This is a genomic window from Microcystis sp. M169S2 (assembly GCF_020245865.1).
GTDB lineage: Bacteria > Cyanobacteriota > Cyanobacteriia > Cyanobacteriales > Microcystaceae > Microcystis > Microcystis ichthyoblabe_A.
Window position 1 is genome coordinate 1 of sequence record NZ_JADBUB010000137.1, and the last position, 40,739, is coordinate 40,739.

The 40,739-nt window shown below is 43.4% G+C and carries 38 protein-coding genes, 1 tRNA gene and 1 pseudogene; 18 read left to right on the plus strand and 22 right to left on the minus strand.

Annotated elements, in window-relative coordinates; genetic code table 11:
* The 4 genes from IM485_RS14035 to IM485_RS14050 form a co-directional block, all read right to left on the minus strand.
* Nucleotides 1-2,206 (minus strand): AAA-like domain-containing protein (locus IM485_RS14035; protein WP_287743824.1); only part of this gene is annotated, 2,206 nt, incomplete at its 3' end.
* 68 nt (nt 2,207-2,274) lie between these two features.
* Nucleotides 2,275-2,610 carry a XisI protein gene (locus tag IM485_RS14040; RefSeq protein WP_002754817.1) on the minus strand — a complete coding sequence of 112 codons (336 nt, stop codon included), beginning with the start codon at nt 2,608-2,610 and terminating at the stop codon, nt 2,275-2,277.
* Complete coding sequence (locus IM485_RS14045; protein ID WP_002761389.1) at nt 2,598-2,729, minus strand: element excision factor XisH family protein; 132 nt, start codon at nt 2,727-2,729, stop codon at nt 2,598-2,600. The genes IM485_RS14040 and IM485_RS14045 overlap by 13 nt, the downstream gene beginning before the upstream one ends.
* A 27-nt stretch (nt 2,730-2,756) precedes the next feature.
* Nucleotides 2,757-4,373: an AAA-like domain-containing protein gene (locus IM485_RS14050; RefSeq protein ID WP_287743826.1), complete on the minus strand. Its 1,617-nt coding sequence runs from the start codon at nt 4,371-4,373 to the stop codon at nt 2,757-2,759.
* Between the two features lie 708 nt (nt 4,374-5,081).
* Here IM485_RS14050 and IM485_RS14055 point away from each other — a divergent pair.
* The 3 genes from IM485_RS14055 to IM485_RS14065 all read left to right on the plus strand — a co-directional run bounded on the left by IM485_RS14055 (nt 5,082) and on the right by IM485_RS14065 (nt 6,081).
* Nucleotides 5,082-5,333, plus strand: coding sequence for a hypothetical protein (locus tag IM485_RS14055; protein ID WP_024970586.1), 252 nt, complete (start codon nt 5,082-5,084; stop codon nt 5,331-5,333).
* An 86-nt stretch (nt 5,334-5,419) separates the two neighbouring features.
* Entirely contained in the window at nt 5,420-5,671 is a 252-nt protein-coding gene (locus tag IM485_RS14060) for a hypothetical protein (protein ID WP_002774365.1), read from the plus strand.
* Nucleotides 5,668-6,081: a type II toxin-antitoxin system VapC family toxin gene (locus IM485_RS14065; RefSeq protein ID WP_002797269.1), complete on the plus strand. Its 414-nt coding sequence runs from the start codon at nt 5,668-5,670 to the stop codon at nt 6,079-6,081. Before IM485_RS14060 ends, IM485_RS14065 begins: the two co-directional genes overlap by 4 nt.
* Nucleotides 6,082-6,096: 15 nt before the next feature.
* Here IM485_RS14065 and IM485_RS14070 read toward each other — a convergent pair whose 3' ends face one another.
* Together IM485_RS14070 and IM485_RS14075 are read right to left on the minus strand one after the other, a co-directional pair.
* Complete coding sequence (locus IM485_RS14070; RefSeq protein WP_287743830.1) at nt 6,097-7,410, minus strand: tetratricopeptide repeat protein; 1,314 nt, start codon at nt 7,408-7,410, stop codon at nt 6,097-6,099.
* 291 nt (nt 7,411-7,701) lie between these two features.
* Nucleotides 7,702-7,775 (minus strand) — tRNA-Arg (locus tag IM485_RS14075).
* 43 nt (nt 7,776-7,818) lie between these two features.
* On the opposite strand from IM485_RS14075, the gene moaC reads away from it, so the two are divergent.
* Entirely contained in the window at nt 7,819-8,319 is a 501-nt protein-coding gene (moaC, locus tag IM485_RS14080) for a cyclic pyranopterin monophosphate synthase MoaC (RefSeq protein ID WP_287743833.1), read from the plus strand.
* Here the strand turns inward: moaC and IM485_RS14085 are convergent.
* The 3 genes and pseudogenes from IM485_RS14085 to IM485_RS14095 all read right to left on the minus strand — a co-directional run.
* The gene (locus IM485_RS14085) at nt 8,287-8,445 is read right to left on the minus strand and encodes a hypothetical protein (RefSeq protein ID WP_287743836.1); all 159 of its coding nucleotides are present in this window, start codon (nt 8,443-8,445) and stop codon (nt 8,287-8,289) included. The genes moaC and IM485_RS14085 overlap by 33 nt on opposite strands.
* A 150-nt stretch (nt 8,446-8,595) precedes the next feature.
* Nucleotides 8,596-12,261, minus strand: coding sequence for a magnesium chelatase subunit H (gene bchH, locus IM485_RS14090; protein ID WP_287743839.1), 3,666 nt, complete (start codon nt 12,259-12,261; stop codon nt 8,596-8,598).
* A 75-nt stretch (nt 12,262-12,336) separates the two neighbouring features.
* A pseudogene (locus IM485_RS14095) lies at nt 12,337-12,618 on the minus strand (flavin reductase family protein); the annotation flags it as partial.
* 494 nt (nt 12,619-13,112) lie between these two features.
* Here IM485_RS14095 and IM485_RS14100 point away from each other — a divergent pair.
* Both IM485_RS14100 and IM485_RS14105 read left to right on the plus strand, forming a co-directional pair.
* Nucleotides 13,113-13,397, plus strand: coding sequence for a UPF0175 family protein (locus tag IM485_RS14100; protein WP_002754799.1), 285 nt, complete (start codon nt 13,113-13,115; stop codon nt 13,395-13,397).
* The gene (locus IM485_RS14105; RefSeq protein WP_104397909.1) at nt 13,384-13,866 is read left to right on the plus strand and encodes a PIN domain-containing protein; all 483 of its coding nucleotides are present in this window, start codon (nt 13,384-13,386) and stop codon (nt 13,864-13,866) included. The genes IM485_RS14100 and IM485_RS14105 overlap by 14 nt, the downstream gene beginning before the upstream one ends.
* A gap of 72 nt (nt 13,867-13,938) precedes the next feature.
* On the opposite strand, the gene IM485_RS14110 is transcribed toward IM485_RS14105, so the two are convergent.
* Complete coding sequence (locus IM485_RS14110) at nt 13,939-15,669, minus strand: diflavin flavoprotein (protein WP_104397908.1); 1,731 nt, start codon at nt 15,667-15,669, stop codon at nt 13,939-13,941.
* Between the two features lie 365 nt (nt 15,670-16,034).
* Here IM485_RS14110 and IM485_RS14115 point away from each other — a divergent pair, with 365 nt between their 5' ends.
* Nucleotides 16,035-16,328, plus strand: coding sequence for a hypothetical protein (locus IM485_RS14115; RefSeq protein ID WP_045357600.1), 294 nt, complete (start codon nt 16,035-16,037; stop codon nt 16,326-16,328).
* Nucleotides 16,329-16,420: 92 nt separating this feature from the next.
* On the opposite strand, the gene hypF is transcribed toward IM485_RS14115, so the two are convergent.
* The 3 genes from hypF to IM485_RS14130 are packed head-to-tail and all read right to left on the minus strand — an operon-like array spanning nt 16,421 to nt 19,956.
* On the minus strand, nt 16,421-18,685 hold the full coding sequence (gene hypF / locus IM485_RS14120; protein WP_287743845.1) for a carbamoyltransferase HypF: 2,265 nt from the start codon (nt 18,683-18,685) through the stop codon (nt 16,421-16,423).
* Between the two features lie 49 nt (nt 18,686-18,734).
* Complete coding sequence (locus IM485_RS14125) at nt 18,735-19,409, minus strand: ATP-dependent Zn protease (RefSeq protein ID WP_287743848.1); 675 nt, start codon at nt 19,407-19,409, stop codon at nt 18,735-18,737.
* Nucleotides 19,410-19,461: 52 nt separating this feature from the next.
* The gene (locus IM485_RS14130) at nt 19,462-19,956 is read right to left on the minus strand and encodes a coiled-coil domain-containing protein (protein WP_104397905.1); all 495 of its coding nucleotides are present in this window, start codon (nt 19,954-19,956) and stop codon (nt 19,462-19,464) included.
* A gap of 358 nt (nt 19,957-20,314) precedes the next feature.
* Between IM485_RS14130 and hisN the strand changes: the two genes are divergently transcribed.
* Together hisN and IM485_RS14140 are read left to right on the plus strand one after the other, a co-directional pair.
* A complete protein-coding gene (gene hisN / locus IM485_RS14135) occupies nt 20,315-21,121 on the plus strand; it encodes a histidinol-phosphatase (RefSeq protein ID WP_287743850.1) in 807 nt (268 codons plus the stop codon).
* A 154-nt stretch (nt 21,122-21,275) separates the two neighbouring features.
* On the plus strand, nt 21,276-21,398 hold the full coding sequence (locus IM485_RS14140) for a hypothetical protein (RefSeq protein WP_287743853.1): 123 nt from the start codon (nt 21,276-21,278) through the stop codon (nt 21,396-21,398).
* Here the strand turns inward: IM485_RS14140 and rpe are convergent.
* Nucleotides 21,395-22,102, minus strand: coding sequence for a ribulose-phosphate 3-epimerase (rpe, locus tag IM485_RS14145; RefSeq protein WP_002736739.1), 708 nt, complete (start codon nt 22,100-22,102; stop codon nt 21,395-21,397). The genes IM485_RS14140 and rpe overlap by 4 nt on opposite strands.
* Before the next feature lie 75 nt (nt 22,103-22,177).
* Here rpe and IM485_RS14150 point away from each other — a divergent pair, with 75 nt between their 5' ends.
* The gene (locus tag IM485_RS14150) at nt 22,178-22,303 is read left to right on the plus strand and encodes a hypothetical protein (RefSeq protein WP_287743855.1); all 126 of its coding nucleotides are present in this window, start codon (nt 22,178-22,180) and stop codon (nt 22,301-22,303) included.
* Between the two features lie 341 nt (nt 22,304-22,644).
* A complete protein-coding gene (locus tag IM485_RS14155; protein ID WP_002801757.1) occupies nt 22,645-23,010 on the plus strand; it encodes a DUF1815 family protein in 366 nt (121 codons plus the stop codon).
* A 44-nt stretch (nt 23,011-23,054) separates the two neighbouring features.
* Here IM485_RS14155 and IM485_RS14160 read toward each other — a convergent pair whose 3' ends face one another.
* A complete protein-coding gene (locus IM485_RS14160) occupies nt 23,055-24,020 on the minus strand; it encodes a glycosyltransferase family 2 protein (RefSeq protein ID WP_287743858.1) in 966 nt (321 codons plus the stop codon).
* The gene (locus IM485_RS14165) at nt 24,017-25,675 is read right to left on the minus strand and encodes a glycosyltransferase family protein (protein ID WP_104397900.1); all 1,659 of its coding nucleotides are present in this window, start codon (nt 25,673-25,675) and stop codon (nt 24,017-24,019) included. Before IM485_RS14165 ends, IM485_RS14160 begins: the two co-directional genes overlap by 4 nt.
* A 285-nt stretch (nt 25,676-25,960) precedes the next feature.
* On the opposite strand from IM485_RS14165, the gene IM485_RS14170 reads away from it, so the two are divergent.
* The 6 genes from IM485_RS14170 (at nt 25,961) to IM485_RS14195 (ending at nt 33,635) form a co-directional block, all read left to right on the plus strand.
* On the plus strand, nt 25,961-27,565 hold the full coding sequence (locus IM485_RS14170; protein WP_287743861.1) for a glycosyltransferase 87 family protein: 1,605 nt from the start codon (nt 25,961-25,963) through the stop codon (nt 27,563-27,565).
* Nucleotides 27,566-27,636: 71 nt separating this feature from the next.
* Nucleotides 27,637-28,494 (plus strand): glycosyltransferase, encoded by an 858-nt coding sequence (locus IM485_RS14175; RefSeq protein WP_287743864.1) that lies wholly within the window; start codon nt 27,637-27,639, stop codon nt 28,492-28,494.
* Between the two features lie 498 nt (nt 28,495-28,992).
* The gene (gene cysK / locus IM485_RS14180; protein ID WP_287743866.1) at nt 28,993-29,973 is read left to right on the plus strand and encodes a cysteine synthase A; all 981 of its coding nucleotides are present in this window, start codon (nt 28,993-28,995) and stop codon (nt 29,971-29,973) included.
* A complete protein-coding gene (gene epsC, locus IM485_RS14185) occupies nt 29,970-30,929 on the plus strand; it encodes a serine O-acetyltransferase EpsC (protein WP_287743869.1) in 960 nt (319 codons plus the stop codon). Before cysK ends, epsC begins: the two co-directional genes overlap by 4 nt.
* A 77-nt stretch (nt 30,930-31,006) precedes the next feature.
* On the plus strand, nt 31,007-31,939 hold the full coding sequence (locus IM485_RS14190) for a family 2A encapsulin nanocompartment shell protein (RefSeq protein ID WP_104397895.1): 933 nt from the start codon (nt 31,007-31,009) through the stop codon (nt 31,937-31,939).
* Nucleotides 31,932-33,635 carry a family 2A encapsulin nanocompartment cargo protein cysteine desulfurase gene (locus IM485_RS14195; RefSeq protein WP_287743872.1) on the plus strand — a complete coding sequence of 568 codons (1,704 nt, stop codon included), beginning with the start codon at nt 31,932-31,934 and terminating at the stop codon, nt 33,633-33,635. Before IM485_RS14190 ends, IM485_RS14195 begins: the two co-directional genes overlap by 8 nt.
* Before the next feature lie 465 nt (nt 33,636-34,100).
* Here IM485_RS14195 and IM485_RS14200 read toward each other — a convergent pair whose 3' ends face one another.
* The 6 genes from IM485_RS14200 to IM485_RS14225 form a co-directional block, all read right to left on the minus strand.
* On the minus strand, nt 34,101-34,910 hold the full coding sequence (locus IM485_RS14200) for a DNA adenine methylase (RefSeq protein ID WP_012264770.1): 810 nt from the start codon (nt 34,908-34,910) through the stop codon (nt 34,101-34,103).
* 72 nt (nt 34,911-34,982) lie between these two features.
* Entirely contained in the window at nt 34,983-35,558 is a 576-nt protein-coding gene (locus tag IM485_RS14205) for a Uma2 family endonuclease (protein WP_287743882.1), read from the minus strand.
* 213 nt (nt 35,559-35,771) lie between these two features.
* The gene (locus tag IM485_RS14210; protein WP_002746508.1) at nt 35,772-36,368 is read right to left on the minus strand and encodes a GUN4 domain-containing protein; all 597 of its coding nucleotides are present in this window, start codon (nt 36,366-36,368) and stop codon (nt 35,772-35,774) included.
* A 77-nt stretch (nt 36,369-36,445) separates the two neighbouring features.
* Nucleotides 36,446-36,691 (minus strand): YlcI/YnfO family protein, encoded by a 246-nt coding sequence (locus IM485_RS14215; protein WP_287743889.1) that lies wholly within the window; start codon nt 36,689-36,691, stop codon nt 36,446-36,448.
* 115 nt (nt 36,692-36,806) lie between these two features.
* A complete protein-coding gene (locus tag IM485_RS14220) occupies nt 36,807-38,738 on the minus strand; it encodes a transglycosylase domain-containing protein (protein WP_287743891.1) in 1,932 nt (643 codons plus the stop codon).
* Between the two features lie 152 nt (nt 38,739-38,890).
* The gene (locus tag IM485_RS14225; RefSeq protein WP_104397890.1) at nt 38,891-39,376 is read right to left on the minus strand and encodes a pentapeptide repeat-containing protein; all 486 of its coding nucleotides are present in this window, start codon (nt 39,374-39,376) and stop codon (nt 38,891-38,893) included.
* A 214-nt stretch (nt 39,377-39,590) separates the two neighbouring features.
* Here IM485_RS14225 and IM485_RS14230 point away from each other — a divergent pair, with 214 nt between their 5' ends.
* Nucleotides 39,591-40,355: a YebC/PmpR family DNA-binding transcriptional regulator gene (locus IM485_RS14230; protein ID WP_287743893.1), complete on the plus strand. Its 765-nt coding sequence runs from the start codon at nt 39,591-39,593 to the stop codon at nt 40,353-40,355.
* Nucleotides 40,356-40,739 lie beyond the last annotated feature (384 nt).

A 40,739-nucleotide genomic window follows, 5' to 3' on the forward strand; every position in this document is an offset into this window, starting at 1 on the left:
CAGCTTCACTGTATCTTCCTTGTGATAGGTAAAGTTCTGCTAGGTTGTTGAGACTTTGAGCGACATCAGGATGGTTGTCTCCTAACTGTTGTTTCCTGATAGCTAAAGACTGTTGTAAAAGAGGTTCAGCTTCACTTACTCCGACTTGATTTCTGACTCCATTAAGTGAAGCAAGCACTGAATTGAGTTGAGTCTGTGCTTCTGATAGTTGAGTCTGTGCTTCTAATAGTTGAGTCTGTGCTTGCTGTTTCTCTTCCCTTGCTATTTTGGACTCGTTTCGGGCATCTTGTGTGTTTTTGGTCGCTTCTGTAAATTGTTTCTCAACTTCTTGAACCTGTTGTTCTTTTGCTTTGATAGTGACTTGAGCTATTTCAGTAACTTGCTTTAGGTGCTTCTTTTCTGCAACTAAATTTTGATTAACTTGTTTCAATTTCTGTTCTGCTTCTAGCTGTAACTGTTTTGCTTTTTGTGCGTTTATGTCTGCCTGCTTTTTGTTAGTTTTAGTTTGCTCTAAACTGCGATTGAGACTGATTTTATCCTTATTAAGTTGGTCTTTATCTTGTTCAAGTTGTTTTTTTTCTCCCTCCGCTTCTTGTACATCCTGCCATGCTATTTTCAAATCATCTACCGCCTTTATCGAAATAGGAACGGCAATAGCAGCAATGGCAATAGCTCCCAATGCCCCCAACAAACTAAGCTTATTCCGTCGATTGGCTTTTTTGATGATTTTGTCGGATTCCTCCCTTGTTTCTAATAATGCTTGGTTCGCTGTTTCTAATTCTGTTTCCGCCTGTTCCCTCGCCGCCGTCAAAATCTGATTCGCTTCCGTTTCCGCCGCCAACCGCCTTTCCATATCCAGTTTTTCGACATCCTGGCTATCATCTAAAAAGCGTTCATCTTCTTTACTCAAACGCTTTCCTTTTGCCCAAGTCTCCGCATCTCTTAACGCCTGTCCCCGCAACAAAAACGACTCTTTCTGCTCCTCTTGTGCCTCCTGCCAAGCCTTAAACGCCTCCCCATAAAACCCCGGACGCAAATCCGCCAAAGCGCGAGCCACCCACTGCCCATTAAACACCTGCGCGTAGATGGGGTTATAGACTTTCAACCTGCCCTCTCGCTTCACCACCAAACCCGTCAGCCGCAGTTGTATTTGCTCGTAGCTCTCATCGGCAATGATCCCCCCTTCCTTGAGAGGCGGGGATGGGGAGAGGGGGGGGATGGGGAGAGGGGGGGGTTCAGCATCCAAAACTTGCTGATAAATCCCTAGCAGTCGCCCCCGCAGCCGTTCGTCACTGCGTAAAATCCTGTCTCGTATCGTTTTCAAATGCGGCGGCACGTCCTGCGCCTCCCAATTATCGATAAGCTGGCTCGTCACCACCTGCGCCACCAAATCTGGGGGCGATAGGCGCAAATCTGCCTCCTGCACTACCAAATTCAAGACCCGCTGCGTCAAAAACGGCTGTCCCCCCGTCCAATACAACACCGCTTGCAGCACCGCCTGCGGATCGTCCACCTTGCCCACCAAACCCTGCATCAACGGTTGAGCTTCCTGGAGTTGAAAGCCACTCATCTCCACCGCCCGACCGATATTAAACGCCAAACTATGCTTACTGACAATCAGATCGGAAGGTGTTGCCACCCCTAAAAACGCAAAAGTCAGCCGCCGATAACGCAGATCTTCCGCCCGCCGCTCAAAGAAAGAGCGAATCAGAATGAAAAAACCATCGGTATCAAACTTGAGACTGAGCAGGTTATCAATTTCTTCGACAAAAATGACGACATCTTGCGAGAGTTCTGCCAGCAATACGCGATCGATAAAATAAGTAAAGCGTTCGACCGCCGAAATCGACTGAGCCGCCAGATCCTTCCACCAACTCGAAAAATCGATTTTCTCTTGTAAATGCAAATCATCGATCAAGCGTTTTATGGTTCCGGCATACCACTGATCCTCGCTCAAACTGGTTCCCCGGGTTTGCGGGTCAATGACCGCACAAGCCACCCCCTCTGCCGCTAACTTCTGCATCACCCGCACCCGCAAACTAGACTTGCCCATCTGCCGCGAGTTAAAGACAAAACAATATTCTCCTGATTTCAGGCGATCGTACAATTCGCGATCGGCCTGTCGCTCTACATACCCACGATATTCGGCAGGTAAGCTCCCGCCTACTTGATAGCTAAAAGGAGTCGAGGAAGTTGGGTTTGTCATCTGATACCAAATTGCTAAAAATATGTCCCAGAAAACGGATTTCTTTAAGAAACCCGTTTTCTAAGAGGTTAGGCGATCGCGTAGCCCGTGTAACCGCGTACATCCGCCGGATGAAAAGCGAGGACAATATCCTGCTGGGGAACACCCGCTGCCACTAGCTCATGGGTTACTCCGTCTTCGGTTTCATCTCGTTGTACCCAGATTTTCTCGTTGATAATATCCAAATGAATTAAACAGCCATGCACGCGAGTTTTGCGATCCCATCCGAGCGTCATCAAAAGATAGCTATCTCGAACTTCATCAAAAATCGGCTTACAAATCAATTCGCCGTGAGAATAAGGGATTTCAGTATAAGGAATCAAAACCGATTTAATAATATGACGATACTGATCTAATTTTTCCATTGCGAAATGACCTCCTTTTCAGCATCAAAAACAATAAACTTGAGATTTTCATCTTCGATTAAAATTTGTCCGATTGGCTCTTCAAAAAATGAATTATAAATCACATCTCTAATCGCCAAATCTAGTTTACAATAAAGTGTTTTTATTTAATTTCCTCCCAAGCGATCGCAAAAATACTGACGATAAAGATCGCAGCGAGGTTTCACATTATTATCAACCCGCACCACTAATCCCATACTGTCCAGTTTAAACGACTCCTCAGACCGCAAACGTACCGGCGCTTCAGAAGTAATAACCAATTTCATGGCTGCCCCCAGTTCAGGATAATCTTCCAAAGTCTTCAAATGTCCCCGCAGATAATCGCTGTAAATTCCCGCTTCTGTGGGAGCCGTCCGCAAAAATTCCGCCAAAGAAAGATCCCCCGCTGCAATGTGATAGAGTGCCGAGCGCACCATGTAGGGATGCCCTCCAATTAACCCCATAAATTGTTCGAGTTCCCCCTCTGTCCAAGTTAATCCGTGCCGTGCTACCAACTCCTGTACCTGTTCAGGCGTAAACTCTCCCAATTCGATGGGCAACCCCACATTAAAAGGCGATTGATTGATATCCCGTTGGGCATAGGACTCTTGAGAATGGACGATGATCAGCCGCAATTTCTGCCACAGTTTTTTAATCTTGGAACTTTCATGCCAGCCGCGCAATAATCCGCATAAATCCGTCTCGATATCTGCGTATTTAAAGATGCGATCAAAGTTATCGATCGCCAACACTAACGGGCGATCGTCCCCCTCTAATAAATACTTCTCAAAATAATCCGTACTGTTATCGTTCGCTCCAAAAATATCATCCCAATACTCTTCAATCTTGACCCTTACTCCTAGTGGTTTACCCACCGACGCACAAAACCACTGCATGAACTTGTCGAGATCGTCAAAGAACTTTTGATTGGTCTGTTCCAGATCGATCGTTACCGCACGATAGCCTAGTTGAGATGCTTGGGCAAGTACCTTCGCCATCAGGGACGATTTGCCCATATTGTGGGGCGATTTAATCCGAATCAGGGAGCCAGGCTTTTGAATTTCCTCATAGCACCGTTCTTCGTAAGGGGAAGTAATATAAAAGCGAGAGTCAATGCTAACTTGTCCTTCTGGAGATTCCAAGCTAATTTCCTGTTGTATCTTGTCTGGAGTAACTGTTGGCTTGAGGGGTTCCGATTGCGTTGGCATCTCAGTGGCTTTTGCGGATTGTTGCGGCTCTGGCAAGACAGTGGGCTGTTTGTCAGTTAACACTGTCGCCATTTCCATTGCCGCGTGGCGAATCCCCTTAGCAATATTTAAAAACGCCTCACCCCGATTACTCCAAGTCGTCACAGGCTTGGCATTTTTTGGCAAAGCTTGCAACTTACCAAAAGGCGCACCACTCCAATCCACCGGCTTCAAAATAATCGGAATCACCCGCGCCTCCCCCGCATCATGCCGTGCAATCGCCCGTTCCATTTCAAGATCATAACAGTAGTCAGAAGCGATAAAGTTTTCACTAATCAACAACAGAATAATCTCGGCTGAATTGAGATTTTCATCAATGGCTTGTTTCCACTCTGTTCCAGCACTAATTTTGCGATCGTGCCATGATTTAATCACTCCCTGTCTTTGTAATGACGCGAGGTGAAGTCCTAAAGTTTCCCGCAGTTTCTCGTCTTTATGAGAGTAAGAAATAAATACATCGAGGGGTGTGGATGATATGTCTGGATTAGATAAAATCATGGCTGTCAGTTTTACGATTTCAGAAAACGGTTTTTTTCAAACTATTGATTTCAGAAAACGGGTTTTTTCAAAAAAACCGTTTTCTTGTCTAGAGTCACAACCTGACTTCACTTGTTATGCTAACACAGTGTTTATTATATAATTCTTGGTTAGTCAGAGAACAGGTTTATCGAAAAGTAATCTCATGGAGCATTCTCGTTAATTCCATAGAGATATTGTTTATAATTTATTGAAGTATCAGGAGGAACTTTTTTCCATTCTTCATCAGGAATTTCTTCCCCTATTTCAACAATTACCTGCCAAATAGGACGACGTGGTGCATGATTTTTTTATCAATGTCGGGGTGTTGAGTTTCATCAGTCTGTTCGGGATTTTTGGCGGAAGATTGCATGAGAATATACCCTAGTTTGGTTTTTTTTCAAAAGTATCCTTCTATTTTAACTATTTTTTGGGCTGTATGCAATCATTTTCTGCCTTGGAACAAGCGAACAATTTATTATGATTATAAATTATCACATCGGCAAATAACCTTCGTGTCCTCTGTGTCTCTGTGGTTAATTACCCTCGATAATCTCCGTACCTCGCTCCAACTCGAAAATGCTATGATAAAAACAAAACTATCACTTCTGATCAAGTATGGACACACAAAACCCTCACTCAACTGTAGAATCAGACAATTTAATCAAAGAACTTGAGGAACCTTTAATCATGACTAACTTAAACAATCATTCAACATCTAACACATCCGAAGAGCCTGAGTTATCAATGGAAGAACTCGATGCTAAATGGGATGCACTAGAAAATGATCCAGAATTTCGCAAAAAACCTTTTTGGCAAAGAATTGTTGAGATTGGTAAAGTTGTTCCCCAATCAGAATGGCGAAAACACTTACCTACAGACTTTGCGCGTAATTTTGAACACTATATGTACGGCGCACCGAGAGAAGATGAGGAAGAATGAAACAAATTTTCGCAAAACATTTACCTGACCAGATAATTTAGGTTATCATTAACTTATTCTCTTTAATCTAAAAGGAACCTTTAATCATGACTAACTTAAACAATCATTCAACCTCTAACACATCCGAAGAGCCTGAGTTATCAATGGAAGAACTCGATGCTAAATGGGATGCACTAGAAAATGACCCAGAATTTCGCAAAAAACCTTTTTGGCAAAGAATTGTTGAGATTGGTAACGTTGTTCCCCAATCAGAATGGCGAAAACACTTTCCCAGAGACTTTGCGCGTAACGCGGAACATTATATGTACGGCGCACCGAGAGAAGATGAGGAAGAATGAGAAAAATTTTCTTAGATACCTTCTATTTAAAAGCGTTAGCTGATAGAGGAGATAATGCTCATAGACTTGCTATAAGTATGGTAGCAAGACTGGGTAACTTTAGAGGTGTTACCAGTGAAATGGTTCTGACAGAATTACTCAATGCTTTATGCAGTAGAGGGGAATTTTTGCGTAAATCAGCTATTCGTCTAACTCATGATTTACGCAATGACAGCAAAACCATAATCATTCCCCAAACCAGTGAACAATTTCAGCAAGCTTTTGATTTTTACCAAAGACGATTAGATAAAGGATACAGTTTAACTGATTGTGCTTCCATGCAGATTATGAGACAACTGGAAATCTCTGAAATATTAACCTTTGATAAGCATTTTCAGCAAGAAGGATTTAGCGCATTACTCAGAGAATAGTCACTAAACTTTACTTCACTTTAATTTTTTTCTCGCTTCATATAACCATTGTTCTTCCTCTGTATTAATTTCCCTCCCTTGAGCTAAATTAAGACATTTACGCCAATTTTCCTGAGATAATTTCTTGTCTTCTTTTTCTAAAAGTTGAGCATAAATACAAAAAGCAGCACCGGGATTGCGGATAAATTTCTGATAAGCTGGATTTTCAGCGATACCAATAGCAACTAAAAGATTAGGAATTGCATCTTCACTGCGATTTTGCTTAAATCTGGCCCAGCCTAGATTTTTATAAATACTATATTTTTGTACTGCTAAATTGCGTTTCTCCTCTTCAGTAAATTGGTCTAGTTTTTCATCTTTTTCTGCTAATAATCTCTTGGCTTTTTCCAGTAACTCTACTGCTTCTGCATTCTTATTATCGCGCAGATACCAATAAGCGAGATTATTATAAGCATCTATAAAACCACCTTTTGCCGCGATTAAATAGTGTTTTTTCGCATTAGTCAAATCCTGTAACTCTTCGTAAAGTGTTGCCAACTTATAATGAGCATCTAAATTATCTGGGTTTAACTCAATTGCTTTTAAATACTTCTCTTCGGCTGAAGCTAAATTAGGAAATTCTTGACTTGCTGGCGGAGGAGATTGTAAACGGTTGCCTTCTTGCTTATAAAACTCAGAAAACCAAGAGAAATTTAGATAAATTCCCAAGAGAAAAGCAAAGACTATTACTGTTACAGAAAACTGTATTTCTTCATACCAATGTTCAGCAATCCTAAGAAATTTCATTAACTTAACAAAACCCTTCTGGCGCGTCCGTGTGAGAGCATTTTCAGTTTGTAATAAAGAAATGAAAGTCGAAAAAATAACACCCCCTATTTCTGGCAAACCTGAACCACCACTAAGAAACCGAGTAGCAATCGTTCCGATTAATGTAAAATTAACCCCTAATAAAACCAGTTTACCGCTTCTCAATAGCCAATCAAAGCGATTGCAAGGATGCAGAGATTCCCTACTTTCTAAATGCCACCACCAAGCCTGAGCAGAAATAGGTAAAGTCTCCCGATATTCAGCTAAGTCAATAACTTGAGTAATTTTGTAGCTTTTCTGTTTTAATCTATTATCTTGTTCGATTAATTTTGACCAGATATCAACCGAAATTTCCGCCTCGGCTTCCATTCGTTTCTGAAGAGCATCTCTGGCGGTAATAATTTCTAAAGCCTGTGCTTTTTTCAGAGATTTATTATGGGAAGTATCTAAATAATTTAGAGCATTCTGGTAACGCTCTAAAGCAACTTGAAAGGGTGTCGGCACAGGTGCAGGAGAATTCATATTATACTAAATCCGTTGAGCATAGGTTACTTATAAGGACAGGCAAAAGGCAAGAGGCAAAAGGCAAAAGGGGGAATAAATAATCAGTTTTTAATAACCAGATTTAGTATTATACAATCCTAAAAGTTTAGTTTCTTTCACTGTTTGAGGGTAAAAAATACCTCGGCAAAACTGGCTGCTGATACTAAATCCTGTTTAAAAAGTATAGGAAAGTGGGAAGATGGGGCAAAAAACCAAAGAAATTAGGAACCATAGGTTCCCAATTCCTGTAGTATATGCCATTGTATGTAACGGGCTTGGAGAGACTCGAACTCCCGACCTTGTGGTCCGTAGCCACACGCTCTAATCCACTAAGCTACAAGCCCTTGTTTTTCTCAACAGTAAACTACTATAGCACAGGTTCATTCAATGACGCAAGAGGGTAAAGAAAAATTATCTCATCTCGACAGCCAAGGCGAGGCCCAGATGGTGGATGTATCGGAGAAAATGCCCACTAAACGCACTGCTATCGCCCTAGGACAAGTGAGAATGCTAAAAACGACTTTTGAAGCCATAGAACAGGGAAATGCGCCTAAAGGTGACGTTTTAGGGACGGCCAGACTAGCGGGAATTATGGCGGCCAAACAAACTTCCTCCTTAATTCCCCTTTGCCATCCCTTACCCCTGCAAAAAATCAATGTTCAGATTATCCCGAAAGCAGAGTTACCCGGTTACGAAATTCGGGCAGAAGTGGTGACAAAATCGGAAACTGGGGTAGAAATGGAAGCTTTAACGGCGGTATCTGTGGCAGCCTTGACTTTATACGATATGGCTAAAGCGTTAGAAAAATCAATCCTGATTGAGAATATCCGTTTGCTGAGTAAAACAGGAGGGAAATCAGATTATCATCAGGATACCCTGTTGCGATGAAAACTCTAAGTAGGGTTTGCGGCAAAAAGTTTTTCCTGGTGTCAGGGTGTGGGGTGTGGGGTGTGGGGTGTGGGGTGTGGGGTGTGGGGTGTGGGGTGTGGGGTGTAGGGTGTGGGGTTGTACCAATTTTCAGGACGTTCGGCGAGCTCAGTCGAGCCGGAGTCAATTACCTAATTTTCGGGGAAAAAGTACCTGACTCCAATCGCTGGCACTTGTTGATTTCAAAAAAGCCTAAAGATATTATCCAAGAAGGTTTTTAGATTTATTCAGCAAACCCTAAGTAACCCCTTCTAACTTTTCATCGGTCAATTGATATAATTCCTGTAATTTCTCTAATTTGTCGGGGTCTGCTTGCCAAAAACCGCGACCCTGTGCTTCTAACATTCTACCGACAATATTACGGAAAGCTTCGGGATTAGCTTGACGCAATTTTTCCGCCATTTCTGTATCAAAAGCGTAGGTATCGGCTGCCTGATCATACACCCAATCGTCACTAAAATTAGCCGTACCGCCCCAACCAATTAAAGCGGTCATTCTTTGGGAGATTTCGTAGGCCCCACCAGAACCTTGATTAACCATGGCATTGGCCCATTTAGGATTGAGTAATTTACTGCGGTATTCTAAGCGCAAAACCTCCTCTAATTTGCGGGGAGTTGTATCATTGGAAAAACTCTCGACAAAACTCGTCATCACCCGTTTACCGCTTTGTTTTTCTGCGGCTAATTTTAATCCTCCCGTGTTGCCGTAGTATTCCTGAATATCGGTTAAACCGTATTCTACCGAGTCAATTTCTTGGATAATACTTTCACTGGTTTTTAATAACTGTTGTAGCACTTCTGGCCGCGCTTGTCCCTTATCTTGACGACCATAACTAAAAACATTACGCTTTTCCCAAGTTTTCGCTAATTCGTTGTCATTGTCCCAATTTCCCTCCACTACTTGGTCATTAACTAAAGAGCCAAAATCCCCGGCAGGATTGGAAAATAAACGAGCGCTGGCATTGTCAATCCCTTGACTTTTTAAGGCTAAATAGTGCTTACGGATATAATTATCATTTTCCGATTCTTCTATCTCGGCTGCCCGCTGCATTAAATCATCCAATAACTCGATAATATTGATAAAAGTATCCCGAAAAATTCCCGATAAATTAGCCAAAATATCGATGCGCGGGTGTCCAATTTCCCCTAGAGGTTTTAATTCATACCTGACAATTCTTCCTGTCCCCTCTTTCACCGGTTCCGCACCGACTAATTCTAAGAGAATACCCAGGGATTCACCCTTAGTTTTAATCACATCTAATCCCCAGAGTAAAACTGCTACAGTTTCGGGATATTTTCCTTTTTCGGTTAAGTTTTGTTGTAGCAGTTTTTTGGCGATTTCTCGTCCGCGAGTGTAGGCTGCGGGGGAAGGCATCCGGTAGGGATCCAAAGCGTGTATATTGCGTCCTGTGGGTAAAACTCCCGCACCATCCCGGAGTAAATCACCCCCCGGTGCCGGTGGTACATATTCCCCATTTAATCCCCGCAAAAGATTAGTTAATTCTTCGCTATTTTGTCCTAATAAATTTTTAATAGCAATGCCTTCTTTAAGCTTTTCATTGGTTGCTTCGTCAGCGATAATTTGCTGAAATTCTCGCTCAGATAAATCGGTGAAATAAGCGTCAAGATAACCTTTTAATTCTTCCTGATTGGGAGCAGTTCCTAGGGTGTGTAAACCCGAAGAAAATAGTCTTTGTTCGACGATTTGTAAGTAATTATACACCTTGACAAAATAATCGGTTAGTGCATAGCGGCTAAATAATTTGGCATTTTCTAAAGTGAATTCTATTCCCTGTTTTTCTGCTTCCAGAAAAGGACAATCTTTAGAGATACCTGTATCAATAATCTTTTGAAGAATACTATCTCTTAAAGCGTAATTTTTCTCAGGATTTTCTCGAAACTCTGCAATCAAATCTCGTAAAATCATCAATTCTTTATATAATCCCGCTCGTCCGTAGGGAGGCACATTATGGGAAATTAACACCCCATAACCGCGACGTTTAGCTAGGATAGATTCCGAGGGATTATTAGCAGCATAAATATATAAATTCGGTAAATCTCCTAATAAAATATCTGACCAAGAATAACCAGTATTTCCTAGGGGTGAACCTGGCAGCCATTCGACGGTTCCGTGCATACCAAAATGAACGATAGCATCGGTCTTAAAATCTTTTTGTAACCACTGATAAAAGGCTGCATACTGAGGGTGAGGAGTTAAATCTTTTTCAAACATTAACCGCATCGGATCCCCAGCAATTCCTAAAGGTGGCTGGACTCCAATCCAGATATTACCTAACTCAATTCCCCCTAAATGATACTGGTCGCCAATAGTTTTTATCCCCGCATCTTTCAGAGATTTCCAGTGTTTTTCAATGCGAGAGGTTAACAGATAACCTAGCCAATTTTCTAAAGTTTCTATCGATAAACGATTTTGTTTAGAGAGATTTTCATCATCGGCAAATTTAACTTTTTGAATAATTTCTTCCCCGTCTTCGGGAATCGTTCCCAGATTATAACCCTGCGCTTGTAAAGCTTGTAAAAACTTAACTAAACTCCGGGGAACATTTAATAAAGCTGCCGTACCAACTGCCCCATAACCCGGGGGAAATCCATAGAGAATGATGGCTATTTTCCGTTCTTGCGGAGGGGTTTTATGTAACTTAATCCAACTGTTTAAACGTCCAGTTAAACGCTGTAATCTTTCGGGGATTAAATAGATAGTTTCCCCCACTAATCCCCCCAGAGGAATTGTATCAATTGCCCCGTCTAATTCTGGTAAAGCGTATAAAACCACACTCTGTAAACCACCGATTCCCTGTCTTGTCCAAGAATAAATATCTTGAATTAATAAAGGGGCAGCGATAAGATAAGGAATATTTTTAGCGGACAGAATTCGTTTAGCCACTTCTACCTGTCTTCCCGCTTCCATAGAACCCGCAGGACCCCCCACCAAAGGAAAGCCAATCGTCGAGACAATTGCATCTACTGTCACCGCATCTTCACTTAAAGAAGGAGTTTCAATGATTCCTTTTTTTCTTTGCTGAATTTCGTAGTCTGTGGTTAACCAATCCCGAACAATTGTATGGCCTTCCACTCCGTTAATAAACACGGGTAGGGGAATTAAATTAGCCGTTTCAAAATGACGGATTAATTGATTAATATAGGGTAGTTTACTGATAACGTGCTTCCGATAAAGCAGCAGTGCCACCACTGGTTTATCAAGGGATTTATTTTTTTGATACCAAGTCAAATATTCTTGGGGAGTGAGAAAATAACCCTGATAATCGGGGTGTAATAGTCCCTTATTGGGAGTTTCGATAACTTCGGGTATTTCCCGTACTTTTAATCCTAGATATTTTTGGGCAATTACCCAACACATAGCGGCAACATTTTCGGTTCCTCCCGCATTCCAATAACCGTAGATAATTAACCAATTACGCAAATCTTGAACTTTTTTAGCGGGAATAAATTTCAGTAGTTTCGGACCTGTTTTGAGGAAACTAAGATAACCAGCTAACTTATCTTCTTCCTTGCCACTGGAAAATTTACTCAAGATAAATTGAATTGGTTTTGGCATTCCTTTTGGTTTATCCCCGATGGCAAATTCTCCCAAACGGGTTAAACTCATTAACTCTAAAGCAGACTCAAAAACTAAGCGAATCGGAATCTCTGCCGCTCGTTGCCGCAGCCAAGTAACTTGATCGTAATCGAAGATCAAACTAGCAAAAAAAACGTCAGCAGTGGCTAAAGCTTGCTCGACTATTTCCGGTTCGCTCGTCAAGGATTTATCGCTAAATACTTTTACTTCTAAATCGGGACATTTAGAACTAGCCAACAGGCCCGATTGCCGATATAAATTCCTGTTAAAGGTTTCAAAGCCAACAATTAAAACAATGCTTTTCATAAGAATTTATTTTCTGATAAATCAGGGTGCGTTATTTTGCCTTAACACACCCCCTGAAATGATCATAACGACAAATTAATAATAACTGCCGGATTTGCGATGATGGATGGCGGTTAAACCCTGGTGTAAAACCCTGCCTTTTTCTGCGATCGCATAAAGCAGCCAATGATCACCGCACTCCATTCGTTGTTCCACCCGACATTCCAGATAAGCGAGCGCTTCGGCCAGAATCGGCCCACCGTTCTCAGCTTTAGTGGTTTCGATATTAGCAAAACGGTCTTCCCCCGGAGCAAAGGGTTTGAGAAAATGCTTCATTAAAGCTATATGTTGTCCTTCTTGCCGGATATTAAGGACAAAATGGATATAAAGTGGGTAGAGTCGATGGGAGGTATTATCAGCAATTCTCATTTTAAGGTTTCATGACATTAAAACCCTTGCACCTAGAAGGGTTAATAATTCTTAACGAATCTCTAGATCGCTGAAACAAGGCAAAATCGTTTCAAAATGAGAATTGCTGCCACTATCTCACCTGCATCGGTCTAACACCCCCTTAATAAGACTTATAGCAGAGAACGAGTTGGTTAGGACAACCTAAATCGCTAAAATTCAGTTCTGGCAAGGATTTTCCTTCTTCCTTCTGCCCGCTGCTATAATAGCGCACTGTGCGGTTTAATCACCTCAATCAGGAGTCAGGAGACGATGCCAAATCAGATTATACTTCATCTTTATGAGAAACGCTGTAAGCTGTAATAATTAAGAGACATCTTAAAAAAAGTCAGAAACCCTTCTGTTCCCTGTTCCGGAGTTCCCTTGTCTCTAAAGTTAACTTTATTTTTAACTAGGTACTTAGAATGAAAAATGAAATATTAAATCTAGAATTTTCTCCCGATGTTCTTGCCGCTTTAAAAATAGGAATTGATGAACTCGGTCAAGAAATTAAACTTCTGGCCGCTATTTATTATTTTCAAGAAAAGCGACTTTCTTTAGGAAAAGCGGCGGAATTAGCGAGAATTAATCGCCTAGAATTTATGGATATTTTGTCTAAAAAAGGGATTGTATTGTTTGATTATGACGAATCGGCGTTAGCGGTTGAATTAAAGGGAATAGAAAAACTGGAGCCTGATGATTGTAAGTAACGCTACTCCCCTCATCGCTTTTGCGCGAATTGGTCAACTCGGTCTTTTACAAGAAATAGTTAAAAGCATCATTATTCCTAAGGCGGTAGCTCTTGAAATCAGCACTTATGATCAAGACAAAACTGGCTCGATCGATCTATTACGAGAACAGTGGATTTCTGTCCGAGAAATCGCCTCTCAACAGCAGGTTTCCTTACTATTACCGACTCTGGATCGAGGAGAATCAGAAGTCATCGTCCTTGCACTAGAACAAAAAGCCCCTTTAGTGCTTATCGATGAATTAGCGGCTCGTCAGGTGTGTAAATCTCTCAATATTCCAATTACAGGTTCGATCGGTATTTTAATTAAAGCAAAACAGTTGGGAAAGATCGATGCAGTCAAACCTTACATAGAAACGATGCAACAACAAGGCATATACTACAGCCAGAAATTTATTGATCTTGTTTTACAAACAGTAGCAGAAGGATAGGGGAGAGTATCGTTCACTTTCGGGATCAGCCGAAACCCTTGTTTTTTGCGATCCCTTACCCGTCACCATGAGTTAATAATAACTGCCAGATTTGCGATGATGGATGGCGGTTAAACCTTGGTGTAAAACCTTACCTTTTTCTGCGATCGCATAAAGCAGCCAATGATCACCGCACTCCATTCGTTGTTCCACCCGACATTCCAGATAAGCGAGCGCTTCGGCCAGAATCGGTCCACCGTTCTCAGCTTTAGTGGTTTCGATATTAGCAAAACGATCTTCTCCGGGGGAAAAAGGTTTAAGAAAATGTTTCATTAAAGCCAAATGTTGACCTTCTTGGAGGATATTAAGGACAAAAGGCGTACCGCTATAAAGCAGAGACTCGATCGCTCGTTCTTTCGCCACGGCAATAGTCAATCCGGGGGGGGTGAACGTCGCTTGCGACACCCAAGAGGCTAACATGGCGCCGCGCAATTCCCCCAATTCGCAGGTGACGATACAGAGAGAACCCACCAAACGGCCCAGAGCCTGCGATCGCCGATCGCTTTGGGATTGGTTAACATTAGTTTTCGGTTGTCTGCTTTTGCGAGCTTTTTTGACTGCTTGAGCGAAATCGGTTCCCGCTTCCTCACAGGTCTTTAAAATTGCCTCCGTGGGCTTAAATTTAACCCGAATTGGCTCAAAACCGAAGCGATAACCGCCATCCCGGAATTTACCTTCCAAAAGATCGATCGCTTCACCACTCCAACCGTAGGAGCCAAAAACCCCCACCAGCTTGCTTTTATCGCCATTTGCCAGGGTAATCCCCAAGGCGGTTTGGATGGGAGTCGGTGCGTGTCCTCCCAAAGTGGGGGAACCAAAGATAAAACCGACACTTTTTTCGATCGCCGTTTTGATCTCGTCTGGTTCAGCGAACTCGGCATTAATCGCCGTGACTGCTACTGCCGCTTTCGTGATCCCCATGGCGATCGCTTGAGCGAGGGTGGCGGTGTTGCCGTAGGCACTAGCATAAATCAGGGCGATTGTCAACTCTTGGGACTTTTGTACTGCTAACCATTGTTGATAGGAAAGGGTCAATTCGTGCATCGCGTAACGCACCAGAGGACCGTGACCAACGGCATAAAATAAGGGCGATTTAGCGGCTAATTTCTCCAAAGCGTTGCTAATTTGGCTGGCATAGGGAGCCATGAGACAATCGAAATAATAACGCCGATCTTCGTTATAAACGCTCCAACCCTCATCAAAAATTTGGTCGCCACAAACGTGCGCTCCGAATAATTTATCGGTGTAGAGAATATCGGTTTTGCTGTCGTAGGTACAGAGTTGATCGGGAAATCTGGGGTTAGGAGTGGGGATAAATTCTAATTGATGGTTTGCCCCTAAATTTAATATTTCTTCCCCCTTGACAACCAACAGATTTAATGCTTCGTTTTCGAGAATTTTTTTCAGGGAAATTGCCCCCGGATTAGAACAAACAAAAGTGACTTGAGGCGCGATTTCTAAAAGTGCCTTGAGGGTGACGGCACGATTGGGGTTAACGTGACCGAGGATAATATAATCAATAGTTTTCGGATCGATTCTTTTAGTTAAAGCCTCTAAAAATATAGCCGAGAATGATTCCCCCGGTGGATCAAAAAGAGCGACTTTTTCACCTTTAATCAGATAACTATTGGCGGTAGTTCCCTTTTGTAATCCATATTCGATCTCGAATTTTAACCGGTCCCAAGTGCGGGAACGAAAGACAAAAGTATCGACGGCAATAGGTGCTACTTGTACATCTCTCGGTTTGACAATTGCATTATTCATAATCTTAGTTACCAGTTATCAGTTAAGTAGTCAATTAGTTAAGCGGCAAGTTGAGGCTGTCATCATTTTTTACTTGGCAAGTTTGGCATCAATGTCAACACTTGATTTTTGACTAAATACAGCCTTTTATCGCTGGGGACGAGTGGGGAAATTTATAGGTTATCTTGCCAGCCGGAAGGACATCAATATCTAAAGTACACTATCTCTGGGAAGAAACCTAGCTTCTAGCAATTTGCTTGCGGGTAAGGATACCCCTCTGGGGGGATTTGCCAGTCTATTGAGAAATTCTAAAGGGAAGGTGATCCCCAGAAGGGAAGTGCTAGTCTGAGGGAAACCCTGCTCTTTCCCTATCAGGCAAAGTTTTTATGAGCTATCAGCACTCGTCTTTTGACTGCACTAGCGCCAATTTTGAGAAAGCCGCTTTGAGTCATTTTCGCACTCTTGTGGCTTTTTTACCGGATAATTGCCGTGTTTACCGACAAACTTGGGAATTTTCTACGGTTCTCTGTCTCGATTTTCTAGCCTGTTTGCAGGGACTAGCAATCACCCGTCAAAATTTCGCCCATCTAGTCAATGTGACACAAGAACTCGGTTTAGGTCAAGCAATTATTTTGAAAGTAGGCAATAAAATCGTTGAGTGGCATCGTTTAACAGTCTAGAAAAAAATCGGCTCTCTCTGTTCTTTCTGTCTCTGTGGTTTATCTTTAACGCTGCTGACACAATCGAATAGAAAGGTAGATTGTCGGCTATTCTAGAACTGTTTAAGTTGAGAAAAAGCACCGATAATTTGACCAAGGCTAATACCACCATCATTAGTGGGAACAGTTTGCTGCCAGTAGGGTTGAAATCCCGAAGCTTGTAGGCGATTAATTGTTCTTTCCGTCAGATAACGATTTTGAAAACAGCCTCCCGTCAGGAGAATTTTTTCTCTACCTGTTTTCTGAGCAATTTCTACAATAATCTCACTTAAACTATTATGAAATTTAGCGGCAATTATGCCGATTTGTACTTGTTTTTCTAAATCCTCAACAACTCCTAAAATTATCTGATTCCAATCAATAACTATGGGTGAGTCATCTGATAAAGAAAAATTATAATATTCCTCGGTTTTAATGTCCTCAAGGGCAAATTCTAACTGCATTGCTGCTTGTCCCTCAAAACTTAATTGATAACATAAACCTAGAATCGCCGCCACGCCATCAAACAAACGCCCGACACTAGAAGTTAAAGGACAATTAATTTTTTTGGTTAACATTTGCCTAAAAATAGACCATTCCTGTTCACTAAAAGCTGATTTTATCCTATCAGTATTTTCCATAACTTCTAGTAATCCTAAAGCCACTCGTCTGGGTTGTTTAACCGCTTTTTCTCCTCCCAGTAATGGCCAGGGTTTAAAATGGGCGACTCGCTGCCAAGAATCGGCAGCAATATGGATAAATTCTCCCCCCCAAATTGTGCCGTCTAAACCGTATCCTGTTCCATCCCAAGCAACCCCTAAAACCGGAGGTTGTAGCTGATGTTCTGCCATGCAGGATAAAACGTGAGCGTAATGGTGTTGAATGGGAATAACGGGTAAATTTAAACTATAAGCGTACTTGGTTGCTAGATATTCAGGATGGGCATCACAGGCAATAACTTCGGGTGCAAACTCGTATAAATTTTTTAAACTATCGAGGATATTTTCAAAATGATTAACAGCATTAACTGTATCTAAATCGCCGATATGTTGACTAATAAAAACTTGATTTTTTTGGTAGATAGCCACGGTATTTTTAAAATAACTTCCCACGGCCAGAATCGGGGGAAAATCTCCCTCATTAACTTTAACTGGAAAGGGAGCATATCCCCGCGCTCGCCGCAAAATCATCGCTTTTCCCGCCATTTCCCTGATAATAGAGTCATCCACTGGTCGAACTATTGGACGATTATGAACTAGAAATAAATCGGCGATTTTTTCTAATTTTTCTAAAGCTTCTTTTTCGTCAATACAGATAGGTTCATCGGCTAGATTACCACTGGTTGCTACAATAGGAAAGCCTAATTCCGCTAATAAAAGATGATGTAGGGGAGTATAGGGTAACATAACTCCTAGGTAGGGATTACCCGGAGAAACCGAAGGAGAAAGATAATTTTTTCTTTGTTTAATCAGGACAATTGCCGCTGCAGGAGACTGTAATAATTGCGATTCTAAAGAAGATACATAACCATGCTTTTTCACTAACTCAAGATTAGGATACATCACGGCAAAAGGCTTATCTGGTCGCTGTTTACGTTGTCGCAATTTTTGCACTGCTTCCGTATTTCTTGCATCGATAACTAGGTGAAATCCTCCTAATCCTTTGATCGCTATAATTTTTCCTTGTTGAATTGCTCTAGCAGTGGCAATTAAAGCTTGATCTTTTTCCGCTAATACAGAGCCTTGACTGTCTAAAAGACTAATTTGGGGTCCGCAACTAGGACAGGCATTCGGTTGGGCATGAAAACGGCGATCCAGAGGGTTTTCGTATTCCCTTTGACATTCGGGACACTGATTAAAACCCCTCATAGTTGTGGCACTGCGATCATAGGGTAAACTCTCGATGATACTGTAGCGAGGACCGCAGTTAGTGCAGTTAGTAAAAGGATAGCGATAACGACGATTATTCGGGTCAAAAATATCGGCTAAACAATCGGGACAAGTGGCTAAATCGGGCAGAACAATTGTATTTTTTTCACCGCCGCTGCTATGACGTATGCTAAAGTTTTGATAACCGATAGGATTTAACCATTGAGTCTCAATATTTTCAATTAGCGATTGAGGTGGTTTTTCTAAAGATAATCGATTCAAAAAAGTTTCTAGTTTGTCTCGATTGCCCTCGACTTCAATAAAAACTCCCGCTGCCGTATTATTCACCCAACCGGCTAAGTTTAATTCCGTTGCTAATCGATAAACAAAAGGACGAAAACCGACTCCTTGTACTGCTCCGCGCACAATTAAAGCTAATCGCTGATCGGACTGAATGCTCTGATTATTCATAAAAATTTAACGGGGAAATCATCAAATTCATCCCTGATTACTTTTCCCGTTATACTAAACTTTCACTAATCACCCGACAGCATTCTTCCACACTGGCCCTTTTTTCCATAGCTATCACTAAAGCTTGATAGGCAGTCTGTTGTTTTTCTAAAAGAGTTTTTGCCTGTAATAAACTCCAGCGCTCTTTTTGGGCATAATTATTCTCAGGAACCCCCGCTAATTTTAAGGCCGATTGCAGATAAAATCGATCGCTTTCCCCCCCCTCCGCTTTACCATAAACTAAGGTTTCGGCAGCAATTCCCGCCATCCACACCGTAGAAATTCTCTCTAAAAAAGCAGGAAAATCGGTAAAATTCTTGACTTTTTGCTCTAAATCTGCCAGTTCAAATTGAACACCGCCGACTCCCTCCTGGCCTTGACGAAAGGCTTCCCAGGCGGTCAAACTATAACTGGCGATCGGAATGCCTAAAATATAAGCGGTGAGAAAATGTCCGGCTTCGTGGTAAATAACTCTTTGACGGTGTTTACTAGGAGAAAGAGCATCCAGTAGCAAAGTCACGCCCCGGTTATTAAAGGTGAGAGTATCAACGGTAACTAATCCCAAGAGGCTAAAAGTAGCCAAAGCGGGGACAAAAGGCGAAATAGACAGCAAAGGGGTGACAAATACGGAAAGAGTGATCGAAAAAACGGTAATTGCGATCAGATTTAAAGCTGTCTGTTCCATAAAAATTGATAAAAATATACAAATGCTTAATACTATGTTACATTCCTTAGTTTTATTTTCCCCGAATTAACCAACCAATTACCCCACCCACAAAAGCAGTCACAATCGATATACCGATCTGTTTCCAGTTTTTTACCTCCCCAATTTTTTCGGCTAAATCGGGAATTTTTCCCACGGATGCCTCGATGAGTTGCACTCTTGCATTTAAACCCGTGATTTTTGCGTCTAAAGTCCTGATTTCTCCCTTAATTTCCGTCTGTCCTATCTCTAAGACCTGAATTTCTCTTTTGATCTCTCCGATGCTATTCTCGATCGCTTTTTGTCCACTCTCCAAAGAGGTTAAACGAGTTTCGATCGCTTTTTGTCCATTCTCCAAAGAGGTTAAACGAGTTTCGATCGCTTTTTGTCCATTCTCCAGAGAGGTTAAACGAGTTTCGATCGCTTTTTGTCCATTCTCCAGAGAGGTTAAACGAGTTTCGATCGCTTTTTGTCCATTGATAATCAGATTTTCTAACCTTTTTAGGTCATTTTCCGTAAAAGCCGTCATCAGCTAAACTCCTAATAGATTAATTTTTTCTCGTCTTGAGATTGAGTCGATCGTTGACTAATTTAATTATGGAGTCAAAATCAAACTGTTACCCACTGATAGTTCTAGCTTCGACGCGGCAATAGGGATTTAGGGTGATAGGCAAATTTCCCCCACTTCCCCACTTCCCCTTTACCATAAATAAACATTATTGTTTTCCACTATGGATAACTTTTATTGATGAATATTGATCGCACTATGCAAGGGGCAATAGGGATTTAGGGTGATAGGGAAATTTCCGCTAAATCCTCCACCTCTCCCCACTTCCCCTTTACCATAAATAAACATTATTGTTTTCCTGTATGGATAACTTTTATTGATGAATATTGATCGCACTATCCAACTAGCTCATCAATTAGCGGACGCGTCTGGAGAGATTATCCGGCGCTATTTTCGGCAGCCCCATCTAGAAACCGAGACAAAACTCGATCAAGTTTCCTCAATAGTAACAATCGCCGATCAAGAAGCTGAGGAGGCGATGGTGGCGATTATTCGGCGAGAATTACCCGAAGATGGGGTTATTAGGGAAGAAGGAGCCAATATTCCCTCCCAAAGTGGTCGTTATTGGGTGTTGGATCCGATCGATGGCACATCCTCTTTTGTCAAAGGATTACCGATTTTTGGGACTTTAATCGGCCTAGTGGCAGAAAATCAACCTATTTTAGGAATTGTCGATCAACCGATTTTAGGCGATCGCTGGTTAGGAGTGAAGGGAAAAGCGAGTCTTTATAATAACCAGATGATTGTTAATCCCTACCGTCAAGATCGGGAACTTGTCTTAAAAAATGCCTGTTTAGCCTCCACCACCCCCTTAATGTTTATCACAGAACGACAACAAGCGATCGCTCGTCAGCTGCAAAGCGTCTGTAAACGTACCGCTTTTGGGGGTGATTGTTATAACTATATGATGTTAGCCACCGGCTGCACTGCCATGCCGATGGTAATCCTAGAATCAGACCTGAAATACTACGATTTTTGTGCTTTAATCCCGATTATTGAAGGTGCTGGCGGAATAATTAGCGATTGGTCAGGTAATCCCCTAAAAGCTGATTCTAGCGAAGTTTTAGCCGTCTCTAATTCGGGTTTATGGCAGCAGGTTTTAGAAGAAATCAGCAGAGTGGGTTAGTGCCAATACTAAGATAATTAAGGCTGGCTGAATAAATCTAAAAACCTTGTTGGGTAAGACTTTTAGACTTTTTGTCAATCAAAAAGTACCAGTTATGGGAGTGATCGTGGGAAAATTACGGGACTTTTTCTCTGAAAATTAGGTAATTGACCAGATGGGAATCAGTAAAAACCTACACCCCACACCCCACACCCCACACCCCACACCCTGTCCCCACAAAAAACTTTTTCAGCAGACCCTAATTAATCAACAGCTAACCCACCCCTGCGACAATTAAACGGTGGCTAATTGAGGTTGGGGACGTTTGCTGTTACGGATACCTTCGATCGCCGCTGCGTAATCAGGGGCATTAAATACCGCCGAACCTGCTACGATCGCATTAGCACCCGCTTCGAGAACTTGCCAAGTATTAGCCGGTTTTAAGCCGCCATCCACTTCAATCCAAGGATCCAAGCCTTTTTCATCACAGATTTGACGTAATTGACGGATTTTGGGGACAACTTCCGGGATAAAACTCTGGCCACCAAAACCAGGGTTAACGCTCATAATTAAGACTAAATCGCACAAATGCAGCACATATTCGATTAAATCTAAGGGAGTGGAGGGATTTAATACCACACCCGCTTGTTTACCGAGTTCGCGAATTTGGCAAAGAGTACGATGGAGGTGGGGAGAAGCATTATGTTCAGCGTGAACAGAAATAATGTCAGCACCCGCTTTCGCAAAGTCAGCCACATATTTTTCCGGTTCGACGATCATTAAATGCACATCTAAAGGTTTTTTCGTATAGGGACGAATAGCGGAGACAATCAGGGGTCCAATGGTGATATTCGGGACAAAACGACCATCCATCACATCAACGTGAATCCAATCGGCTCCTGCCTTATCCACAGCCTCGATATCGGCTCCTAATTTACTAAAATCCGCCGATAGGATCGAGGGAGAGACAACGATCGACTTCGAGCTTCCGTTTTGGGTCATGGCTAACTATAGAATTTCGTGTTTATATTTTCGTAACAATCTTATCAGCAATCAGTGATCAGTGATCAGTAATCAGTGATCAGGAGTCAGGAGACAGGAGATTATTTTTATTTATTCTCCCCACACCCCACACCCTACACCCCACACCCTACACCCCACCTACCTAGATTTACGAACTTTTTTGTCGAAACTGGATCATAAACTTTAAAAATAGGCATGATGGGAATAGTTGGGATCGAGGGGGTGGAAAGATGGATAAACTGGTGGCTTTGTGGTTATATAGCGTTTCTGATTCACAAGAGGTACATTCCCAATCCTGAACAGCTTAATCAGCAAAGGTTTAAGTGTGCCGCACAGGTGCGAGAACCGCTATATATACTTGGCTATCTCAGGAATTCACGCTACCCTAGGTTTCAGGTTCTTTACATTTTGTTACTTACCATCCGTAAGAAAACTTAGTTCGCGTACCTTATTTTCTCAAAAAAGAATCTTAAAAAAGTGTTAAGGTTTTATACTTGAGGAGTGTTATCAGGAGGAAAATTGTGTTTAAACGACTTGCAGAACAGCATCGCCAACTGGTCAAAGACTTAGTCATGGATTTACAGGCTTTAGCGATCGCACTAGAAAATCAAGGTTATCTAGCATCTTGCTACACCTGTGGCGGTCAAATGAACAGCGCATCTTTTATGGTCGGATTGGGTGAAACCCATCTAATTCGGTTTCTCGTGTCCGATTACGGCATCACCTGGACAGAAATGCGCGATGATCGAGAGTTAATGAAACTCGAAGGCGCGGAAGCCATCAGCCAACTACAGGAATTAGCCAATCTGATTAAATATCAAATTTCGCCAGCGGAATTTATTGACAAAAAACCCTCCTCCGTGCTGCAACGGTTAGAGACGGTTTAACCCGATATATGACCTAGACCTGTATGTTTAGTGAACTTTTTTCCCTAACCTTTCAGCCAACTGTTAGCTAGATAAGCCATTCGTTTCATCTCTTTTCGTCCCCGGGAGACGGAATCGAGGATCATGCCAGAGGTCAAACTTAAAAAGGCTAAAAGCATGATCGAGGCCGATAAAATAGCGGTGGGAAAACGTGGTACTAAGCCGGTTTCGAGGTATTCAAACAGGACGGGAATCGCTAAGAGGAGGGAAATAACCGCCAAAATTAGCGAGACAAGGCTAAAAAAGAGAAAAGGACGAATTTCTTTAAAAAGTAGGATAGCGGTTCCCAATACCCGCCAGCCATCTTGAAAGGTTTTTAACTTACTTTGGGAACCTTCGGGACGTTCCCCGTAGAGGGTTGGTTCTTCAGCGAAGGGAATTTTTAATTCTAAAGTGTGGATAGTTAACTCGGTTTCAATCTCGAAACCATTGGACAAAGCGGGAAAAGATTTGACGAAACGACGAGAAAAGATGCGATAACCGGAGAGCATATCGATTAAACGCGCTCCAAACAGAAATTTAACGAATCCTGTTAAAAATAGATTACCGGCGCGATGACCCCGGCGATAAGCCTGGGAGGATTTTACCGCTTCCCGACGCGCACCGACCACCATATCCAATTGTTCCCCCAACATTCGTTCAATTAAGCGTCGTACTGCCGCAATTTCGTAGGTATCATCACCATCGATGAGAATATAGATATCCGCTTCGATATCGGCAAACATCCGCCGGACAACATTACCTTTTCCCGGTTGGGTTTCCTGACGCACGATCGCCCCCGCTTTCAGGGCCTCGGTCACGGTATCATCGCTAGAGCGGTTGTTATAAACATAAATGGCCGCTTCTGGCAAAAAAGTTTGGAATTGGGAGACCACTTTAGCGATCGTTAGTTCTTCGTTGTGACAGGGAATAATCGCAGCGATACGGTAGTTTTGCAAAGAAATCGGCGGAATAGCGGTCATTTCGATCATGGCTGACGACAACGTTTAATGATGGTTAGGGGGGTGTCCTGGCGTTGGACGGCGTGAACAATGGGACAATGGGGGAAAGCTTGGAAATAATCGTATCGGGATAAACCCATGTAATAATCGGGGTCGGCGGCCTTTCCCCAAGCAAAGTCATCTCGATAGATCATCGTAAAGTTTCGTTGGTGATTCTTTACCATTTCCGCCGCAAACATTGGACCGCTAACGACAATGGTAGAGTTAGCGGCGGCATTTTGATTAAGCCATTCCATCCCCTCTTTGAGACTTAATCCCCAGTAATCGGTTTCCTGTTGACCGTGGGCAGCTTTTAAGCCTCCGTAGGCGCGGTTATAGTAGGTGTATTCGTAGGGATGCAGACTGATCATGTCATAGACAATGACGCTAAAGTTGAGAATTAGCAGGGTCGTTAGAAAGATTTTTATTGACTTTCGCTTGAGTTTATGGTATGTCCAAATAATGAACGTAGTTGCGATCGCTGCTAGGGCGGGAATGACAAATAAAAAGTGACGGATGCCGTCGTAGAGGGTAGATTGACGCAGGATAGCAACGGTAGGCAGTAAAAACGCTTGGAGTACGGTGATTATGGCGCAAGCACGCTGGCTTGGCGTTAATTTGGTCATTTTTGTCAAAATCCCAATTACACCCACCAGGGCGGCGATTTGCAGGAGGACGGGGGTGGTGAGGGAAAATAGCCGGGGTAGATAGTACCAAGGTAGGGAACGACCGGGGATATTTTGACCGTCAAAGAGAACTGTATTATCCCAGATGTTATACTTTGACATGAGGGTTATCGCTTCGATAAACCAAGTAATCGGGTTTCTCCAAGCGGCAGGATGGACAATATAGGTGGTTATTGCCCAAAAAAGTAGAATAACTGCGTATAGGGGCAGAAAACGCCAGACGGTTTTGGGGAGGGTTTCGATATCCCAACGGGCCACCAGATGGGCGAAGATCAGATAAAAGAGGATGAAAAAGCCACCGATGCGAATTCCGGTGATTAAACCAGCAAGAATCCCGTAGAGGAAAGAATAAACGGTTAAACGGTTAAATCCTAGTTTAATAGCCTTATTTTCGGACTGAAAATATTTATCCAGCAATAGGGAACCAGCGAAGGTTCCGAGGGTGAACATGGCTGCAAAGGGAATATCTTTGGGATTAAAGAAGGTATGACCCCAAAAAGCGGGAAATAGGGCTAAAATTAGCGCACCTAACCAAGCGGATTCGATTCCTGCTAGGATAGCGACGATTCCCACCACCGATAGATAGGTAATCAGGGAAAAAAGAAAGGTGACGACGTGCTTAACCCGGGTTATTTGCCAGATCCTCGATAGCCATTTATCCTTATCAGTGGGATTGGGAGGAAGATTGGGGGTAGCAGGGAAAAAATTTTCTTTGGTTTTGTAGATAAGTTGGGATATGTAGTTAAAATAAAAGCCGTAATGACGGGACATTTCTGATATGGGCTTGTTTTCTCGGATATATTCGAGATTATGATTGACCATATCCACTTCGATCGGTTCGTCCCAAGTGATACCATAGTTTCCGACTACCGATAAACCAATTATCGCCAGAACTAGGATGACCGATAGAATTTTTAGATAAGCTTGCTTGACCGAGATTAACCCTTTTCTGGACTTCATGGGCGATCGAGTCAGTATGGTGGGCAATTTTATCACCTTAGTATATCAAAATTTGGTCAACTTGCCCAAAGACGTTTTTTGGAGTCAAAAGTTTCCGTTTGTATTTGTTAGCCAAACATGGTATATCAAGTAAAAAGCTATCAGCTAAAAGGCCGACTCATCCCAGAGCTAGTAATTAGTCTAATGGCACAGTAAAAACTAATAACTGATTGGCTTTTGCTGAAAGTAAACAGTCCTATTGGGTTTAGTTTTCTCGTCGAAGTCACCAAAATTATTGATTAAATTATGGCATTATTAAAACGGTTCACCCTGACTCATCCCCTCTTCTGGGCAGTAGTTTATTTTATCGGACTAGGGATTTTATCAGTTATCTTAGGTCAAGATGTTAGCTGGGATTTACGCAATTATCATTTTTATAATCCCTATATGTTATTGACAGGAAGGTTTAAGTATGATGTCCTCCCAGCACAGATACAAACTTTCTTTAATCCTTTGATGGATGTTCCTTTTTTCGTTGCTATCTATTACCTAAAAATACCTCCGGTGGTGGTCGGTTTTTTCTTGGGAGGTTTCCATGGATTAAATCAGTGGTTAGTTCATTTAATCACTTATCACTCCTTCGATAAAGTTTCCGAAAGATACAAGATAACTTTAAGCATAGCGGCAGCAATTACCAGTATTTTTGGGGCAGCTTTTCTATCAGAGTTGGGAACCAGTATTGGTGATAGTACCAGCAGTGTTTTTGTTTTGGCAGGATTATTTTTAATTATCGCTTGTCTTGGTCGTAATCAACCAGTTAAGGTTAAAACGATAATTCTCGCAGGATTGCTTTTAGGACTAGCAACAGGACTAAAATTGACCACAGCATTGTATAGTATCAGTTTAATCGTGGCGATTAGTTTTTTAACCACTACCATCCAGGAAAAGCTGCGTAATCTTCTGTCCTTAATTCTCTCTATGGCTGTGGGATTTTCCCTGACGATGGGTTATTGGATAATCCTGATGTGGACCAATTTTGCTAATCCCCTTTTTCCCTTTTTCAACAAAATTTTTCAATCTCCCTATATCGAAACAGATTTTAACCTGCAAGATACCCGCTTTTTACCGAAAGATGTTTGGCAATTTTTATTTTATCCCTTTTATTTTGTGCAGGAACAAACCCTAGTGGCTGAGGTAAAATTTAAAGAGACTCGTTTTGCTATTGCCTATGTTCTAATTGTAATTCTTCTGGGAGTGATTATTTATCAGTACACCTCTCGCCGTTCTCTAGAGCAAAAAAATAGTTTAGTCCATTTACCCATTCTCGGATTTTTATTACCTTTTTATTGTAGTGCCTATCTGATCTGGTTAAAGGGTTTTTCTATCTATCGTTACTTGATGGTTTTAGAGTTAATCACACCAGTTTTAATTATCCTGATTATTGCCTATCTTTATCCTCATAAAAGGACAGTTTTTATAATCTCAATCGCTATTTTTGCCTTAATTGCTGCTACAGTCAAACCCTTAGACTGGTGGAGAATGGGATGGTCAGATAATTATTTTGGTATCGATAGTCAAGCATTAAAACCCTACGAAAATTCCACGATTGTTATGTGGGGAGATGAAGGAACGGGTTATCTAGTTCCCCATTTTCCCGCTTCGACTCGTTTTGTGCGATTGCGAGGAAATATGGGAGTCAGTGAGAGAACTTTAATGCGAAAAAATGCCGAGACATTTATTGCTAATACTCCCCCAGAATCTCTCTACATTCTGCAAACAGACTTTAATAAAAAATCCCCTGATATAGTGGGGGATTTAGCTAAAGAAAATCTGGAGATTGACTTCCAAAATTGTCAACCCTTTCCCACCAAAATCGAAAAGTATAATCTCTGTCGTCTTCGGAAAAAGTAATTAGCACGGGAAAGCTATTCTCTATTCTCTAACAATTATTAATTACCAGTGACTCCTACCTGTGATCTGTAATGATTTATCTATTGACGGTTAACTACAATTGCGCGGAATTAATTAAGCGTTTAATCGCTTCCCTCAACGATAACTTATCTGCTACTCTCATCATTGTTAACAATTCCACTGAAGATAAAAATATCCAATCTTTAGCAGCGCAAAGAGTCAAGATTATTGAAGCGGGGGAAAATTTAGGATTTGGGAAAGGATGTAATCTAGGACTTAATTGGATTTATCAACAAGACAGAGAAGCTATCGTTTGGTTAGTTAATCCCGACGCTTATTTATTAACAGACTCTCTGGAGAAAGCCAGCAAATTTTTTCAGCAATATCCCGAAGTTGCCATCGCTGGTACAGAAATTTACGAACCGGATGGTAAAATCTGGTTTGGTTGGGGAAAATTTAATGCTAAAATCGGTACAATTAACGTAGTAGAGGAATCCTTAGACTATCGAGATAAACCCTATCTAATTCCCGACTGGGTGACGGGATGCAGTTTATTAATTAACTTCTCGAATTTTTCCACTTGTCCCCATTTCGATCCCGATTACTTTCTCTACTACGAAGACTTTGATTTTTCCCGAAGATACGCAAATCAAGGCTATTTAGTCGTTGTTACCAATCAGATTAAAATCATTCATGAACCATCTTCTATCACCCGTCGCTATGGTTATCTAAGACTAACTCATAATATATATAGTTATCTTCTCAGTCTCGAAAAACATACGACTTTAACTATCCTTGTTTATCGCTTGCTGCGGATGAGTTTTATGTCTTTACTGATCCTTCCCATTAAACCCAAATTCTCCCTAGCTAAGTTAGAAGGAATTCAACTCTATTGTCAAAGAATTATCACTAAACTGCGTCTAGGTTGAAACCCTTAGTTTTGCGGCTTCAGGCATTATTCTTGCTAAATCCTGTTTAAAAGCTATAGGAGAGCGGCGAGTGGCTTATCTCCACTTCCCGCCCTCCTATACCTTGATTCTTCAACCACAGCGATCGCCTACCCCTCCTAATTAGGGTTTGCGGCAAAAAGTTTTTCGTGGGGGTACGGTGTGGGGTGTAGGGTGTAGGGTTTTACCCGTTTTCAGAGGGTCAATTACCTAATTTTCGGGGAAAAAGTACCTGAATTTTCCCCCCGACCACTCCCATGGCGGGCACTTTTTGATTTCAAAAAAGCCTAAAGATATTATCCAACAAGGTTTTTAGATTTATTCAGCAACCCCTAATTATAAAGATTTGTTTAGCTTGACCAGAGGTTGATAGTGCATAGGCTAGGATGAATCTTAAATGGATTCAAAATGAATTTTAAATGAATTCAAGATGAGCCAATCTGGTGAACTGTCGTATTTTGATCATGGAGTTGCCATTTTGTGAGTAAGAAATGGTTCGCAGATAACAGTTTGTCGATCGGGCGGACTCCTCTAGTGCGCCTTAATCGAGTCGTTGGCAACAGTCACGCCACGGTTCTGGCCAAGATTGAAGGTCGCAATCCAGCCTATTCGGTCAAATGTCGTATTGGTGCGGCCATGATCTGGGATGCAGAACAACGGGGACTATTGGGGCCGGGCAAAGAACTGGTGGAACCCACCAGTGGCAATACAGGCATCGCCCTAGCCTTTGTAGCCGCCGCTAAGGGGATTCCCCTGACCCTGACTATGCCTGAAACCATGAGCTTGGAGAGGCGCAAACTGTTGCTCGCTTATGGAGCCAATCTGGTGTTAACAGAAGGGACTAAGGGCATGACCGGAGCGGTGGCAAAGGCAGAAGAAATTGCCGCATCTAATCCCGATCGCTATGTGTTGTTGCAACAGTTCCGCAATGCCGCCAATCCCCGCATCCATGAGGAAACCACCGGCCCCGAAATTTGGCAGGACACAGATGGGGAGATCGATATTCTCGTGTCGGGTGTGGGAACGGGCGGAACCATTACGGGAGTTTCGCGCTATATCAAAAAAACCCAAGGAAAACCGATTTTATCGGTAGCGGTGGAGCCAGAAGCCAGCCCCGTACTATCCCAAGCCCGGGCAGGTCAGCCATTGAAGTCCGGCCCTCACAAAATTCAGGGCATTGGGGCGGGGTTTGTTCCCGAAGTTCTAGATTTATCCCTCGTGGATGGGATTGAAACCGTTTCCAACGAAGAGGCCATTCTTTATGCCCAACGGTTGGCTAAGGAAGAAGGGATTATCTCTGGCATTTCCTGCGGTGCCGCCGCCGCCGTCGCCGCTCGCTTGGCACAACAACCCGAACACCAAGGCAAAACCATAGTCGTAATTTTGCCAGATTCCGGAGAACGGTATTTGAGTTCCATCCTATTCCAAGGGGTATTTAATGAGCAAGGGTTAGTGGCATGACGAGCGAGCATCCGAGCGTTTCCAGCGCTCTCTCCCAACCAACCTTGTCCTTGGATCTCGATGAGATTATCACTCAATTGTCCAAACCTCGTGGCGAGTCGTTCCACAGTTGGTCTCAATCACGAAGCCATTTTCCCTTGCCCTCCCGTGAGGCCTTATTTCGGATTGTCGATCGACTGCGTGCCGTTCTCTTTCCCTATCACTTTGGCAATCCCGATTTAGGCGAAACGTCCAGCCGCTATTTTATCGGTCATACCCTCAATGAAGTCCTACAACTGCTGCATCACCAGGTTTGTCGTGAACAGTGGTTGCTGGGGTCGCAGTTGCACTGGTCGTCAGACCAGATTGAGAAGCACGCCCAAGGGACGGTACAAGCCTTTGCCACTCAATTACCCCATCTGAAAGCTCTACTGGAAACGGATATCACGGCGGCCTATCGAGGTGATCCGGCAGCCAGAAATTTAGATGAAGTGTTGTTTTGTTACCCAGGAGTAACGGCAATCACTTATCACCGCATTGCCCATGCCCTGTATCGGTTGGAATCGCCCCTGTTGGCGCGGATTATCAGTGAAATTGGCCATTCCTTAACGGGGATTGACATTCACCCCGGCGCGTCGATTGGCAATAGTTTCTTTATCGATCATGGGACGGGGGTGGTGATTGGGGCAACCACGGTGATTGGCGATCGCGTGCGCCTTTACCAAGCGGTCACGCTCGGGGCAAAAAGTTTTCCCCGGGACGAATCGGGCAGTTTAATCAAAGGTCAAGCCCGTCATCCGATTATTGAAGATGATGTGGTGATTTACTCAGGTGCAACGATTCTCGGTCGGGTAACTATCGGTCGGGGCGCCACCATCGGTGGAAATGTTTGGTTAACCCGCAGTGTGCCGCCGGGGGGTTTTATCTCCCAGGCGCAACTACGACAGGAAATGTTTGATGACGGCTCGGGAATTTGAGGGGCTGTCCGGGCTGTGATTGTTCGGCCATAACAGTCGCTTTGTTACTTTTTCTTTGAATTGGAGGATTTAACTCAATGACCTATACCCAAGATCATGAATTGCAACTGGCTTTGGGAGATGCTGCCGCTCGGCAGTTGGCCAATGCCACAAAGACCGTTCCTCAGTTATTGACCATTTCACCCCGGTGGTTCGTTCGCCTCTTGCATTGGCTACCCGTTGACGCCGGGATTTATCGTCTCAATAAAGTCAGGGATGCCTCCCAGGTTGAGGTGGCCTGCTCTGAACGAGATGAGCGGGAGCTGCCCGAAACCTTTGTGGATTACGAAGAGACCCCCCGGGAGTATTTCTTGAGTGCGGTGAATACGGTACTGGATGTTCACACTCGCGTGTCCGATCTCTACAGCAGTCCCCACGATCAGATCCATGAACAATTGCGCCTGACGATTGAAACGCTGAAGGAACGTCAAGAAAATGAGTTGATCAACAACCATGAGTACGGATTGCTCAACAATATTGTTGATTCCCAGAAAGTGCAACCTCGCAATGGTGCGCCCACGCCGGACGATTTGGATGAGTTGCTGGTGAAGGTGTGGAAAGAACCGGCATTTTTCCTCGCCCATCCTAAAGCGATCGCGGCCTTTGGCCGAGAAGCAACCCGACGGGGTGTACCCCCTGCTACGGTGTCATTATTCGGGTCTCAGTTTATTACTTGGCGGGGCGTGCCTTTGATTCCTTCCGATAAGTTGGCTGTGAATGAACAAGGCAAAACCAATATTTTGTTATTGCGGGTAGGAGAAAGCCGTCAAGGGGTGGTCGGTCTCTATCAGCCCAATTTACCCGGTCAACAGGGAGTTGGCTTGTCGGTGCGATTTATGGGGATTAGTCGCAAGGCGATCGCCTCTTACCTGGTCTCCCTCTACTGTTCGTTGGCAGTGTTGACCGACGATGCGGCGGCCGTACTGGAGAACGTTGATGTCAACCAATACCACATCTACGACTATGACTAACCCCGAACTGATCCCTGAAAAGGCGGCGGGGAATCTACCCTCTGTATCCCCGCCCACGACTGCCCCAACTGAGGTCGAGAACATTTCTCTTAACCCCTTATTTCAACCTGACCTTCTTGAGCATCTCGCCCAGACGATAATTCAAGAACTACAACGGCATGACCTTAAGGCCGAGGTGGCGAAGGGGTTGAGTACAGATCGGGATTATCTGGTGCCATCCACGGCAGCCACCTCCCCGGCTGCTGTGGGCGAACGGCCCACAGTTCCCTTCGACGAAGCTCCCTTCGACGAAGCTCAGGGCAAGCAGGGTTTACCCTTGGCTGTATCCTTAGCCACCCCCTCTTTCTACTTCATCGAAGAGTTAGAAACAAAAATCCCCGACCTTCCGGCGGTAGTGGCCAAACCGGGCCAGCTTGTTCAAGTCCAGGGGATCGATCCCCTTTTTGTCCCCCAGGCAAGCGGGCGAAGCGTTCAAAGACCTAGCTTCTTTGATGTTCATACCATTCGCCTGGATTTTCCCATCCTGCAAGAACGGGTGAATGGCAAACCACTGATCTGGTTCGACAATGCCGCAACAACTCAAAAGCCCCAAGCAGTCATCGATCGCCTCGTTCATTTCTATAGCCATGAAAATTCCAATGTGCATCGTGCCGCCCATGAATTAGCGGCCCGTTCCACAGATGCTTACGAAGCGGCCAGAGAAACGGTACGCCGTTTTCTCAATGCCTCATCTGCTAACGAAATCATTTTCGTGCGGGGAACAACGGAAGGCATTAATCTGGTGGCAAAAAGCTGGGGACAACAAACCCTACAAGCGGGGGATGAGATTGTCCTCACCCATCTGGAACACCATGCCAATATTGTGCCTTGGCAGCAACTAGCCGCCCAAACGGGAGCAAAATTGCGGGTTGTCCCCGTCGATGACTACGGGCAGATTTTACTGGCAGAGTACCAACAATTACTCAACTCCCGCACAAAACTGGTGGCTTTTTCCCATGTTTCCAATGCCTTGGGAACCATTACCCCCGCCAAACAAATCATTGATTTAGCCCATCGGGTCGGAGCTAAAGTCTTGTTAGATGGAGCTCAATCGGTTTCCCACATTCCGATCGATGTTCAACAATTAGGGTGTGATTGGTTCGTCTTTTCCGGGCATAAAGTCTTTGGTCCCACAGGGATCGGGGTACTTTATGGTCAAGAAGACCTGTTGAATGCCACGGTTCCCTGGCAAAGCGGCGGCAACATGATCGTGGATGTGACGTTTGAGCGTACCGTGTATCAGGCGGCTCCCACTCGCTTCGAGGCCGGAACGGGCAATATTGCCGATGCCGTTGGCTTAGGGACGGCCTTGGATTATGTTCAGCAGATTGGTTTGACCACCATTGCCAATTATGAGCATGAACTTCTGGAGTACGCCACTGCGGGACTGACAACCATTCCGGGCCTGCGTTTGATTGGGACGGCGGCCGATAAGGCTGCCGTGCTTTCCTTTGTGCTAGAGGGATTTGATGTGGAAGTCATTGGACAGGCCCTGAATCGGGAAGGGATTGCCGTGCGGGCAGGTCATCACTGCGCTCAACCCATTCTGCGACGCTTTGGTCTAGAGGCAACGGTGCGCCCTTCCTTGGCTTTCTACAATACTAAGGCCGAGGTGGATGTGCTAGTGGCCGCGTTGGAACGTCTGCAACACGAATAAACTGACGGTCATAGGTGCGGCAGCTTGTACACCTATTCCAGTTCCCCCTGAACTGCCACCTATTTAGGGTCTGCTGAAAAAGTTTGTTGGTGGGGTTAGGGTGTGGGGTGTGGGGTGTGGGGTGTGGGGTGTAGGGTTTTACCGATTTTCATCTGGTCAATTACCTAATTTTCAGGGAAAAAGTGCCTAAATTTCCCCCCCCGATCACCCCAAGGTCTGGCACTTTTTGATGGGGAAAAAGTCTAAAATTCCTATCCAACAAGGTTTTTAGATTTATTCAGCAAACCCTATTTAAAATATATAGGAGGGTGGGGAGTGGGTTTTTCAAGTTGGATTGGGAGTTAATCATCCTATTAAAAACGGATTTGTCTGACTTTCCTAGGAAGGCTGATGAGGATTTTTCCAAATCTTCATCAATAATGCCGGCTAAATTATGGTAGATAAATACTCCACTACAATCTGGCACTAATAATTTTTGATCATTAATTCCCTACCGGATGCCGCCGCTCCTTGTTTATAATTATTCATGCCATACTGAAGATTCCACTCGATAATATGGGCAAAATCAAAGAGTTTTCGTATCTCTGGACAATCATCGTAGGTAATTAACCATTTAGCCTGACATTGACGCATATTATCGGCAAAACGTTGATGATCGAAGCTAGTATGTAAATTACCTCTTACGCCGTATAAACGGGATTTTGTGGCACTATAGTAGGGTGGATCGAGAAAGATAAAAACTTCTTTTCCCTCAGCAAATAATAATTCTTCGTAGTCTTGGTTAGTAATTTTTACCGATGCTAATAGGGGCGCAATTTGAGTTAATCTGGCAATTGATGAATCAGTAAATCTACTGGTAAAAGCTGCTTGGGAATACCCCCCCGAATCCACTGTTCCCGAAAAAGTAATCCGATTTAAGATAAAAAAACGCACCGCTTTCTCAAAGTTGGTTAACTTTAAATCTTCCCTTGTCAAATCTTGAAATAATTCTCGTCCGCTATCATATTTCTGTTTAATTTCTGTTATTTTTGCTACCAATAACTCAATATTTTCTTGAGCGCATTGCCAGAAACAATATAAATCATAATTTAAGTCATTAATCCAATAGGTTTTTATTTGTTGTCCAAAGAGTTGCTTAACAGCAAAAAACACAGAACCACCACCAAAAAAAGGTTCTCTATATTCCCTAATATTGACAGAAATTTGCGGCAGAATTTGCTTAATTGCCCGGGATTTCCCCCCAGGATAACGCAAGGGACTTTTAATTTTTGACATTTTATACTAAATCCGTTTATTATTGAATTTTGTCTAACGACCAAGTTAGTCCTTGTGCTTCTCCCCCGACTTTTACTTACTTTGTCTAGCTTGACTAACTTTTAACCAGGCAAAGATTTGTTGTGGAGTCAGTGTCAACTCAACCCCTGCAATTACCTTAAGCTGGTGATCCCCTCTGCAAACTTCCGGCTCTTGTTGGGGAGTAAACATTAAAACAGAATAATCATCTGGATCAAGCATCCATCCTAATTTACTGCCGTGTTTTAAACAATGTAAAATGTTGTCAATTACACGGTTTACCTTTTGATCCGGTGAAAGAATTTCGATAGTCCAATCAGGTGCTTCCCTAAAGTCGTCCTCTGGTTCACCTGCTTGATTCAGGTTAATTCGATTCCATGCAATTACGGCAACATCAGGAACGATCGAACGCCCGCCGAAGGTACATCGCAACTCAGGTAAAGCTGTATAATCAGCAGTGTGGCTGTCAACCGCAGCTAAAAGACGTTTTTGCAGGATAGAGTGTCGAGTCTTAGGCATGGGTTTCTGAATTGCGACTCCATGCAAGTATTCCCATGCTGGAGAATCCTCCAAATATGGCAATTTGAGGAAATCTTCAAGGGTGAGACTCTCAGTAAAGGAAGTCGTCATCGGTTCAAGCAAAGGTTTTTTTTGTGACTTTATTATAAATGAACTTTATCTGGGTTGCTTACCGACGATTCAGGCATATTTGAGGAGAATTTGCCCTCTCAATCAAATGGGTCGATTTCTTAACTATTCTAACTGACCGGTATCACTGGAAATGCCCACGGGGATTACAAAATTGGCCAATTGTTAATAGCTTTTCAGATGCTCTCACCTTGTTTATGGCGCTTCCCACTCTTTCTTTTCTAGACACTCTGCAATTCGATATGTGTTTGCAATTCCTCCTATTTTTCCATGAGATCCTAATATTGGTAAATGGCCATATGGAGCATTCAGAGAAAAGTTAGGATCTTTTCCTTTTTTCCATCCCACTGCACTGCGAAACCTATGGTAAGCCTCTGAATTCTCATCAGTTAAATAGGGTTCACCGCCTTCACTTTTCCATATTTTTTGCTGAGTATCAAAGCCAAATCTGCCTTGACTTGCTTTTGACCACAAATCTTCAATAATCAACAAATCTTTGCAAGGAAATTCTTTCATAGTTTTTGTATCTATAAATCCTTCTCCTTCTCTATTGACCGTTTGCAACATTAGTCTTAGAGTCTCTCTATTAGCGTCCTCCCACCTATTTTCTTTAAGCAGTTTACGAAGACATGAATAATAAGCATCTCTGTTTGACGAAAATCCCTCCATAGGTTTACAAGTTACAAAGTGGCGATCATAGAAAAAATAGACAAAACCCATAATTGTAGCCAAAGCTGATAGAAAAGCTACAATTTCGATAGTAGTATGAATACCTAACTTTTTCCCAGACATACAGTCTCTCAGCTAGTCAAACGGTTGAACTCACCCGCCTTGTCAAAGTCTAGCAGAAAGTCGGGTGCAGTGATATGTCAGACAGTCGGCAGCCGGTCATAGGCTTCTGACTCAACATCGGGAACTTTTGTTAAGATTGCCTGATACTTTTCTCGACTTCCCTTTTTGGACCTTTCTATTAGGTAATTTTCTGTCATCAACGCTGAAAGTTTCTCAGCGATCGCAGTAAAGATAAATTGATCGATCGAAATTCCATCACGAGCCGCTAGATCATCTAAACTTTTCTGTAATGAGTCGGGAATTTGAACTTGGATGGTACTCATGGTAACTTACCTATTAATCGTAGGAAACCTAAAGGCTCAAAGCGTGGGTTTCATTTTTAACATAGCCACCTTTACTCGATCGATAAATTACGATCAAACCAATTAGATTAACCATCTACTTAACTGTTGGTTTGCGGAATTTCGAGGGAGAGGGAAAATATTCTACCCGTTCATTTTTGAGTGCTTGTGCCATAAAATCGCGCCAAATGGGAGCGGCAAAACCGCCGCCGGTGATACCTTTACCTAAAGTGCGATTTTGGTCATCTCCAATCCACACTGCGGTGGCTAATTGGGGAACATAACCGACAAACCAGACATTTTTCTCGTTATCGGTAGTACCGGTTTTTCCCGCTGCCGGACGACCGATTTGGGCCGAGGTTGCTGTTCCCCCCTGAATAACTCCCTGTAGGACAGAATTGAGAGAAGCGGTGGCCCAGGGGTCTAAAACTAGCTTCGGTTTGGGTGTATTATCGAGCATGACGTTACCACGGCTATCAGTAACACGCATGATAAAGGTAGGCTTAGAATGCCAGCCATTACTGGCAAAAGTAGCGTAAGCTCCCGCCATTTCCAGAGGAGTCACATCCACGGATCCCAAAGGTAAAGAGGTCACGGCAATTAAAGGACTCTCGAAACCCAGCAGACGACAGACTTCAATGACTTTATTTATCCCGACGCGACGACCGAGAATAACTGCGGGAATATTCAGAGACTGCATCAGAGCGCTACGCAGGGAAACCGGACCAGAAAAGCCGCCACCGTAGTTTTTTGGGCTATAGAAGCCGCCGGCCTCGCGAAAACGGACGGGAGCATCATTAACCACCGTTTCGGGGGTAAAACGACCACTAGCGAAGGCAGTATAATAGACGAAGGGTTTAAAAGCTGACCCCGGTTGACGACGGGATTGAATGGCCCGGTTTAATTGACTTTTATTGTAATCAACGCCACCGACGAGCGCCTTGACGAAATGGGTGCGGGGATCCACTGCGACCAGAGAAATTTGTAGGTCTTTGGTACGAATACCGCGACCACGCAAGCTATTATAGGCCCGTTGGATGGTGGACTCGGCCATGTTTTGAAAGTCGAGATCGATCGTGGTTTGAATCCGCATTCCCCCTTTAGTTAGGGTTTCTTTGCCAAATTTTTGCCGCAATTCTGCCACCACTGCATCGGTAACGTAGGGTAATTTACTTTCTTGCCAAGCGGTGGGTTTACCCACTTTCAGAGGTTCCTTTAAAGCGGCCTCTTCCTGTGCGGGGGTAATCCAACCCAAGGTACGCATCCGACTGAGAACCAGTGCTTGTCTTTCCTTGGCGGTTTTATAATTATTAAAAGGACTATAAACTTCCGGCGCTTGGATTAATCCGGCCATCATCGCCGATTCTGCTAAATTTAACTCGGAGGCGGGTTTATTAAAATAACTTTTGGCGGCGGTTTGGACTCCGTAATTATTATGACCCCAATAGATATTATTGAGGTACATTTCCAGAATGTCATTTTTGCTAAAAACCTGTTCCACTCGTACTGCCAGGACCGCCTCGGCTAATTTACGGCTAACGGTGCGCTGATGGGAAAGAAAGATATTTTTGACTAACTGCATGGTGATAGTAGATGCACCTTCCACCACACCGCCACTTTTCCAGTTAGCCACTACTGCCCGACCGATACTATTAGGATTAATACCACGATGCTGATAAAAATGGCTATCTTCGATCGCCATCACGGCCCGTTTTAGATTGGGAGAAATTTGATCGAGTTCCACCACTTCCCGATGCGCTTCCCCGTGTAAGCTGGTCAGGGGTCTGCCTTTAACATCGTAGATATAACTGGTTTCCGTGGGAACGTAACCGCGTAAAATCCTGACATCCGGTAGATTGCGGTAACTAATCGCTAATCCTACCACAGCCCCCGTCACCACGGCGGTGGATACCATCAACAGGCCCAGAGCGGTTCCCCCTGCAACTCTAGAGACTCCCTGAAGAAAGCTATCGGGGGAACTACTGGACTGCTGCTCTTTGTCTTGATTGCCGAGGGTACTGGTGGACACGATGGTTATAATTTCCTTTTTCCAAGAGGGGACTGATCGATCGAACTGACTGGCTTGAAAGTCTATTCTATAGGTTTTGTTAAAAAATCGAATACTAGCTTACAGCAATTATGGCCGATCTGGCTCTAGTTCGATCGGTCATGACAGCGCGATTAGGGACAAAATAGGGTATCGCGGGTATTTCTGCCAGTTATGGGGTTAGTTCCTGTGGCTATCTCACAAAGATATTTTTCCACATCGGAGCGAATAATTGCATCGGTAAAATCGGCTCCGTCGATAATTGCACCTTTGATTAAAATGTTAGTGGCGAAAGCTCCTTCGAGAACGGCATTGGTAAAGTTGGCTCTGGTTAAACGGGCCGATTCTAAATCCACATTTCTCATATTGGCATCGCTAAAGTCGGCCCCCTCCAAGTTGGCCGAAAAAAAGCGCACTCCTTCCAGATTGGCATGACTGAAGTTACTACCGCGCAGATTGGAGTGATCGAAGGTGGAATCGCGCAAATCCTGCCCCGCAAAGTCGTTATTGGTCAAATTGCGGTTATTATAACTGAGGGCTTGGGCCGGAGCCAAAGAAAATATTAATACTAATATACTAGCAAACAAGGTTAGTAGAGTTTTGCGAGAAAATTGCGCCATATTGCCACCTGATCAATCAACCTTTTCTATAATAAGCTGTACTGGATTTAAACCGCATATCGGGAATTTTAGTACAAATGCTCGAACTAGCCGCCCCCCTATAGTTTCTACACAGGATTTATTATCATTACCCGGCACTCGTTGACAATTATCCCCCGATTTACCAAGGGCGATCGATCTGCTAGATTTTTGATGTTGGATATCTTAGATAGATATGGCTGGTCATAGTAAATGGGCAAATATTAAACGACAAAAAGCCCGAGTTGATGCCAAAAAAGGGCAAACTTTCACCCAGTTATCCCGGGCCATTATCGTGGCTACGCGTAACGGTGTTCCGGATCCGGCGGGCAATTTTCAGCTACGCACGGCGATCGAAAAAGCCAAGGCGGCCGGTATTCCTAATGACAATATCGAAAGAGCGATCGCTAAAGGGGCGGGAACTTGGGAAAATGACTCAGCTTTTGAGGAAATTCGCTACGAGGGTTATGGTCCCGGGGGTGTGGCGATCCTGATCGAAGCACTGACCGATAATCGCAATCGCACGGCTGCGGATCTGCGAGTGGCTTTTAGCAAAAATGGCGGTAATTTAGGTGAAACGGGCTGTGTGGGCTGGATGTTTGACCATAAGGGGGTAATTCGCCTTGAGGGAACTATTGATGAGGATAAGCTTTTAGAAGCTTCCCTAGAGGGCCAGGCCCAATCCTACGAGTTTTTTGACAGTGAGGAGGAAGGTCAAGGAGCAGAAGTTTTTACTGAGGTGTCTAACCTGGAGAGATTGAATAAGGTTCTGCAAGCAGCGGGATTTAAGGTCAAAGAAGCAGAATTACGCTGGATTCCCACTAATACCCTAGAAGTGAGCGATCGAGAACAGGCCCGTTTTTTATTGAAGTTAATCGACACCCTAGAATCCCTAGATGATGTGCAATCGGTGACAGCTAATTTTGATTTAGTCGAGGAATTGATGTTAGGGGATCTGTGATCCTAAATTCCTAGGCAGTCCTGATGCCAAAGTTGGCACAGTCAAACATGAAAATATTCTAATCCTAAATCCAGTTACTAAAAACTGATTATTTATTCCCCCTTTTGCATGAGTGCCTCTCCTGATATGTAGCCTATACTCGGCGGATTTAGTATGATTGACGAATTTGCCTTATTTCAGCCTCTAGTTTCTTAGCCTCTAGTTTCTTAGAAGCGACCGACAGCGCTAGGCACCTTCAGGGTGAAAGAAACTGAAGGAAATTCAATAGGATATAGAATAACGCTATCAAAGATAAAATGAGACTGTTCGGACAGTTAAGACCAAGGCGAGCTTGGTGCTTCATAGCCCGATAGTTAGCGTGGTTCCAGCGATGGATGGTTTAGG

Excerpts from the sequence above, each read along its gene's own strand:
- IM485_RS14040 (WP_002754817.1), bottom strand. The coding sequence starts at position 2,610 with ATGGAAAAATTAGATCAGTATCGTCATATTATTAAATCGGTTTTGATT.
- IM485_RS14050 (WP_287743826.1), bottom strand. The coding sequence starts at position 4,373 with ATGATTTTATCTAATCCAGACATATCATCCACACCCCTCGATGTATTT.
- IM485_RS14055 (WP_024970586.1), top strand. The coding sequence starts at position 5,082 with ATGACTAACTTAAACAATCATTCAACATCTAACACATCCGAAGAGCCT.
- IM485_RS14060 (WP_002774365.1), top strand. The coding sequence starts at position 5,420 with ATGACTAACTTAAACAATCATTCAACCTCTAACACATCCGAAGAGCCT.
- IM485_RS14065 (WP_002797269.1), top strand. The coding sequence starts at position 5,668 with ATGAGAAAAATTTTCTTAGATACCTTCTATTTAAAAGCGTTAGCTGAT.
- IM485_RS14070 (WP_287743830.1), bottom strand. The coding sequence starts at position 7,410 with ATGAATTCTCCTGCACCTGTGCCGACACCCTTTCAAGTTGCTTTAGAG.
- moaC (WP_287743833.1), top strand. The coding sequence starts at position 7,819 with ATGACGCAAGAGGGTAAAGAAAAATTATCTCATCTCGACAGCCAAGGC.
- bchH (WP_287743839.1), bottom strand. The coding sequence starts at position 12,261 with ATGAAAAGCATTGTTTTAATTGTTGGCTTTGAAACCTTTAACAGGAAT.
- IM485_RS14100 (WP_002754799.1), top strand. The coding sequence starts at position 13,113 with ATGAAAAATGAAATATTAAATCTAGAATTTTCTCCCGATGTTCTTGCC.
- IM485_RS14105 (WP_104397909.1), top strand. The coding sequence starts at position 13,384 with ATGATTGTAAGTAACGCTACTCCCCTCATCGCTTTTGCGCGAATTGGT.
- IM485_RS14110 (WP_104397908.1), bottom strand. The coding sequence starts at position 15,669 with ATGAATAATGCAATTGTCAAACCGAGAGATGTACAAGTAGCACCTATT.
- IM485_RS14115 (WP_045357600.1), top strand. The coding sequence starts at position 16,035 with ATGAGCTATCAGCACTCGTCTTTTGACTGCACTAGCGCCAATTTTGAG.
- hypF (WP_287743845.1), bottom strand. The coding sequence starts at position 18,685 with ATGAATAATCAGAGCATTCAGTCCGATCAGCGATTAGCTTTAATTGTG.
- IM485_RS14125 (WP_287743848.1), bottom strand. The coding sequence starts at position 19,409 with ATGGAACAGACAGCTTTAAATCTGATCGCAATTACCGTTTTTTCGATC.
- IM485_RS14130 (WP_104397905.1), bottom strand. The coding sequence starts at position 19,956 with ATGACGGCTTTTACGGAAAATGACCTAAAAAGGTTAGAAAATCTGATT.
- hisN (WP_287743850.1), top strand. The coding sequence starts at position 20,315 with ATGAATATTGATCGCACTATCCAACTAGCTCATCAATTAGCGGACGCG.
- IM485_RS14140 (WP_287743853.1), top strand. The coding sequence starts at position 21,276 with ATGGGAATCAGTAAAAACCTACACCCCACACCCCACACCCCACACCCC.
- rpe (WP_002736739.1), bottom strand. The coding sequence starts at position 22,102 with ATGACCCAAAACGGAAGCTCGAAGTCGATCGTTGTCTCTCCCTCGATC.
- IM485_RS14160 (WP_287743858.1), bottom strand. The coding sequence starts at position 24,020 with ATGATCGAAATGACCGCTATTCCGCCGATTTCTTTGCAAAACTACCGT.
- IM485_RS14165 (WP_104397900.1), bottom strand. The coding sequence starts at position 25,675 with ATGAAGTCCAGAAAAGGGTTAATCTCGGTCAAGCAAGCTTATCTAAAA.
- IM485_RS14170 (WP_287743861.1), top strand. The coding sequence starts at position 25,961 with ATGGCATTATTAAAACGGTTCACCCTGACTCATCCCCTCTTCTGGGCA.
- IM485_RS14175 (WP_287743864.1), top strand. The coding sequence starts at position 27,637 with ATGATTTATCTATTGACGGTTAACTACAATTGCGCGGAATTAATTAAG.
- epsC (WP_287743869.1), top strand. The coding sequence starts at position 29,970 with ATGACGAGCGAGCATCCGAGCGTTTCCAGCGCTCTCTCCCAACCAACC.
- IM485_RS14190 (WP_104397895.1), top strand. The coding sequence starts at position 31,007 with ATGACCTATACCCAAGATCATGAATTGCAACTGGCTTTGGGAGATGCT.
- IM485_RS14195 (WP_287743872.1), top strand. The coding sequence starts at position 31,932 with ATGACTAACCCCGAACTGATCCCTGAAAAGGCGGCGGGGAATCTACCC.
- IM485_RS14200 (WP_012264770.1), bottom strand. The coding sequence starts at position 34,910 with ATGTCAAAAATTAAAAGTCCCTTGCGTTATCCTGGGGGGAAATCCCGG.
- IM485_RS14205 (WP_287743882.1), bottom strand. The coding sequence starts at position 35,558 with ATGACGACTTCCTTTACTGAGAGTCTCACCCTTGAAGATTTCCTCAAA.
- IM485_RS14210 (WP_002746508.1), bottom strand. The coding sequence starts at position 36,368 with ATGTCTGGGAAAAAGTTAGGTATTCATACTACTATCGAAATTGTAGCT.
- IM485_RS14215 (WP_287743889.1), bottom strand. The coding sequence starts at position 36,691 with ATGAGTACCATCCAAGTTCAAATTCCCGACTCATTACAGAAAAGTTTA.
- IM485_RS14225 (WP_104397890.1), bottom strand. The coding sequence starts at position 39,376 with ATGGCGCAATTTTCTCGCAAAACTCTACTAACCTTGTTTGCTAGTATA.
- IM485_RS14230 (WP_287743893.1), top strand. The coding sequence starts at position 39,591 with ATGGCTGGTCATAGTAAATGGGCAAATATTAAACGACAAAAAGCCCGA.